The sequence below is a fragment of the Pseudomonas sp. NY8896 genome, from assembly GCF_039634505.1.
This window is the reverse complement of sequence record NZ_CP132350.1, coordinates 5,206,527-5,261,890: the sequence shown is the minus strand read 5'-3', so window position 1 is coordinate 5,261,890 and position 55,364 is coordinate 5,206,527. Positions and strand designations below refer to the sequence as shown.

The following is a 55,364-nucleotide window of genomic DNA, read 5'->3' as shown; positions in this document are numbered from 1 at the left end:
GCATGTGCTTATCACCAACGCTGCATATGAACAAAAGGTAGGGCGCTCCCTAGGCGCAGAGAGTTAATTTTCAATCTATCACTGGGTTGAAGTGCTAGGGTTGAATTTAAGTTGAAAATGCAACAGGGTTGGGCAGTACTGGCAAGAATGTCATGGAGGTAAGCGCTGGTAGTGCGTCCGCTGGCAGGGTGTTTATGCAGGCAGATGGAACGTTGGATGTTTGGAGGGATAGGTTAGCTCAGACCTTTGTATTTTGGGGTTTCGTGCGAGCCCGGTATTTGGGCGAGATTTGTAAAACATCTTTTGCCATTTTCTTCTTGATATTGTTGCGGGAAAATTGCTGAACAAAATCAAGCCGAGGAGTGTGCTGAAGTTTCAGTTGATAGAAGGCTTCGACTGCGCCGTCTAGGTCGCATGGGTTAAAGAGCGCGGCGTTTTTAATTCGCTTTTTTGCGAAGCGCCCAGCATATCCAGAAAGACCTCCCCAGATCGGCTTGTTCGTGGCGGCGTACTCAAACAGCTTTGAAGGAAGTACACGTCGAAAAGTCTTCAAGTTGTTAAGGTGTAGGAAAAGTACGTCCGCTTGATGATAGATGCGTAGCAGCTCTTCACGCTTCATAGGTGGTGAAATCGTGACATTTTCAACTTTCGCTTGTGTCAGAGCAAGCCTGAGCTCTTTTAAAGCACTCCCTGCTCCGATTAGGTGGAAGTCAACTTTCTCAGCGAATCGCTTGGCAAGTTCAGGAAGGATTTGGTGAAGTCCTTGCCCACTGCCGATATTGCCAGCATAAACAACTTTAATCCGCTCCGGCGTACTGTCATAGGTTGGAGGTTGAATGGCCGAGATTTGATTGATGAATAGGTCATCAACACCATTTGTATAAAGGGTGAATTCTCGGCCTGGATACCGAGTATTGAAGTAGGGCAAAAAACCTGGTGATATCAAATTGACTCGCGTGGCGCGGTTTATCGTCCAGCGCTCTATCGGTGAAAATATTGATGCGGCGAATTGTCCCCAGCGTGGGGGCAAAAGGTCTCGTAATGTATCAACAAGGATGTCGCGGATGTCCAGATAGAGACCGCAGTCTTTGCGTTGGGCGATGAGCGCGCCAAGTGATGCGGTCATCAGACGTGAAGACGTGGCAAACACCAAATCATATTGTTGATTGCGTGTGGCTTTGAGTGTGTTAAGTGCAAAGCTGACGAAGGCTCTGGCCTGGTCTCTGATCCCGCTTCGATGAGCGGGTATTTCAATGCGACGAATTCTAAGTAAAGGGGAGCATTCTAAACTTACAGCGTTTGCAGTGTAGGAGTGATAGCGATTTGGGTGGGTTGTAATCACATCGATATCTATATGCTCACCCAGTTCAGCACGCAGTGCATTGACGAGCGCCTCTGCACGAAATGACCCTGCCGAAAGATCTGGAGGATAGTAAAAACTCAACAGAAGGATCCGAGTCGTCATGGTCTAACCTGTTGGGGCGAGGGGGGCGACTTAAGGATTTTTTTGTAGAGCTCTACCAAACGATTCTCTTGCTCCTCCCAGTTAAGTTTTCCTGCAGTTGAACGCGCATTGGTGGCAAATGTGCTCCGCAATTCGAGATCTGTAACGAGTTGAATAAGTGCTCCAGCCAGTGAGGATGAGTCATTGGCTGGTACCAGTAGTCCGACATTGTTACTGCGCACAATTCGTCGTATTTCTGGGAAGTCGGTGGCAACAACGGGCAGCCCTGCGATCAGGTACTCAAAAAGTTTGTTCGAGTCAGTGGTGTAGTGATTGAGGCAAGTATTTTCAATCGGCTGTACACCAATGTCTGCTGATGCAGTATAGCTAGGCAGCTGTGATAAGGAGACGGTTGGGATAAAGTGCACACGTTCTTGCAGCCCTAGCTTATCGCGGAGATGGGCTAGGTCCAGCGCTAGGCGGCCACCGCCAATAAATACGAAATAGGCATTTGGCACATCCGCAGCCGTGCGGATGAGTTTTTCCAATCCTCGGCCCTGCTGTAAACCGCCTTGATAGAGGATAATCGGCCAGGATGCTTTAAGCTCCAGTTCCTCCCTAATACGATTTGAATTTTTGCAATGTGTGAGCCGAGGTCGATTTTGCAGGACGGTTGGCCGCGCTATGCCATAGGCACGAGCAAAGTATTTAGCTCTAGCGTCTGTGGTCGTGATACTTCCGTCTACTTTGGGCATTAACTGCTTCTCTACAAAGCCCACTAGGCGGCGGAAACTGCTATAGCCCTCACGGCTAGTACTTATTTCATGAGCGTCATACACAAGGCGAGCTCGGCTAAAACGAGCTGCTAACCAGGCCGTAGGCAGTGTATTTACGTCATGAGCATGAACGAGATTTGCCCGATATCGAAGCATTTGCCAGAGAAGGGCCATATGGGTCCAGGTTCTTGCAATGAGGCGAAGAAGCTGGTGCTTTACTGTAAGTTTTCCGATTGGGCCTTGAGCTTTGCTGCTGACAGAGGTCTGGTTGGGCAAAGAGCTACCCTTACGCAATCGCCACAAAGGACTGCGAGCAACTCGGAGTACCTGAATACCTCCTTCAATTTGTTCACGTTGCTGTGTAACACCAGGGGTGTGTAAAGCAAAGACTTTAACTTGATAGCCTGCGTGCTGGAGGGTTTGCGCTTCCTTGAGTACGCGGGCATCATTTAGGAACTCGTTCCACACCACCATGGCTACGCGTTGCATGCAATTTCCTTGAATGCTGGTTGATTAAGCTCATCGGCCAGCCCGGTAATTTGGGGAAGGAGCTCTGCTGCTGATATGTAGTTTTGCCGTACAAGCAACTGATCCAGTTGAAAGCACAATGCAGAAAAACGCAAATGTGACGTTGTTAATTCCTGCATGTCTGCGCGGTGCTCCTTGAGGTCAGCCAGTAACTCTACGAGCAAAGATCCGAGTTTTTTTGATATTTGGAAGCTTGCACCCACAGGCTCCAGGCTCCAATTGCCCCAATAGCTGGCTGCCAACGCACCATTATCGGAAATGAATATTTGGTCCTTGCCGACCTGCGAATTGCAAACATGCAAAGGAAGTGTTCGTAGAAGGTGTCGGGTGCTGTCGATGCCCTGGATAAACTCTTTGAATGCCTTCTGATGTATACTGATCTCGAGTGCTTCCCCGAGATTAGTGAGTGCTGAGTCGCTTAGTCGATCCCACAGTAGAGGGCGTGAGCGAGTGTATTTCTGTATCAAGGGCTGTGAAGGTATGCTTCTCATGAGAAGCTTGCTTAGTTCGAGTTGATGTATGCCGTACTCAACTGGTGGTATTTTGTTCAGGTGTTCCGCGCGAAAGATATGGCAGTGATAACCCTCTAGAATAGTTGCCTGCACGAATGGCAAGGCCTGAAGGTTTCTGACTTGAGGCTCAGACAGTAGGGTTGCCTCATTTATCGCTAACGTGCTTCGGGTGGTGTTGAATACTTTCAGAAGATAGATGTCTTCTGTGCCTTGCGCGCACGTGGACTTCACTTCTAGTGCGAAAATATCGTGTACGCCGCTTTGGTGCCAGCTTACACGGTGGCTCGCATAGTTTTTATCACTGATGGCGTTAAGTAAGGCGGGGACCCAGTTGTCAATTTGGCTTTGGGTGAAAATGCTCCAAAACTTAGTTGCGTTGGGTTTGATTTCGCCTGTTAGTTTGTGTGCGTTGAAAAATAGCGCCGATATTTGCAGGCGTTGCTCTTTCAGTAAGATTATGTCTTGAATCAGCAGGGTCGCGCGCTGCATGATTTGTCGTGTTAACAGCACACCGATAATTGCTGGAAGCAAGCTCGGCGGGGTGTCAGAGAGCAGATCGTACGCAAGGTAGCAGAAGGCTGCAAGAAATCCCAAGGATCCCAATGAATTAATCAGCTCATGGGTCCCTTCGTTTGAAGAGGGTGATGCGCTCTTCCGTAGCGTCGACTTCGCTTTGGCCGCGATGCCCATGCAAAGCCAGAACGAAATGACTGCAATTGAAAGCTCTAGATAAATAAAGCCAAGTGCACCGATAGTCAATGTCAAAAAAACTACAGCAGCAAGGCTGCGTGTAAGCCTAAGATAGGCTTTACGAGCTACGTCATCTTGGCCATCGAATACAATTAGTTTGCTGCTATTGTTAACTAGCTTTTCACTCCCGAGAATTGTTAGTTTCTTGGTTATTGATTCAGAAGCTAAATACAATAGATAGAAGGCAATCGCCGCGATGCAGAGGGCTATGAATAAATCTTTCTGTTCAAATTTCTTGAAATATTCAGGAAAGTATGACGGGATGGAGGGGGAGCCAATTAGGATAATTGCCTTTAGTGGCAGGTATGAGGCTGCTAATAAACTGATCTGCGCCGCCAAGGTGCAGATTATGATGGTAAAAGTTAGCCCCGGAATATTGCGAGTTATCTTGGAAGCAACGGAGTATATCCATCGTCCTGCGTTTGGGTTCACGCTTTTAACTTCGCTCATGATAGCTGGCCTTGTGTCAGATGTATCTGAGTATTCCGGGGCATTTTTTAATTTACTACCCAGGAAAGTACGGCTTGGGTGGTCGCCTGGTTGGGGTTGGCTTGCTTGAAGTTGGCAACGATCATCGCGGAATTTGGTTTCTTGAAGTAGACCTGAATGGCTGATTCTTCTTGGGTTTTAACAGTTGGCTTGTAGCCATTCTTTTCAAGCTGTTGGCTGAAGTCAAGGTAAACGGTTTTCAGGTCTGCAGTAGTTTCAAAGTAATGGTATTGACGGTCCTTGTCATCTTTGGTTGCCATGTAGCTTTTGGTGCTCTTAACATTGTTCAAAGAGATTTTGTTGCCCTCTTTGAGGTTGATGTTGGCCACGTCAGGTGCATCACAAGCGGTCAGGAAGAGAGCAAGGATCGAATACAGGGCAATCTTTTTCATGTGTAATCCGTAATTTTCAGTTGTGGTGAGCAGTAATAGTGAATTGCGCTGTCGTAGCGTTCTTCATTTCAAATGCAACCATCGACGTGTCAATTTGCTGCATAAAGCCAACGCCGCTGATGCCTTTCACAAGTTGATCATCGTTCCAGCCTGTGACGATCGTGCAGGGGCAGTTTGAAGCGATTGTAATTCGATAGTTGGACGCGGGGTGACGAATTTCCACACCCTCTTGACTCTTGGTTACCTGAGTGCCGTCACCGCAGTGGAACAGGCTGAACATAGGCTTGTCTGTCAGCGTTGCATGGATTTCGTCGCTGATATCAAGCTGCAGGCGATCGAGATAACCGTTGATGCTGCGTTTAATTAACGTGTTCTCAAACGCGTCATGCGAGCCATTCAAGCTGAAGCTATTTTCGATGACGTCTCCGGACAACCGGGCGTGGCCAGGTTCGATGCTGTAAGGCACGTCACCGATAACCGGATTGTTGTGCGAGTAGGCCCCCCTCAAGAAGCTCTGGACAGGCTTTACATACTCGTGCGAGTAGAAGCTCGGGTCGATGAGCCACTCGATACCGTCCATGAACAACGTAAAGGACAAGTTGTCTTGATGCTTGTGGGTTTTGCACAGCGACGTTGCAAACATGGTTAGCATGTAAGCAGTTTGCGCGTGATTACCTTTGATAATTGCGTAGCCAGCCGTTGGCAGAATCGTTGCCGATGTCGTTGGGTAATTCTTGCTGTTGCGTACCGTTTCCAGGTCGGGGTTGGCGCGACGGAAGGTATCGCCCTGGGCTGGGGAACGGTTATCTGGGTAGCGCAAAAAGTCGGAAAACTTGAGCAGTTCTTCTGCAACCGTTGGGATGGTCGTATCGTGCGAACTTTGCTGTGCCAGTTCACCGGCGAAGGCTATCAGGCGCTGTACACCCTGGTGATAGCCGATGGAGTTTTCAACGAACACGGCATAGCCGTTGTCGCGAACAATCAGCGTATCAAGCTGATCGGTCAGGCGGGACAAGGCCAGCGTTTGCCAGCGTTCGGAGCACGGGAAGTCGGGCATGGCCAGGCTGGTCGCCAGCAGTGCCATGTCCTGGAACCATGCATGGTTGTGGTAGCGCGACGCCTGGTGAGAGGCGTAGAACATTTCCGATGCCAGCAACTGGGCATGCTTGAAGATGGCTGAGCGCAGACGAACCATGAAGCGGTGCTCGAACTGCTGGCGAACGCCGATATCCCAGATCAACAAGAATGCCAGCAAGCGCTCGGCGGTACCGTGGTCATACCAGGCAAACTTCCGGTCTTCATCAGCATTGAAATAGCTGCGTTCCAGCCAGTTGCTGATGAACTCCCGAGCCGGGAAAAGAGGCGCTACGCTCCCCTCATTCCGTGCATGCAGCATCAGAATGATTGCGGGGTGCAGCGAATGCCACGAGAAGCGGTAGGTGCCAACAGCACTCAGCTCATCTGGCAGAGTCTGTTGCCAGTCCCAATCCAGGCCAATATTTCCGTAGAGCGGGCATACGCCTTTCTGCAGATAGTCATTAGCTTGAGCCGGCACATCTTTGAAGCACTTTTCCATGTAGGCATACAGCGAATCACAGAGCGCTTCGGAAAGAGGCTCTCTTGCAAAACCTTCCGTCAGCCACGCCGTTGGCGCCTCGCTTTCGTGCCAGCAGGTCAGGCGCTCGATTTCCAGCGTGGAGCCTTCTGCCTTAGGTTGCCCTTTGAAATAAAGCTTGATCTCTTCAAGGTCGCAGGCCGCTGGCGTCTCCCAGTCATTTTGAATGCCAAATGCCAGGTCATTGTGGCCGATGGTGAAATCAACCCACTGACCACGTGCGGCGTTCACAATCTTCACATGGCGATAGCTACCTTCAAAGGTGTAGCCAACCCCGATGTAATTCAGTTTTTCCCAGTCGGAAAGTCGGAAGCGCAGGTGCAGGCCGTTGCCGTGGAAACTACGTGGCAGTTTGAAGCGAACCTGATAGACGCTGGCATTACCGCTAAAGGTAAATACCGGGTTTTCATTCACGATGGCGGCACGTGCGTTGCCACTGAAGCCCTGAAGGGTCAAGGGTTCGTCGGTTTCGCTGCCGTGGTTGCAGTACGACCTGTAGTCGAGAATCTCTCGGTCGGAGAGAAAGTCCAACGCCGGCTTATCAACCACAGGTACTGGTGTGGCCTCGATATCGTCTTCCTTGAAGAAGCGATCGCGGATTATCTTGAGCATGTCTTCGTAAGTATTCTAATAAGTGATAAGGGCCCAGCCCCCAATGGCGCTGAAAGCGCTCAAAAGCTCGCCGATAGATGATCAAGGAGCCGCAGCGGCAGAAAAGCTGCCGCGCGGTAAGGTGTGCCAAGCATTAACCAGGCACCAAGATCATGCTTATCGAATCAGCTCGATTTCACGGGTGATGATTGAATGCTTGGCGGTTTGTTTTTCAACACGCACACGCGCAGCAGCGGACATCTTGCGGAACAGCTCTGGTGACTCGACTACTTGGGCGATTCCGTCAGCCATTCCTTGAGCGTCATCGCCTGCGGCAAGGATCCCACACTCATCGTCGACAAACTCTGGGATCGCTGTAACAGCATTTGTCACTGCAACCAGGCCGGAAGCCATCGCCTCGTCACGGGATACACCTTGTGCGTCCATACGTGTTGGGCAAAGGAACAGGCCGTACTGCTTGTGCAGTGCAGCGATCTCTTGATGCTTGAGGAACCCGCGCTCAATCGTCACGTTGCTGAATTTACGCAGAGGGGCGAGGGTGTCTTCGAACAGAACGCCGTCACCGATCATACGGAACTCAAGGTCTTTGAAGTACGGTTTCTCTGCCAATAACTCGATCGCCCTGACACTCAGGTCATTAGCATATTTGGCCGACGCATAAGGGCGGATAGACAGCAGCTTCAAGCGCTGTTCGTCGGGCTTTTCTTGGTAAGAGAAGGTTTCCGTATCAATCGGGTTGTGGATGATCTCGTAGCGGTCTTCAGGAATACGGAAGCCCACGTCCTCCATCACTTCTTCGGCAAAGTAGCGGGATACGAAGACGAGTTTCAGATTGGCCGGCATGTTGCTCAATGTCTCGCGCCAGAACGCCATGCGTTTCTCGCTCTCGATTTTTGCCACAGCCAACTGGCTCTCGTCCGAGTAGTTGTACTCGCGACGCCACCAAGGCTGTACTTCTGCACCGTGTACCCAAACCACTACCTTGACCATGTGTGTGAAGCGCTTGAGCACTTCCCACATTTCAGGGTCCAGGAAGTGCACCAGCACACTCTTGTACTGACCGCTCTCGAGCATTTTAGTGAGGGTGGTCTGGCAGCCCGTTACCACGTCTACGTTCTGGAACTCGTGATAGCTGACAGCCTCGTTCTTGCGCAAGCGGAAGATGTCGACGCTCAGTTTCTGCTCCTGATAGGCCATCACTCGGCTGTGTACAAAGCCGTTGCGGTACAGATCTGCATAAGCCGGGTAGTGGTTGGTAACGACCAAGTGTTTCGAACGGCCTAGCATCTCCGAAGGTTGCAAGTCACGGTGGCCAAGCACCAGTGCCTTGATCTCGGTATTGCCAGCAGCATAGGCGCGCAGGCCAAAGCGCACGAAGGCGGCTTCCGGTGGTACCTCGGAGGTTTGATTACGGTTGGCATGTTGCATTACGTGGCTGATCCGCTGCTTCTCGGCATCGAGGAACAGCACCACCAGTTGCAGGTTCAGGCCGGGCGTGCAGTCGAGATACAGCTTGAGCTGCCGGTCTTCGAGGTTCAGTTGGTCCAAGCCGACTTCTTTCAGGGCATACACATATTCATGCTTGCCATCTGCCAGCGTGGAGCTGATACGCCAGTTATCTACATCGACAGCCAGGTTAAGGCACTTGCTGTGCTTGGCACCGAACATCTCAGCCAACTCGCGGCCGGTAATTTCTGGAGAGTCGTGGCTGGCTTCAAGGGGGGCAATGGCCTGGGCGCGCGCCTGGAGCTGGTCGATGCTCATGCCAAGGTTCAGTTCCAAGTCGTCCACCTTGGTACTGATGGTCTCTTGCTGTACAGCCCCGTTCTCGCAGTAGTTGAACGGATCAATCGCCAGGCCTTGCTCGTGGGTGTATTGCAGCGATGGCAGGCTCTTCAGCCAGTTGCGCAGCGGCTGGCCAGCAACGATTTCGGTGGCCACCAAGGAGCGACGCGCGTTCAGCGACTCAGCCGGGCGGTACGCCAGATCATTAGACTTCAGCTCTGCATTTTGCCCGATGCAGGTGAAGTGGGCTGCTTTACCAATAACCTGTGCTTGGCTGTAGCGGGTAGCCAGTGCCAAGTCCAGCAGGTAGTTAGGGCCGTAGTAGTCACCCGCTACAAAGCCGGCAACCCATGGCGTATTGCCGACCAACTCGCCAAGGCTAGTCTTCTTCAGTTGGGCAGGTTTGAGTACCAGAATGCGTGGGTCGTCACTGACGATGCTGCTTTGGTAAGCATCGGTGATGATGACCATGCGTACTTGGCTGTAGGTCTGGCGGTTCAGGTGGGCGCGCAGCATGTCGAACTGCTGACGATCTTGCGCTTCAGCAATGACCACGATTTCCGGCAGGCGCTGAGCTTTCACCGTGCCAGTGACTTTGCTCAGCACGTATTCCAAGCGTTGGGTATAAGTGTGCTCTTGCATCACTTTACGCAGAGCGGCGAGCTTCAGTTTGTCACTGTTGAGCGGGTCTTCGGCCAGCAGTTGCAGGCGGCGCAACATTTCTTCGCCGTTGTCTGTAGTAACTACCAGATCGCCGAACAGAAGGCGTACACCGCGTGAAAAGTTGCTGACGGTGATGGTGTTGCAACCCAGCAGCTCGAACACCCGACGGGCAAACATCGATTGCGACTGCTTGATCGAGTTGAGGTTGATGGCGTAGCGATAGCCCTTGTAAGCCGTGTCGATTTTTTCGAAGGGCAGGGTGCCGACGATGTATGGCTGGTACTCCTCGGGGAACTGGTAGTTGGCGTCGTTCTTGCCGAAGTTGCGGTCAAAAATTTCCAGCGGTCGGAACTTCGGCAGTTCGCAAACGAAGTTGCCCAGGTCGCGGGTGCGCTCAGGGTAGCGGGCATAGTAGGCGCCGGCGAAGCAGAAGGCGTCCTTGCGTTCGTACAGCTCGATCGGGTTGTGCAGTGCTGGCTGGCAGGCGAACGGCAGCAAGTAGACGCGGTCGTGGCCGAGTGCACCTTTATAGCGGTGGATGCAGTCGATGTCGGTGGTGAACACGTGATCGAATTGCTTGGCGGTGGTCAGGAAGGTCTCGAAGTGAACCGGGTCTTCCTTGTTCCAGAAAACGGTCGGCACCTTGTTCTGGCGGCACCAGATCAGGATATCCTGCAGCTCCTGGCTGTTGTGGCCAACCTTGCTGCCCCACAGTTCATCCTTGCCGCGCCAGGCGGACTCGATGAACAGCAGCTCTGGGCGGAATCCCTCCAGTTCTGCTTTCCAGTTGGCAGGTGTGAGCTGCATTAGATCGCATTCGTAACGATACGAGCCGAAGGTGAACTCATCCATCACGCACGCTACTTTCAGGCGGCTTGCGGGTTGGTCAGCTTGGCGCAGTAATGCAGAGCGGCTCTGCTCGCTGGTCGCTAGGGCTTCTGGCAGTTTCAGGTAGTTCTCATCCTGCACGACTGGTGCAGGAGGCAGCAGAGCTTTCATCGGCTCGTTAGCGATGCGCTTCTGTTCATTCTGCTGGCGTTGCTGGTTGGCCTTGCGGTACAGGCGTAGCAGGCGCACGGGCAGCCTGACCAGTCCGCCCAGTGAGTTGGCGCTGTTCTTGATCTGATAGCCCAACTGATAGGTCATGCTTGTTCGGGTCTTGACCAGGCGTTGCTCGGCCAGGTGGCGCTGCGTATTGGCACGCTCCAGATTGGCATTGAGCTCGTCGATCTTGCGCTGCTGCGATGCGCTGCGTTCCAACAGTTGGTTGAGGTTGGCTTTCAGCTGAGGGATCTGCTCAGTGCTGACAGTGCGATATTTCAAGTTCGCCGCACCCAGGCCTGCTTTCGAGGAGTTGAGCTCGTTCTCGAGCTGCATGCGCAGACTCTGCCACTGCTCGTTGGTGGCAGCCAGGCTAGCTTCTGCGGCCTGACGGCTAACGGTTTCGAGCGCCAGTTGCTCGGCCAGTTCGTTCTTGACCTGATTCAGCGATTCGATCGCTGTTGCTTGTTCCGCCTGCGCTTCTTGCGCTCGGGCGTTGGCTTGGGTCAGTTCATGAACTTGCTCTTCAAAGCCGTTACGCAGTTCCACAAGTGTGTTGATGGTATTGGCCTGTGCGGCATGCTCACGTTCAGCACGTGCTTGAGTTTCGCTCATCTCCAGGAGCTGGCTTTCCAACTCAGATTGGCGGCTTTGCAGAGCAGCTACTGTTTCCGTCTGAGCTGCGTATGCCTGCTTCATCGCTTGGCGCTGATTACCCAGGTCGGCTTCCAGTTCAGCTTGACGTGCTTTCAACAGGGCAATGGTTTCGGCCTGTGCAGCATCGGCCCGCTGGGTTTGGGCCTGCAATTCGTTCATATACTCCAACTCGCTTTCAAGTTCGGCTTCCAGTTCCGCTTGGCGCTTGCGTAGCGTGGCGATGCATTCGTCTTTCTCGGCAACCTCCTGGCTGCTCTCGTTTTGCAGGATGCACAATGCCTGTTTCTGATTCTCCAGCGCGGTCTCCATCGCCGTTTGGAGTTCGCGCAGGTTCGCAATGGTGTCGATGTGATCCCTGTTGGCCTCTAGCGTCTCGTCTCTGGACTCGACAGTCGCACCAATCTGAGTATCAAGTTCGTCGATACGGGATTGCAGCGAGGAGATGGTCTCGAGGCGGGAGGCATCGGTTAGCTCGGTTTGCTCGCGTAGCTCAATCATTGTCTGTGCCTGTCCTGCCAGTTCAGCTTCCAAAGCTGCCTGGCGCGCGCGCAGGGTGGTGATTGTTTCTACATGGTCGGAATTGGTCTGTTCTGCTTGGGTGTGCAGTTCTTTCTGGCGCTCAATTGCAGCTTGCAGCGCTGCCTGCTGGGCGCGGAGAGCAGTAATGGTGTCTACATGACCTGCGTTGGCCTGCTCCGCCTGCGATTGAAGTTCAGCTGCCGCTTGTCGCTGGTTTTCCAGCTTGGCTTGCAAGGCGGCTTGCTGCGCTCGGAGCGTTGTGATGGTTTCTACGTGACCATCGTTGATCTGCTGAGCTTGGGCAAGTTGCTCTGAGAGTACTTCAAGCTGTTGTTTCAGCTCGTTGCGCTGCTTTTCCAGGCCGGTTACAGCTTCGCTCAGTGCAGTGTTGTCAGCTTGGCCTTTGGCTTGAAGCTCGGCCATCTGCTGAAGTTGGATTTCCAGGGCCTCGTATTGCGCCTGTAGCACTGCAATTTTTGCCGTCTCGTTGGCTGCCAACTCCTCAGCGGCCGCGCGTTGCAGGTCAGTGGCCAGCAATTGTTCTTCGAGTGAGAGCAAGGACTGATTCAGGGTGTCCAGTTCCTCAACACGTTGCACCTGAGCTTCTTCAAGCGCTGCGATATGCTGTTGCAGTTGCGCATACTGCTCGGCAGTGGCGAGGCACTTTTCATTCGCCTCGCCCAGCTGGGATTTAAGCGAATCCAGCTCAGCATTCAGTTCCTGAATGCTGCGAGCGCTGTTTTCGAGGGCTTCTCGGTTCGCTTGCTCGATAGCGATGATATGGGCATCGCGATCTTGAAGCTGGCGGGCCAGGGCTTCAGCTTTCTGTGCTTCGAGCTTTAGCAGGGAAAGTTGCTCTGTGGCCAAACGATATTTTCTGTTGGCGTCATCCAGGCGCTCCTTGATTTCCTCAAGTTCTTGCACCCGCTTTGCCTTGGCGTCGAGAATTTCGCGGTTGGCCTGTTGCAACGTCGCTATATCTGCATCACGCACTTGCAGTTGTTTGGCGAGTGCATCGGCTTTCTGCGCTTCAGGCTTGAGCTGGGCAATTTGCTCGGTAGCACTGCGGTACTTTTTGTTCGCGTCTGCCAGTCGGGTGCCGATCGAGCCGAGGCTCTCGCGCAACGTGCGCTCAATGGACTCAAACGCCTTTTCCAGTTCTCGTACCCGATCAACATTCAGCGAGTCGATGGTCCCAGGCTTATGCGCCTCGCTCTTCACCGCAACAATGCCCAGCCACTTGCCAAGCATCTTCACTTCGATGATCTGCAAATGCTCGGCCAGCAACCGGAACGGCTCCATCAGGTAGAACGTGTGCTTGTGGTCAATGAAGTCATTGACCCCGAACGGTACGGTGATCACCAGCCGCCCACCCTGCTTGAGCAGTTCGTAGGCCTTTTCCACGAACAGTTCCGGGCGTACCAGGTGTTCGAGCACTTCGCTGATGACCACGGTGTCCGGCTCAACCTCGAGCGTATCCAGCGCGAGGAAGTCTGAATTGATGTACGTGACGTTTTGCTGGATGTGTGCCGGTTCGGCAGACAGGTAACCCTTGGCCTCTTCGATGGCCTGCGGGCTGGTGTCCACGCCAGTGACCTGGCAACCCTCACGTGCCAGCAGCAGGGGCACGATACCCTGCGAACAGCCGACATCCAGGATCCGACGCCCTTTGACCTGGGCGCAGATCCAGTGGATGCGGGCCTGCGTTTCGCGCATGAACTGATCACCCAGCTTGCCGTAATAGGCTTCCATCACGCGGTCATGAATATCGGCCAAAGGTGAAGGCAGCTCTGTGTTCACGGTAGGTTTCTCAAGCGTGGGGTTGTTCATGCGGTTTGGTCCATCAGCCCTGGGTTACGCCAGCAGCGTCGATCACGAAGGCGGCGTCGCGCACGCTGAAGGTTTCGCGGAACTCGCGGTGCTTCACCAGCAGTACGTGGATGTCGGCGCTATCCTGGGCGTACACGAAATCAACATGCTCGTGGCGCGACAGGCGCTGCGGCAGGGCTTCGATGTTCGGCTCGACCAGTTGCAGTGTGGCTTCCAGCTCGTTGCCCAGGCGCTCGGCAATGCTCAGGGCCGGGCTTTCGCGCAGGTCATCGATGTCGGCCTTGAAGGCCAGGCCGTAGCAGGCGATTTTCACTTGATGGGCCGACTTGCCCGGGTTCTTGATCAGGAAGTTGGCCAGGGCCATCTTGACCTTGTCGATCACCCACTCAGGCTTGCTGTCGTTGACCACGCGGGCGGTGCGGATCAGGCGAGCCTGCTCAGGGGTCTGGCTGACGATGAACCATGGGTCCACGGCGATGCAGTGGCCGCCAACACCTGGGCCAGGCTGCAGAATGTTTACGCGTGGGTGGTGGTTGGCCAGGCGAATCAGCTCCCACACGTCGATGTTCAGCTTGTCGCAGATGATCGACAGTTCGTTGGCGAACGCAATGTTCACGTCACGGAAGCTGTTTTCGGTCAGCTTGCACATTTCGGCAGTGCGGGCGTTGGTGATGATGCACTCGCCTTCGACGAAGGTGCGATACAGGCGTACGGCAGCTTCCGAGCACTTCTTGGTCATGCCGCCGATGATGCGGTCGTTTTCTACCAATTCGCGCAGCACGTGGCCTGGCAGTACGCGCTCAGGGCAGTGGGCGATGCGGATGTCGGAGGCTTCGCCGTGGGTTTGCGGGAAGCTCAGGTCCGGGCGAGCCTGGGCCAGCCAGTAGGCCATCTGCTCGGTGGCACCGACTGGGGAGGTGGATTCGAGGATCACCAGGTCACCCTTTTTCAGCACAGGCGCGATGGCCTTGCTGGCGGACTCGATGTAGCTCAGGTCCGGCTGGTGATCGTCCATGAACGGGGTCGGTACGGCGATCAGGAAGGCGTCGGCCGCTTCCGGTACGGTGGAGGCGCGCAGGTAGCCTTCGGTTACCGCCGCGTGTACCACCATGTCCAGCTCGGGCTCGACGATGTGGATTTCACCACGGTTGATGGTATCGACCGCGTGCTGGTTAACATCGATGCCGATGACATGCTTCTTGCGGGCGGCGAAAACAGCGGCGGTTGGCAGGCCGATATAGCCCAGACCTACGACGGAAATCTTGTTGAAGCTCATGCTACGTCCTTGGAGTTGGAGAATGCGGAGAGTGCGTCGAGGATTCGCGCGCACGCTTTTCCATCGCCGTAGGGGTTATGGGCAACGCTCATCTCGCGGTAGGTCGCATCGTCGATGAGCAGTTTCGCCAGGTTTTCGGTAATCGATTCCACGTCGGTGCCTACCAGCTTGACCGTGCCGGCGGCCACGGCTTCCGGGCGCTCGGTGGTGTCACGCATGACCAGTACCGGCTTGCCCAGGGCTGGGGCTTCTTCCTGGATGCCACCGGAGTCGGTGAGGATCAGGTACGAGCGGGTCATCAGGTACACGAACGGCAGGTAGTCCAGCGGCTCGATCAGGTGGATGTTGGTGACGTCGGCCAGCAGGCGGTTCACCGGTTCGCGCACGTTCGGGTTGAGGTGCACGGGGTACACGATTTCCACGTCAGGGAATTGACGTGCAGTTTGCACCAGCGCCTGGCAGATGCGTTCGAAGCCGCCACCGAAGTTCTCGCGGCGGTGGCCAGTCACCAGCACCATGCGGCGCTTAGGGTTCAGGAAGCTGAACTGGGCTTCGAACTGGTTTTTCAGTGCTGGGCTTTCCAGCTTGCGAACGACTTCCAGCAGTGCATCGATCACTGTGTTGCCGGTGGTGTAGATGGTCGCGGCATCGGTGCCTTCACGCAGCAGGTTGTCCTGCGAGGTGGAAGTGGGCGCGAAATGCAGCGCGGCCAAGGCACCGGTCAGGCGGCGATTGCCTTCTTCCGGCCATGGCGAATACAGGTTGCCGGTGCGCAGGCCCGCTTCCACGTGGGCGATCGGAATCTGCTGGTAGTAAGCGGCCAGGCTGGTGGCCAGGGTTGTAGCGGTGTCGCCGTGCACCAGCACCACATCGGGCTTGAACTCGGCCAGCACAGGTTTCAGACCCTGCAGGATGGCAGTGGTCACGTCGGTCAGGTCCTGGCCGGGCTTCATGATGTTCAAGTCGTAGTCGGGCTTGATCTCGAACAGCTCCAGTACCTGGTCAAGCATCTGGCGGTGTTGGCCGGTGACGCAGACGCGCGACTCGAAACGGTCGTCCTGGGCAAGGTTGAGGGCCAGCGGTGCCATTTTGATGGCTTCTGGGCGGGTGCCAAATACGATGAGGGTCTTGAGGGACACGGCGACGATCTTCTGTGTGTGAGTAAAGGCGGATGGAACAGGTGCTACGGGCAAGGATCTGGGGTGTTGCTCAGGTCGGCCGGGGGTGGCCTGCTGACGCCGCACGATGGAAATCGGGCAAGGTCAGTGGGGGAGGTGAAAAAAAATTCATTCTGCTCGGATCCTTCAAGCGAAGCGGCTGTCCTAAGGAAATCCTGAAAAAGACTTCCTGATTTGGCAAAATCCCCGGACACCAATCGCCGAGCTTTTCGATGATGAAACAAATGACCTTCGCCGATGCCGAGTACGCCGGTAAGCGCAAGCAGACCCGCAAGGAGCTGTTCCTGATAGAGATGGATCGGGTCGTACCCTGGGAGGGTTTGATTGCTCTGATCAAACCTCATTACCCAAAGGGCGAAGGGGGCCGTCCAGCCTATCCGCTGATGGCGATGCTGCGGATTCATCTAATGCAGAACTGGTTCGGTTACAGCGATCCGGCGATGGAAGAGGCGCTGTACGAGACGACGATCCTGCGCCAGTTTTCCGGTCTGAGCCTGGAGCGAATCCCGGATGAAACCACCATCCTCAACTTCCGTCGCCTGCTGGAAAAGCATGAGTTGGCCACCGGTATTCTCGGCGTGATCAATGGCTATTTGGGCGACCGTGGCTTGTCACTGCGACAAGGCACCATCGTCGATGCCACTCTGATTCATGCGCCCAGTTCGACCAAGAACAAGGACGGCAAACGCGACCCGGAAATGCATCAGACCAAGAAGGGCAACCAGTATTACTTCGGTGCCAAAGCTCACATTGGTGTCGACGATGAGTCCGGGCTTGTGCACAGCGTGGTGGTCACTGCGGCCAACGTCGCGGACGTAACCCAAGTCGACAAACTGCTGCACGGTGGTGAGAACGTGGTCTGCGCTGATGCGGGCTATACCGGTGTAGAGAAGCGTGAAGAGCATGAGGGGCGCCAAGTCATCTGGCAGATTGCAGCCCGGCGCAGCACTTACAAAAAGCACGGTAACCGCAGCGCGTTATACAAAGCGATACGTAAGATCGAAAGAGCCAAGGCCCAGGTTCGCTCCAAGGTTGAGCATCCATTTCGGGTGATCAAGCGCCAGTTTGGTTATACGAAAGTGCGCTTCCGAGGCTTGGTGAAAAACACTGCTCAGATGGTGACGCTGTTCGCCCTGTCGAACATTTGGATGGCGCGTCGACATTTGCTCTCCAATGCAGGAGAGGTGCGTCCGTGAAGAGTGAAGTGACTGCTGCGAGGTGCTTGCAGCGGCAAAAAAGGCTGAAATAGACGGCAGGTTTGACCGGGATTTGAGCGGCTACCGTTTTTTGAAAGTGTCGATGGCGAAGTAGCCGGAAAACAGGGGCTACTTCAGACCATCCCTAAGTCCGCAAATTTATCATTTCGTCATCATTATGACATCCCGTCTGGCACGTTTTTTTCCATTGTGTGTAGGAAAATACTGACAAGCATCGATAAATTGGATCCTATTTTTGTTGGAATAATCAATAAAAACGATTGTTTGATGTTATTCAGACATCATGCCAACAAAGTCAATATCACTAACGTATACGACGAACGGGCGGGGCCTTGTCCGGCAAGGCTTGTAGGAAAAGCAACGGCGTTTGGTCTGAATGAAGCCGAGGTTAAGGATGCTCCGATCAACTTGTCGTGCAGCCGCGGCAAGTTGCAATTTTCCAGGCACCTACAGCGTCATTGGACGAAAAGTGACCGAAAAATCATGTACGGAGAGCTTTTTCGACCGGTTCTCCGTGTTAAACGCGAACCTCACCCATACCCATGAGCTGTTTTCGAACCCTCCACAGGTTTGCCAGGGCGAACAGCGTGGTCAACTGAGCCGTGTTTTTCATCAGCCCACGAAAACGTACTTTCACGTAACCAAACTGCCGCTTGATCACGCGAAACGGATGCTCGACCTTGGCCCGTGTCTGAGCCTTGCAGAACTCGATCTTGCGCTTGGCTTTGTACAGTACGCTGCGCTGGTTCAGCTTGGAATAGGTGCTGCGACGCGCTGCAATCTGCCAGATCACCCCCCGATTTTCATGCTCTTCGCGCCTTTCGACACCGGTGTAACCGGCATCTGCATACACGGCGTTTTCTTCGCCATGCAGCAGTTCAGCCACCTGCGTGACATCGGCCACATTGGCAGCGGTGCCATGGACGTGATGCACCAGGCCGGACTCGACATCGGCACCGATGTGCGCCTTCATCCCGAAGAAATACTGACCGCCTTTCTTGGTCTGGTGCATCTCGGGATCACGCTTGCCTTCTTTATTCTTGGTCGAGCTGGGGGCATGAATAATGGTGGCATCGACGATGGTGCCTTGGCGCAGCGACAGGCCTTTTTCCTGCAGATAACCATTGATGACCGCAAGGATTGCCGGTGCGAGCTGATGCTTCTCCAGCAAGTGCCGGAAGTTCATGATCGTGGTGTCTTCGGGGATTGGCGCGCTCAGCGTCAGGCGTGCGAACTGGCGCATGGGCGTGATTTCGTAGAGCGCTTCTTCCATGGCCGGGTCGCTCAGGGAGAACCAGTTCTGCAACAGATGGATGCGCAGCATGGTTTCCAGAGGATAGGGTTTTCTACCGCCGCCGGCCTTGGGGTAGAACGGTTCGATCAGCTCCAGCAGGCCTGCCCAGGGCACCACCTGATCCATTTCGGCGAGGAAGCGCTCTCGGCGGGTTTGCTTGCGCTTGCCGGCGTACTCAAAGTCGGAAAAGCTCATCTGGCTCATGGGCGGCTCGGATCAGGTGTTGCGGGGATTCTCGCATAACTGAAGGCTTGTTCGGAGATTCCTTAAACGGGAATTTACCTGGCGGCGTTTTGCCATTGCCTCTTTTTCATGAAGTTAACTTGAAACATGGCGTAACGCCATCATTTTTGGATGGCCGAAGTTGGTTTTTTCAATGTCTGATCCCGTAACGATTAAACGGGCCTAGTTGTTGTTCGCAAAATGGCAGGGCCGCTAGGGTTAGTTGCGCAGCCGAAGGAAAGCGGCTGCTGAAAATCGACCAACCCAAGGAGTGTTCTTCCATGCGTAACAACGTTCTGTCGTACCTGCTGCTGCCACTGTTCGCCAGCCTGTCGTTCTCCCTTAGCGCAGCCCCGGCCAGCGCCCCGTCGGCGCCCGAAGCGGTACCCGTGGTGGCTCAGGCGCAGGCCCAGCAAGCGCCTCGGCTGGACCTGAACAAGGCCGATGCGCTGACTTTGCAGAAGGAGTTGAACGGGATAGGAAAGGCCAAGGCCGAAGCCATCGTGGCCTACCGCGAGGCCCATGGGCCGTTTGCTTCGGTGGATGAACTGCTGGAGATCAAGGGGATAGGCAATGCCCTGCTGGAGCGGAATCGTGACAAGGTGATGGTGGAGTAAGGGACGGGCAGGCAGCCAGCTGGCTTGGGGCTGCTAATTGCTTTTTTGGGGCTGGTTTGCAGCCCATCGCGGCGCGAGGCCGCGCCCACAAGAGAGATGCAATCGCTTGTGGGTGCGGCTTTGTTTGGAAAAGGGGGGGCGTTTATAAAAAATAAAAACGAGACAATACAATAGGTTAATTAAGTGTTTTGCCGAGCGTCAAAAAGTTGCCTGAAGCCACGGCGTCTCAAACCCATTGTTTAACCCTTTTAACGGTCCTGCGCGTCCTTGGCATCTGCCTCGGCATTGCGCTCATGCACCTTGCGCAGTTGGTCTTCGGTCAGTGGCAATTTTTTTGCCGTGTCGCGCAGCATCATCAACCCACCGACGATGGAGCCGAGGGCTATGATGAGGATCAGCCAGGCATACCAGGGCATTGTCGTTCTCCTATAGCGGCTAGTGAGCAGCGCTTGTACGAATTTTGAGCATTTGCCCGTTCCATTGGTTCAATTATAGAAGCCAGCCACTGCCGGGCCAATTCCGTGACCCGCGGGCCCCAAAGCTTGCGTCACTTCGTTTACAATGCGCGCCGTTTTCGACTTGCCAAGAGACCCTGCCATGTCCGCCTGCCAGACGCCCCTGATCGTCGCCCTGGATTTCCCTACCCGTGAGGCCGCCCTGAAGCTGGCTGACCAGCTTGACCCTGCGCTGTGCCGGGTAAAGGTTGGCAAGGAGCTGTTTACCAGCAGCGCTTCGGGCATTGTCGAAACCCTGTGCGACAAGGGCTTCGAAGTGTTCCTCGACCTGAAGTTCCACGACATCCCCAACACCACCGCCATGGCGGTAAAGGCCGCCGCCGAGATGGGTGTGTGGATGGTCAACGTGCATTGCTCCGGTGGCCTGCGCATGATGGCTGCCTGCCGCGAAGAGCTGGCCAAGCGCAGCGGCCCGCAGCCGTTGCTGATTGGCGTGACCGTGCTGACCAGCATGGAACGCGAAGACCTGGCTGGCATTGGCCTGGACGTCGACCCGCAGGAGCAGGTGCTGCGCCTGGCGGCACTGGCGCAAAAGGCCGGCATGGACGGTTTGGTGTGCTCGGCGCTTGAGGCCCCCGCGCTGAAGGCGGCGCACCCGTCGCTGCAACTGGTGACCCCGGGCATTCGCCCGGCGGGTAGCGCGCAGGATGACCAGCGCCGTATTCTCACTCCGCGCCAGGCACTGGATGCGGGTTCGGATTACCTGGTGATCGGCCGGCCGATCAGCCAGGCAGCCGACCCAGCGCAAGCGCTGGCGGCGGTGGTGGCGGAGATTCGTGGGTAACTAGCCTGCGGTGTTGAAGAAGGCCAGCATTAAAGTGCTGGCCTTTTTTTGGGGCTGGAGAAAGGGTGTTGGCAGCGAGGTGCTCGCCATGGCATTTCTTTGGCCTTGAGATCGAGCGCCGCCCACGCGGCGCTTGATCTACCAGGCGCTAAAACTCCAAAGCCGTAAACCTGTAAGCGCAAACATCTCCTCCAAAAATCACACCTTCAGCACTAACTTGCCAAAGTTCTCCCCACTGAACAGCTTCAGCAACGTCTCGGGGAAGGTCTCCAACCCCTCCACCACATCTTCCTTGCTCTTCACCTGCCCACTGGCCAGCCACCCGGCAATCTCCAGCGCGGCCTTGCCGTAGTCCTTGCTGTAGTCCATCACCACAAACCCTTCCATACGCGCACGGTTCACCAGTAGCGCCAGGTAGTTGGCCGGCCCCTTCACCGCTTCCTTGTTGTTGTACTGGCTGATCGCGCCGCAAATCACGATGCGGGCCTTGAAGTTGATGCGCGTCAGCACGGCATCGAGGATCTCGCCGCCGACGTTGTCGAAGTACACGTCCACGCCTTTGGGGCATTCGCGCTTCAGGCCAGCCAGTACGTCTTCGGCTTTGTAGTCGATCACCCCGTCAAAGCCCAGCTCGTCCAGCAGGTACCGGCACTTCTCGGCGCCGCCGGCAATGCCGACCACGCGGCACCCTTTGACCTTGGCAATTTGCCCGACAATGCTGCCCACCGCACCGGCCGCGCCGGAGATGACCACGGTATCGCCGGCCTTGGGCTGGCCAACATCCAGCAGGGCGAAGTAGGCCGTCATGCCGGTCATGCCCAGCGCCGACAGGTAGCGGGGCAGGGGGGCCAGGTTGGGGTCGATCTTGTGCAGGCCCTGGGGCTCGCCGGTGAAATAGTCCTGCACCCCAAGCGCGCCGCTGACGTGGTCGCCTGGTTCGAATGCCGAGTGGTTGGAGGCGACCACTTCGCCCACACCCAGCGCACGCATTACCTGGCCCAGGGCCACGGGCGGGATGTAGGACTTGCCTTCGTTCATCCAGCCGCGCATGGCGGGGTCCAGCGACAGGTACAGGTTACGCACCAGCACCTGGCCTTCGCCGGGTTGTTCGACGGGCACGGTCTCGAAGCTGAAGTCGTCACGGCGCACGGCGCCGACCGGGCGTTTGGCAAGCAGGAAGCGGCGGTTGGTCTGGGTCATGGCGGGTCCTTGTGGGCAGTGGAGGGAGTGAGGTGTTCAATCTACCTTGTTGATTTAGGCTGGTCGTTAACATCACTGACAGGCATGGTAGCCCAACCGTTGGTGTGATGATGCTGCCCGGCCGAGCGGTGGCTGGCTATGCTCTGAACCCCACCTAACCCCCCACTGGAGCACGCGATGAGCATGACCTTTTCTGGCCAGGTAGCCCTGGTGACTGGCGCTGCCGCCGGTATTGGCCGGGCAACCGCCCTGGCTTTCGCCCGCGAGGGCCTGAAGGTGGTGGTGGCCGACCTTGACCCGGTCGGCGGCGAAGCCACCGTGGCGCTGATCCACGCGGTGGGCGGCGAGGCGCTTTTCATTGCCTGCGACGTTACCCGCGACAGCGAGGTGCGCCAGTTGCACGAGCGCCTGATAGCCGCCTATGGTCGGCTGGACTATGCCTACAACAATGCCGGGATCGAAATCGAGCAACACCGGCTGGCCGAAGGCAGCGAGGCGGAGTTCGATGCCATCATGGGCGTGAACGTGAAGGGTGTGTGGTTGTGCATGAAGTACCAACTGCCCTTGCTGTTGGCCCAGGGCGGTGGGGTGATCGTCAACACCGCTTCGGTGGCGGGGCTGGGGGCGGCGCCGAAGATGAGCATCTACAGCGCCAGCAAGCATGCGGTGATCGGTTTGACCAAGTCGGCGGCCATCGAGTACGCCAAGAAGGGCGTCCGCGTGAACGCTGTGTGCCCGGCGGTGATCGACACCGACATGTTCCGCCGTGCCTACGAGGCCGACCCGCGCAAGGCCGAGTTCGCCGCCGCCATGCACCCGGTGGGGCGCATTGGCAAGGTTGAGGAAATCGCCAGCGCGGTGCTGTACCTGTGTAGCGACGGTGCGGCGTTTACCACCGGGCATTGCCTGACGGTCGATGGTGGGGCTACGGCGATCTGAGCCAGGCACTCCTCCCGCACGCAGGGGCGACCTCGGCCAAGCTGATAACGACACGCACATAGCTATTTGACACTATTCTGACGCCAGGCCCTTGTTCACAGGCTGGCAACGTTGCCACCCTTGGCCTTCGGATAACCTCGCAAGCAGAAGGGGAGTCGGCGATGGGCGCGAGCAAGCACGGTGTGCTGGCCAACCTGGGCATGGCCCGCAAACTCGGCCTGGGCTTTGCCCTGGTGCTGCTGTTGACACTGGCGGTGGCAGCCATCGGCGTCGCTGCGTTGCACAGCGTCGGCCAGCGTTTCGACAGCTTGCGCCAGCTGGCCCAGTTCAATACCGACCTGTTGCGCTTGCGCCAGCACGAGCAGGCGTTTGCCCTGCGCTCCGACATGCAGCAGGCCGAGGCCTTGCGCAGCGGCCTGCAGGGCCTGGCCGAGCGCGCCCGGGGCCTGCCGGCGCTGGCGGCGGCGCAAACCGATCTTGCCGCCTATGGCCAGGCATTCGAGGCCTTTGTCGAGGCGGTGCAGGCCAAGGAGCTGGCGCTGGACATGGCCAGTTGGTCGGTGTCCAGCGTGGCCAACAACCTCGATGTGCTGCAGGCCGGCCTGGCCGATGACGGTGTGTACACGCTCAAGCAGTCCCAGGGCCAGCAGGGTGGCGAGTTCCTTGAGCAAGCTGGGCAAGTGGCACAGGTGTCGCGGCTGATGCTGCAGGCCATGGACGAAGCGCGGGTGCGCCTGGAAAAAAGCCGTAAGGGCGAAGAGGGCGTGAGCCAGGAGCGAATTGCCCAGACGGTGGAGGCCGCCAGCCTGGTCAGCCAACTACAGGGTGCGGTTGGCGATGCCGGTTACCAGAGTGTGCTTGGCGAAGTGGCCGGGCACATTGGCAGCTTCTCGGAAAAACTCAACGAATACACCGACCAGTTGGCCCGCGAGCAGGGGCTAAAGGCGCAGTTGCAAACCAGTGCCGAGCAAGTGACCGGGCAAGTCGACCAGGCCTATCTGGGGCAGGAGCAGGCTCTGCAGGGCGAGCTGCAGCGTAATGCCGTTGCCATCGGCCTGGCCACGGTGCTGGCCTTGATCGTCGGTGTATTGGCGGCCTGGATGATTACCCGTGCGGTCGTCGGCCCTCTCCAGCATGTCATCGCCCGCGCCCAGCGTATCGCTGCGGGTGAGCTGGGCTTGGACGCCCAGGCGCCGCGCCGGGACGAGGTGGGGCAACTGATGCAGGCCATGCAGCAGATGGCGGCGGGGCTTTCGGGTATTGTCAGCGGCCTGCAGCAGGGCATCGAACAATTGGCTGGCAACGCCCAGGCGTTGTCGGCGGTGACCGAGCAGACCAATCGCGAGGTGGGCAGCCAGAAGGAAGAAACCGAGCAGGTCGCCACCGCCATGCAGCAGATGACCGCCACCGTGCACGATGTGGCACGCAATGCCGAAGAGGCGGCGCAAGCGGCCCAGGCAGCGGACGAGAAAGTCGACACCGGCCAGCAGGTGGTGCGCCAGAGCATGCAGCGCATCGAGCAGTTGGCGGCGGCGGCGGAAACCGCCAGCGCTGGCATCGACAGCCTCAGTGCCGAAATTCACACCATCGGCGACGTGCTGGAAGTGATCAAGAGCGTGGCCGAGCAAACCAACCTGTTGGCGCTCAATGCCGCCATCGAGGCAGCTCGCGCCGGTGAGCAAGGGCGTGGTTTTGCCGTGGTGGCCGATGAGGTGCGCGCGTTGGCGCGGCGTACCCGGCAATCCACCGAGCAGATCGAGACACTGGTCGCCAGCCTGCGCGGTAATGCCCAGCAATCGGTGGCGCAGATCCGTGGCAGTGCCGAGCTGGTGCGCCTGGCGGTGGCCGATGCGCTGCAGACGGAAAGTGCGCTGGGCAGCATTGCCGCGGCGGTGTCATTGATTCAGCAGATGAACCAGCAGATCGCCGCGGCGGCCGAGCAGCAGAGCTCGGTGGCGGAGGAGATAAGCCGTAGCGTCACGCAGATTCGCGGCAGTGCGGATCAGGCGGCGTTGGCGATGCGGGACAATGCCCGGTCGAGTGTGGAGCTGGCGCAGTTGGGGGCTGATTTGAAAGGGATGGTGGGGCATTTCAGGCTTTAGGTGCCAGGTGCCAGGTGCCAGGTGCCAGGTGCCAGGTTCAAAGTGCTTTGTGGGTTTTGAGATCGAGCGCCGCGCGGGCGGCGCTCGATCTCAACCCCAGCGCCTCTCTACCGTCATCCCCTGCGCGGATTCAGGATCATCAAGGTCAGCACCCCCGCCACAATCCCCCAGAACGCCGAGCCTATCGAGAACAGGGTCAACCCCGAAGCCGTGACCATGAAGGTAATCACCGCCGCCTCACGCTCGCGCGCCTCGCTCATGGCCACGGTCAGCCCGTTCATGATCGAACCAAACAGCGCCAGTGCGGCAATCGACAGCACCAGCTCCTTAGGCAATGCCGCAAACAATGCCGCCAAGGTCGCCCCGAACACCCCGGCAATGCCGTAGAAAATCCCGCACCACACCGCCGCGGTGTAGCGTTTGCTCGGGTCTTCATGGGCATGCGGCCCGGTGCAGATCGCTGCGCTGATCGCCGCCAGGTTGACCCCATGCGAGCCGAATGGCGCCAGCAGCAGCGAGGCAAAGCCGGTGGCCGAAATCAGCGGCGAGGCGGGCACCTGGTAGCCGTCGGCACGCAGCACGGCCACGCCGGGCATGTTCTGCGAGGTCATGGCCACTACGAACAGTGGAATGCCGATACTGATGGTTGCCGCCAACGAGAAGCTGGGTGTGGTCCATACTGGTTTGGCCACTTCCAGGTGGAAGCCGCTGAAGTCCAGCAGGCCCAGCGCGCCGGACAATGCCGTGCCCACCAACAGCGCGGCCAGTACGCAGTAGCGTGGCGACAGGCGCTTGACCAGCAGGTAGCTGAAGAACATGCCCAGCACCAGCAACGTGCGGTGCTGGGCGGCGACGAAGATTTCGCTGCCGATCTTGAACAGGATGCCCGCCAGCAGTGCCGAGGCCAGCGAGGCCGGAATGCGTTTGACCAGGCGCTCGAAGCTGCCGGTCAGGCCACAGATGAGGACCAGTACGGCACAGGTGATATAGGCGCCAATGGCTTCGCCATAGCTGACCCCGCCCAGGCTGGTGATCAGCAAGGCAGCGCCTGGGGTGGACCAGGCCACGGTGACGGGGGTGCGATAGCGCAGCGATAGGCCGATGCTGCACACCGCCATGCCGATGGACAGCGCCCAGATCCATGACGAAATCTGCGCAGTGGTCAGCCCGGCCGCCTGGCCGGCCTGGAACATCAGTACCAGCGAACTGGTGTAGCCGGTGAGCATGGCAATGAAGCCTGCAACCACAGCCGACGGAGAGGTGTCTGCCAGGGGCCGCAGGCGTGCGGAGGTGGCATCGGTCATGAACAAAATCCTTGTAAAGGTGTAAGCAGTTTTTTCAGACTACAGCGCGCAAGGTTGATCCTTGCCATACAGCGGCCATTGCATTTAGCCGTACAGTCACCAACTATTGGGCGCAATTGCAAAACTGCTTGGCAGTGGAGGGGCGATGTACAAGGTCTATGGCGACTACCAGTCGGGCAACTGCTACAAGGTCAAGCTGATGTTGAGCTTGCTGGGTCGGCCGTATGAATGGCACCCGGTGGACATCCTCAAGGGCGAGACCGAAACGCCCGAGTTTTTGGCGATGAACCCCAACGGCAAGGTGCCGGTACTGGAGCTGGAGGACGGCAGCTACCTGTGGGAGTCCAACGCCATTCTCAACTTCCTGGCCGATGGCAGCGAGTTCCTGCCCAGCGAGCCGCGCCTGCGCACGCAGGTGTTGCAGTGGCAGTTCTTCGAGCAGTACAGCCATGAGCCGTACATCGCCGTGGCGCGGTTCATCCAGTTTTACCTGGGGCTGCCCGACGAGCGCCTGGAGGAGTACCGCAAGCTGCACAAGGGCGGCTACAAGGCGCTGAAGGTGATGGAGCGGCAGCTGCAGATGACGCCGTACCTGGTGGGTGAGCAATACTCGATTGCCGATGTGGCGTTGTATGCCTACACCCATGTGGCGCAGCAGGGCGGTTTCGACCTGGCCGATTACCCGGCGGTAAGGGCCTGGCTGGAGCGGGTCAGCAGCCACCCACGGCATGTGCCGATGGTGGGATGATCTTCAGCTTGTATCGGCCTCTTCGCGGGTTTGCCCGCGAAGAGGCCGATACAGAAAAGCTACGACCTGTCAGACCGAAGCAAACCGCTCATCCAGGTAAGCAATGATGGCCTTGGACTCGTACATCCAGGTCACCTTGCCGGCTTCTTCAATGCGCAGGCAAGGCACTTTCACCCGGCCGCCACCTTCCTGCAGGGCCTGGCGGTGCACCGGGTCGTTCTTGGCGTCGCGCAGCGCCACCGGTACGTTCAGGCGATGCAGGGTGCGGCGGGTCTTGACGCAGAACGGGCAGGCATGGAACTGGTACAGCGCCAGGCCCTTGGCCGCTTGCTCGACGCGGGCCTGGGCGGCGGCGTCACGCTTGCGCTTGGCCGGGCGGCTGATCCAGTCACCGAAGACGATAAGCTGGCCGAGGCCAACCCGCAGGGCTTTGACGATCATGGGCAACTCCTGAAATGCAAAAGCCGACCCGCAGGGGTCGGCTCGGGGTCAGCAGCCAATCACTTGATCAGGCTGAGGAACTCGCTGCGGGTGGCGGCGTTTTCGCGGAATTCACCCAGCATCACCGAAGTGATCATGGTCGAATTCTGCTTCTCGACACCGCGCATCATCATGCACATGTGCTTGGCTTCGACCACGACGGCCACCCCGGCGGCACCGGTAACCTGCTGCACGGCTTCGGCGATCTGGCGGCTGAGGTTTTCCTGGATCTGCAGGCGGCGGGCGTACATGTCGACGATGCGCGCCACCTTCGACAGGCCAAGGACCTTGCCCTTGGGCAGGTAGGCCACGTGTGCCTTGCCGATGAACGGCAGCATGTGGTGTTCGCACATCGAATACAGCTCGATGTCCCGGACCAGCACCATTTCGCTGTTATCAGAGCTGAACAGCGCGTTGTTGGTGACCTCTTCCAGTGTTTGCTCATAACCGCGGCAAAGGTACTTCATCGCCTTTGCAGCCCGCTTGGGCGTGTCGAGCAGGCCCTCACGGGAGACGTCCTCGCCAATCTGGCTGAGGATCTCGGTGTAGTTCTGTTCCAGGGACATGGATCTACCTGTGGGAAAAAATCGCAAAAACGAAGGGTACGGCGGTGAGGGCGGCGCTGCAAGCGCGGCGTTACTCGTCGCGGCCTTCGAGCATGGTTCGCTTGAGCATCACATACACCGCGCCAGTGCCGCCATGGCGGGCGCTGCAGGAGGCAAAACCGAGCACCTGCGGGTGCTGGCGCAGCCAGGTGTTGACGTGGCTTTTGATCATCGGGCGCTTGCCATCCAGGCGTGCGGCCTTGCCGTGGGTCACCCGCACGCAGCGCACTTCCAGTTTGGTGGCTTCGGCGATGAAGTCCCACAGGGTTTCGCGGGCCTTTTCCACGGTCATGCCGTGCAGGTCGAGGCTGCCCTCGAACGGGATCTGGCCCAGCTTGAGCTTGCGCAGCTGGCCTTCCTGCACGCCGTCGCGGCGCCACATCAGTTCGTCTTCGGCGCCTACGTCGATGACGAACAGGTCGGACATGCCGTCGATGACCAGGGCCTTGTCACTGCGCACGGTCGCCGCCTGGCGCAGGCCAGCCAGTTTCTGGCGGTCGGCCTTGGGCTTGCCGACTTCGGCGCGGTCGTGGCGGATTTGCTTTACGCCACGCACTTCGGCCTTGAACAGGGAAAAATCGTCGTCTTGCATGATGCCTCCACGTAGGCGGCGTAGTTTACGCGACTGTGGGGCCCTGTGCAGCCATGTCGGGTCTGATTGGCCGCTCCCACAAGGGGCGCGACCGCAGCGTAGCTGTCAGTCGTGTTTTTTCATCAGGTGCGGCGACAGGTTCAATTCCCGCCCGCGGCGCAAACGGATACGGCTGCGCCGCCAGAAGCGCACGCCCAGCCATAGCAGCAGCAACCCAGCCCCGGTAAGGATGCTGGACAGCGGTTTGTTGGCATTGAGTTCCTGCAGGGCGGGGTAGTTGCCCAGCAGGCCGGCAAAGCCGGCCATGGCCAGCAGCACGCCCAGGGTCGCCAGCAGCGCCGACAGGCCGGCCGCCAGGCGGGCGCCCCAGTTACGCGGCTCGCGCGTGCGCAGGCGCTTGGCGTCGAAACTGCCTTTAAGCTTCATTCCGCTCTCCTCTGTGGATATCCGGAATTCGACCTGCTGCCGCCCATCGGGTTCCGCCCGGCTGCCGGGCGGTCTTGCCAGTGGTTCAGATCAGGCTGGCGGTGGGTGCCACGCAAGCGAAGTTGTCGGCCATCACGGCCATTTCGCACTGGTGAATCTGTGCGGCCGGGATCACCCCGTCCTTGAAGGCCAGGTCGCGGGTGGCCGAGGCGTCTTCCACCAGGGTGCACCGGTAACCATAGTCCTTGGCGCGGCGAACGGTAGTGCTGACGCTGGAGTGGCTCATGAAACCACAGACGATCAGGTCCAGGTGGCCCAGCGCCTGCAGCGTTTCGTGCAGTTGGGTGTTCTTGAATGCGTTGGGCATGCGTTTTTCGATGACGATTTCGCCTTCCAGTGGCTCGAGCCCCGGAATGAACTGGCCGGCCGGCCCCTGTGGATCGAAGCGGCCACCGACAGTGCCCAGGTGGCGAACATGGATGATCGGACGGCCGCTTTTACGCGCGGCGTCGAGCAACCTGGCGATGTTGGCCACGGCCTCGTCCATGCCCGACAGCTGCAGGGGACCGCTGAGGTACTCCTTTTGCGCATCGATGATGATCAGGCTGGCGTGGCTCAGCTTGGCCGGCGGGTAGTCGCGGCCAGTGAGGCGGAACATCGTGGTTGGAACGGACATCAAGGGCTCCTTGGAAGGGCTTTTGTATACCTATTGTCCCCTGCCTTGACGCCAATGGGAATGGTTGACAACGCAAGCGGCATGGTTACTGGCCTGTGGCTAGCCTTTGGGCAAGGCAAACGAACAAATGTGCGGGTGGGACTGTTAGACTTTTGTCCGGTCTGAAATAGGAGTACCCCGTGATCACATCCCGTCTGCGCACGTTGCGCGACTACATCCGCTGGGCGGTGAGCCGCTTCCACGAGCACGACCTGTTCTTCGGCCACGGTGCCGACAACGCCTGGGACGAGGCCCGCCTGCTGGTGCTCGGTGCGGTGCACCTGCCATGGGAGGTGGCCGACAGCTACCTGGATTGCATGCTCGAGGACGACGAGCGGGTACGCCTGCAGCACCTGCTCAAACGCCGTATCGAAGAACGCGTGCCGGCCGCCTACCTGCTGGGCGAGGCCTGGTTCTGCGGCATGTCGTTCATCGTCGACGAGCGGGTGCTGGTGCCGCGTTCGCCGATTGGCGAGCTGATCGAAAAACGTTTCGAGCCGTGGCTGGCCAGCGAGCCGGCACGCATTCTCGACCTGTGCACGGGCTCGGGCTGCATCGGCATCGTCGCCGCGGAGGTGTTCCCCGAGGCCGAGGTGGTGCTGGCCGACTTGTCGTTCCAGGCCCTTGAAGTGGCCAACCAGAATATCGAGCGCCATGGCCTGGACACCCGCGTGTATACCGTGCAGGGCGATGGCTTTGGCGGTTTGCCGGGGCAGCGTTTCGACCTGATCCTGTCCAACCCGCCGTATGTCGATGCCGAAGACTTCGACGACATGCCGGCCGAGTACCACCACGAGCCCGAGCTGGGCCTGGCCTGCGGCAACGACGGCCTGGACCTGGTACGGCGCATGCTGGCGGAAGCGGCAGACCACCTGACCGACAAGGGCTTGCTGATTGTCGAAGTGGGCAACAGCCAGGTGCATGTCGAGGCGTTGTACCCCGAGGTGGACTTTGCCTGGCTGGAGTTCGAGCGCGGCGGGCATGGGGTGTTCATGCTGACGGCTGAGCAGTGCCGCCAGCATCAGGAATTGTTCAAGGCCCGGGTCTGACCCATTTGGGGCTGCTTTGCAGCCCATCGCGACACAAGGCCGCTCCTACAGGCAGACGCGTTTACCCCAAGGTTACGCTGCCCCTGTAGGAGCGGCCTTGTGTCGCGATGGGCCGCAAAGCGGCCCCAATCCCCACCGGCTGAAGCGGCCTCAGCGGGTGGCAATCCAGATCAACAACCCTGCCTGAAACACCGCAAACGCCACCAGGCAGGTAATGGTGAAGCGCAAACCGCTGTCTTCGCGGTGGTACTTGGCCACCCGCTCATCGCGCTCGCGCAGTTGCGCTTCTTTTTCCTGCAACTGCTGGTCCGCCTGCTGCAACAGGTTGGCAGCATCCAGAATGTCAACCCGCTGCAGGCGCTCGTTGCTCCAGGCGGCCTTCAGCTGGCCGACGGTCATGTCCACGGTACGGCCCTTCAGGTGCTGGCTGTCCTCGTATTCCACCTCGATACCTACCCCGCGCAGGCAGTTGTCACGGCGCAGGCGGGAGTCTTCGTTCAGCGCATCCTTGCTCGGCAACGCCATGCCCACTACCTGGTAGTGCGACCATTTGCGCTGCAGCCACTGCGCCGCCTGGGCCAGCATGAAGCGGCCGATGCCACGGTTCACGGGCTCCAGTTGCAGGCCATGCTCATTGCCAATGCGCACCAGGCGCTCGGCATGGTCGACACGGATGTCCAGGCGGTTCTGCTCTTTGTGCACCTTCTGGCCGGGCAGTTGGATTTCCATGCGCAGCAGGCTGTGCGCCTTGTCATGGCGCTCGGCATAGCCGAACTGCACAAAGCGCAGCGGCCGGGCGCCGGTGCTGCGGTCGGTGGGCAGTGCGGCCAGGCGCAGCAGCTGGAAGTGTTCGGCGGCAAGCTCGGCCCAGGGCAGGGCGGGGCTTTCCTGGGGGGCTTCGGCCGGCTCTACGGCGGCGGGGGCGATGGTCATCAGGGCTTGTCCTCGGCTATGCCTGCTGTATCGGCAGGCTTGCCCGAGACCTGAGCCCCATTGCCTCACGCCGAAGGCAAATGCTGGATGAACGTCACAATTCGCTCACCCAGCTCGCGCGCCAGCGGCAGTTCGGGGTTGAGGTAGCTGTCGCGCTGCTGGCTCATGCTTTTGGGGCTGATGCGCAGCATGTGGTTCATGCCGTCGATCAGCACCAGCTGCGCGTCCGGCTTGGCCGCCTTCAGCCGTTGGGCGTCTGCCACGTCCACCTGCACATCGTTGCGCCCCTGCACGATCAGCGCGGGCATGGGCAGGCGGGCAAAGGCGGCTGCCGGGTTTTGCTGGAACAGCGAGATCAGGTACGGCTGCACGCTGGGGCGAAACACCTGGCGCAAGGGTGCCGGCACTTCGAGGCTGGTTTGCCCGGCCTGCAAGCGGTCGAGCAGGGCGCTGCCACCGGCCAGTTGCGCCGGGGGCAGGCGCAGGGCCAGTTGCTCGCGCAATACGTCGGCCATAGGCCGGCCGCTGCCGGCCAGGGTGATCACCGCGCTGGCACCGGCCTGTTCGGCGGCCAGGCTGGCGATCAGTGCCCCTTCGCTGTGGCCGATGAGGATCAGCGGGCCGAAGCGCGGGTCGGCTTCGAGCTTGTGGCTCCAGGCGACCACATCGGCTACATAGCGCTCCACGCTGAGGTCACGCTCGTCAGGTGTGGCCGGCTGGCTGGCGGCCACGCCGCGCTTGTCGTAGCGCACGCTGGCGATGTGCTCGTTGGCCAACAGCAGGGCCAGGCGCTTGAGGTTGTCGACCCTGCCCGAGGCCGGGTTGTTGCCGTCACGGTCGGTGGGGCCGGAGCCGGCAATGATCAGTACCACCGGCGGCGGCGTGGCCTGTTGTGGCAGCAGCAGGCTGCCGTGCAACACGCCTTGGCCGGTGTCCAGGTCGATCGGGCGTTGCAGTACGGTGGGTGCGGCGGCCTGGGCCAGGCCGGTGCACAGCAGGAAGAGGAAAGCGACGAGGCGCGGCATCATGCGGTACTACATGGGGAGATGTTGCTTTGACCCAATGTTTGCGGGAAGGTTCGAAGGCCAGCACAGACAACCCATCCATCTGTATACTGCCTGCTTTTCGTCCATTTCAGGCAGATCTCGCGGAGCGTCCATGTCCGGCAATACCTACGGCAAGCTGTTCACTGTCACCACCGCTGGCGAGAGCCATGGTCCGGCGTTGGTCGCCATTGTCGATGGATGCCCACCGGGCCTGGAAATTTCCCTCGCCGACCTGCAGCACGACCTCGACCGGCGCAAGCCCGGCACCAGCCGTCACACCACCCAGCGCCAGGAAGCCGACGAGGTGGAAATCCTCTCCGGCGTGTTCGAAGGCCGCACCACCGGCTGCTCGATCGGCCTGCTGATCCGCAACACCGACCAGAAGTCCAAGGACTACTCGGCCATCAAGGACCTGTTCCGCCCGGCCCACGCCGACTACACCTACCATCACAAGTACGGCGTTCGCGACTACCGTGGCGGTGGCCGCAGCTCGGCCCGTGAAACCGCCATGCGCGTGGCGGCCGGTGCTATCGCCAAGAAGTACCTGGCCAGCCAGGGCATCACCGTGCGCGGCTACATGAGCCAGCTGGGCCCGATCGAAATCCCGTTCAAAACCTGGGAATCGGTGGAGCAGAACGCCTTCTTCAGCCCCGACCCGGACAAAGTGCCAGAGCTTGAGGCCTACATGGACCAGTTGCGCCGTGACCAGGACTCGGTGGGCGCCAAGATCACCGTGGTCGCCGAAGGTGTCATGCCTGGCCTGGGTGAGCCGATCTTCGACCGCCTGGACGCGGAACTGGCCCATGCACTGATGAGCATCAACGCGGTCAAAGGTGTGGAAATCGGCGCCGGTTTCGCCAGCGTTGCCCAGCGCGGCACCGAACACCGTGACGAGCTGACCCCGCAAGGCTTCCTCAGCAACAACGCTGGCGGCATCCTGGGTGGCATCTCCTCGGGCCAGCCGATCGTTGCCCACCTGGCGTTGAAACCCACTTCCAGCATCACCACCCCAGGCCGCTCGATCGATATCGACGGCAACCCGGTGGACGTCATCACCAAAGGCCGCCACGACCCGTGCGTGGGCATCCGTGCCACGCCGATCGCCGAGGCGATGATGGCCATCGCGCTGATGGACCACCTGCTGCGCCACCGCGCGCAAAATGCCGATGTGAAGGTGAATACCCCGGTGCTGGGCCAGCTCTGATCCACCCGTGCCGGCCTCCTCGCGGCGTCTAACCGCCGCGAAGAGGCCGATGCAGGTCGCCACAAGGCTATCTCATGCAGCCCATCCCCTACTGGCGCTTGTCCAGCTTCTACCTGTTCTACTTCGCCCTGCTAGGCTCCACCGCCCCCTTCCTGGCGCTGTACTTCGACCACCTGGGTTTTTCCCCGGCACGCATCGGCGAGCTGGTGGCCATCCCCATGCTGATGCGCTGCATCGCCCCCAACCTGTGGGGCTGGCTGGGCGACCGTACCGGCCAGCGGTTGTTGATCGTGCGGTTGGGCGCGTTGTCGACACTGGCCACCTTCGCCCTGATCTTCTTCGGCAAAAGCTACGCCTGGCTGGCACTGGTGATGGCCCTGCACGCGTTCTTCTGGCATGCGGTGCTGCCGCAGTTCGAAGTCATCACCCTGGCCCACCTGCACGGGCAAACGTCGCGCTACAGCCAGGTGCGCCTGTGGGGCTCGATTGGCTTCATTCTCACGGTAGTTGGCCTGGGCCGCTTGTTCGAATGGCTGAGCCTGGATATCTACCCGGTGGCGCTGGTCACGATCATGGCTGGCATCGTCGCCGCCAGCCTGTGGGTACCCAATGCCCAGCCGCTGGAGCAGGGCGAGCGCAGCGGCGCGGGTGGCTTCCTGCAGCAGTTGCGTGCCCCGGGGGTGATGGCGTTCTACGCCTGCGTGGCGTTGATGCAGCTCAGCCACGGGCCGTATTACACGTTCCTTACCCTGCACCTGGAGCACCTGGGCTACACGCGCGGTGCCATTGGCCTGTTGTGGGCGCTGGGGGTAGTGGCCGAGGTGCTGATGTTCATGGTCATGAGCCGCCTGTTCGCCCGTTTCAGCGTGCAGCGGGTGTTGCTGGCCAGCTTCCTGCTGGCGGCCATACGCTGGTTGTTGCTGGGCAATCTGGCAGGTGAGCCGGCCGTGCTGATATTCGCCCAGTTGCTGCATGCGGCCACTTTCGGCTGCTTCCATGCCGCCAGCATTGCCTTTGTGCAGGCCAGCTTCGGCGCCCGTCAGCAGGGCCAGGGCCAGGCGCTGTACGCGGCGCTGTCGGGTACCGGCGGTGCGCTGGGGGCGTTGTACTCAGGCTACAGCTGGAAGCTGTTGGGCCCCACCTTCACCTTTGGTATGGCCAGTGCCGCAGCCTTGGCCGCAGCCGTTATCATTGCCCTTCGTTCGCAATCGACCAGGACCCGCCCCTGATGAGTATTCTCAGCGTTTTCCACCCCGACAGCCCGGCACTGCCGAACAAGGTGCTGACTCACCACGATGACATCGCTGCCACATTGGCCGAGCACGGAGTGCGCTTTGCCCATGCCGAGCATGGCCTGCGGGTGCGCCCCGGTACGGCCCAGGATGAGGTGCTGGGCGCTTGCCGTGTATACCTGGACCAGTTGATGACGGGGCATGGCAGCAAGGCGTTCGTGCTGTTGAACCGTGACGGTGAGGACCCGGTACAGGTCGATGTGCGCGATGAGCATGTGCATGACGCCGACGAGGTGTTTGCCGTGGTCGGAGGGCGTGCGCAGGTGGGCCTGCGGTTGGGCGGCTGGGTGTATTCGGTGCTGTGCGAGAAAGGTGACCAGCTTGTGATACCGGCGGGGACGCGCCGCTGGGTTGAGCTGGGCGACACGCCGTTTTGCCTGGCGTTGCGCTTGTACGGCAGCGAGCAGGGCGTGCAGGCGCGGTTCACCGGGGATGTGGCTGCACGGGCGTTTTTGGGGATTGACGAACTGTAGTGGCCCTACCGACCTCTTTGCGGGCAAGCCCGCGAAGAGGCCATGTCAGGCAGTTTCAAATTCAACGGTAGGTCGGCAAGGCAAACCGCTGTTGGCTCTGCAGCATGGTAATCACCGGCAACTCACTGGCCTGCTCGGCCAAGTCGCGACGGATGGCACTGATCGCCCAGGACAGCTGTTCGGCACTGTGCAGTTGCCCATAGGTCAGCACCCGGCGGGTAACCTTGCCATCCGCCGCGCGCAGGGTAAGCAGCACACCGCCATCGGGGCGGGCTTGGGTATTCACCTGATAGGCCGAAAATACCGAAACGAACTTTTGCTGGATGAGGTCCATATCAACTCCTGGCTGTTGTAGGGCAGACGTGAGTTGATGGTTGCAGTGACCGTGCCAGAACGCTGATTAGCGAAAAGCCCAGTAAATACAGGCTCTTACGGGTTATTTACGGAAGCGGCATCGTGCAGGCTGCATGGTCGTGCATTTTGCACAGTGCATTTTGCACGGATCGGGATTTGCCTATCGGCCCTATAGAATCTGAACCTTTGACCGCAATGGCATGCCTGACGAAAACTTGGGCAATCAAATATGCCAGGAGGTTCCCGATGTCCAGCCAAACCGCACCCGCCACCATGAACGATGACGAAGCCGCTGCATTCGCCGAGCAGGTGTTCGAACGTGCCCGTCAGGGCGACGCCGACATGCTCGGGCGCCTGCTTGCCAGTGGCCTGCCGCCCAACCTGCGCAACCACAAGGGCGACACCCTGCTGATGCTGGCCAGTTACCATGGCCAGCATGACGCGGTGCGCGTGTTGCTGGCGCAAGGTGCCGACCCATTGATTGCCAACGACAACGGCCAACTGCCTATTGCCGGTGCAGCGTTCAAGGGGGATCTGGCGATGATTCGCCTGTTGCTTGAGCACGGTGTGCCAGTGGATGCCGCCGCGCAGGATGGGCGTACCGCGCTGATGTTGGCAGCCATGTTCAACCGCAGCGAAATCATCGACTACTTGTTGGCCCAGGGCGCCGACCCGGCGCGCCAGGATGCACGCGGCGCCACGGCGCTGATGGCGGCCCAGACCATGGGCGCGGTGGACGCCGCCGCACGCCTGCAAGCGCTGGCCGGCTAACCGCCTGGGGGCATTTGCGGCTATCCTTGGCGACTTTTCACCCGTCGCAGGCCCCCTTTCATGAAAACTCAGTTGCTCGAATTCATCAGCCTCATTGGCGCCGGCTGCATGCGCGAGGCAGACATCGAGCGCATCGCCGCCGAGGCCGCCGAGGCCTACGCCGACCCTGTCGCCTTCCTGGCCGCCAACCCTGATATCAATTACGACGACAGCTTCCCGATCCCGCTGGGCGAATGGGTGGTGCTGGGCAGCCTGCCGGACACCGTGGTGTTCCAGGCCGACAGCTATCAGGACCTGTTCCAGCAGATCAGCGATTCGTTCGACAACAGCGTGCCGTTTACCCTCAAGCCCAAGCAGCTGGCCCGTACCGAGCCACTGACCGCGCTCAATCGCATCCAGGTGCAGATGGGCGCGCTGAACAAGGAGGCCGGTGGTTATGTGCTGCTGAACTTCAGCCAACTGCTGGACGACGAACTGCAGATGGTGATGGTGGGGCAGAACGACCTGGCGCGGGTGCTGGAGCTGGGAGCAGAGCTGGGCATCAAGGTCGAGCCGGCCTTGGAAGCCCTGAAAGTCGCCGTACACATCTAAAGCCTGGCGCGGTTCCTTGTAGGAGCGGCCTTGTGTCGCGAAAGGGCCGCGAAGCGGCCCCGGCATTTTATGCGGCGAAGCTGAAAATGCTGGGGCCGCTTCGCGCCCCATCGCGACGCAAGGCCGCTCCTACAGGCCGGTGTTTAGCCTCAGCCTAATGCGGTATCCAGGAACATCATCACCGCAAACCCACCCATCAACCCCAGGGTCGCTGCTGTCTGGTGCCCGTTGCGGTGGGTTTCGGGAATCACCTCGTGGCTTACCACAAAGATCATGGCCCCCGCCGCCAGCCCCATGCTGATGGGGTAGGCGAGGGCAAAGCCGGTCGAGATCCCCAGCCCGATCACCGCCCCCAGCGGCTCCATCAGCCCCGACCCTATCGCCACCAGCGCGGCCTTCAGGTTCGACAGGCCCGTGGCACGCAAGGCCAACGCCACGGCCAGCCCCTCGGGGATGTCCTGGATGGCAATGGCGCTGGTCAGCGGCAGGCCGATGTTCATATCGCCGTTGGCAAAGCTCACGCCAATCGCCATGCCTTCAGGCAGGTTATGCAGGGTAATCGCCAGCACGAACAACCAGACTCGGCTGATGCGCTCGGCTTCGGGGCCGCACGGGCCGGTGCTTTCGTGTTCATGTGGGGTGAAACGGTCCAGGCCCAGCATCAGCAGCACCCCCAGGCCCATGCCCAACACGACGGTAAACGCCGCAGCCGGGCCGTTGCCGGTGATCTCGCGGGCAGCGTCCAGGCCCGGCAGAATCAACGAAAACGAGCTGGCGGCCAGCATCATGCCGGCGGCAAAGCCCAGCATCACGTCCTGGGTACGCGCGCTGACATCGCGCAGCACCACCGCCAGCACCGCGCCCAGCGCGGTGGCGCCAAAACCGGACAGCCCGCCCAGTACGGCCAGGTGCAGGTTGTCGGCATGGTCGCCGTTCACTGCGTTCCAGAAGCTGGCGGCCAGCAGCACGCACACGGCCAGCAGGCTCAGCCCCAGGCCGGCGCTGAGCCAAGGGGTACTGGTAACCTGCTGGCGCCAGGCGTGCAGCAGTGAGGAGGGAGCGGCGCTTTGGCTATGGGCGGGGGGCATGCGAACCTCGAATCAATGAATACTAGCAGTCTACTCAGGGACCTGCGCCAATCGCCAAGGATTCCCTTCTATTGGCGCGATAGCTGACTATGCTGTGCAGCAAAGCCTCTGGACAGGAGTTTAGGCATGGGGTCTACATTCAACAGCCTGGTCGGGCTGATCATTCTGGCGCTGGACATCTGGGCCATCCTCAATGTGATCAAGAGTGGCAGCGAGGTGGGCATCAAGGTGTTGTGGATACTGCTCATTGCCCTGCTGCCGGTGGTAGGGCTGGTGATCTGGGCGATTGCCGGGCCGCGGGGGAATGTGCGGATCTGAGCCATGTGAGTTGCTCGCTGCGGGTGCGGTGAAACAGACATAAGCGGTAATGGGGCCGTGACAAAATTTTCACATTGGTTTAAACAGAATCCGCACCCGCACAATGCTGCGTTGGTCTAGCGCCACCGCCTCTTCGCAAACCGCAATCCTAGGACCTTCCCATTCATGGCTAACACGGACGCCTTGAAGCAACAGGGCGCGCGAACGTCGCTTTCGCCGACCCTGAAATCCCACCTGGCCTACACGCTGCTCAGCGGCCTGGTGATCATGCTGATGCTCAGCCTCGTGCGCCTGGCGCTGCTGGTCTACAACAGCGACATGATCGGCGAGACCCCTTATTCGACCGTCGCCGAAGGCTTCGTCAACGGCTTGCGCTTCGACCTGCGGGTGGTGGTGTACATCAGCATTCCGCTGCTGCTGGCCATCCTCAGCCCTTGGGCCATGGCGCGGCGCGGCGTGTTCCGTTTCTGGCTGACCCTCGCCTCGAGCGTGGTGATGTTCCTCGGCCTGATGGAAATGGACTTCTACCGCGAGTTCCACCAGCGCCTGAACGGCCTGGTGTTCCAGTACATCAAGGAAGACCCGAAAACCGTCATGAGCATGCTCTGGTACGGTTTCCCGGTGGTGCGCTACCTGCTGGCCTGGGCCTTCGGCACTTGGCTGCTGAGCCTGCTGTTCAAAGGTATCGACCGAGCGACCCGTGGCGATGGCCTGCAGCGCGTGGCGCCGTGGTACAAGCGCGTGGCGGTGTTCATGGTGATTTTGCTGGTGGCCGTGGTCGCTGCCCGTGGCACCCTGCGCCAGGGCCCACCGATGCGCTGGGGGGATGCCTTCACCACCGACTCCAACTTCGTCAACCAGCTGGGCCTGAACGGCACCCTGACCCTGATCGACGCTGCCAAGAGCCGCTTCGGCGAGGACCGCGCCAATATCTGGAAGCCGGTGCTGGAGCAGAACGTGGCCACGCAAAGCGTGCGCGAGCAACTGCTGACCGCCAACGACACCTTGGTCGATGCCGACGAGGCAGCCATCCGCCGCGACTTCGTGCCGCCGGCTGAGCGCACCCTGCCGATCAAGAATGTGGTGGTGATCCTGATGGAAAGCTTCGCCGGCCACTCGGTAGGCGCGCTGGGCAGCCCCAACAACATTACCCCGTACTTCGACAAGCTGGCCAAAGAGGGCCTGCTGTTCGACCGCTTCTTCTCCAATGGCACCCATACCCACCAGGGCATGTTCGCCACCATGGCCTGCTTCCCCAACCTGCCAGGTTTCGAATACCTGATGCAGACCCCGGAAGGCGGCCACAAGCTGTCTGGCCTGCCGGCCTTGCTCAGCGCCCGTGATTACGACGACGTGTACGTCTACAACGGCGACTTTGCCTGGGACAACCAGTCCGGTTTCTTCGGTAACCAGGGCATGACCACCTTCATCGGCCGTAACGACTTCGTGAACCCGGTGTTCTCCGACCCGACCTGGGGTGTGTCTGACCAGGACATGTTCGACCGCGGCAACGAGGAGCTGGCCAAGCACGACGGCAAGAAGCCGATCTACGCGCTGCTGCAGACGCTGTCCAACCACACGCCCTATGCGCTGCCCAAAGACCTGCCGGTAGAGAAGGTGACTGGCCAGGGCCGCCTGGACGAGCACTTGACCGCCATGCGCTATTCGGACTGGGCGCTGGGCCAGTTCTTCGAGAAGGCGCGTAAAGAGCCTTACTTCAAGGACACCCTGTTCGTCATCGTCGGCGACCATGGCTTTGGCAACCACCAGCAGGTCACCGAGCTGGACCTTGGCCGGTTCAACGTACCGCTGCTGCTGATTGCCCCGGGCATTCAGGAGAAGTTTGGTGCGGTCAACCACACGGTGGGTACCCAGGTCGACATTGTGCCGACCATCATGGGCCGCCTGGGCGGCCAGACCCGTCATCAGTGCTGGGGCCGTGACCTGCTCAACCTGCCTGAGGGCGACCAGGGCGTTGGCATGATCAAACCGTCTGGCAGCGAACAGATCGTCGGCCTGGTGCAGGGCGACCGCATCCTGATCGAGTCCAAGGACATGTCCCCGCGCATGTACCGCTACCAGCTGGGCAGCGAGTTCAAGGCCGAGTTGATCGAAAGCCCAGACCAGCCGGAAATGCTCAAGAAGCTGGAAGCGTATATCCAGACCGCGACCAAGAGCCTGCTGGATAACACCGCCGGTGTCGTGCACGGCACACCTAAGTAAGGCCGTAAACCGGGCCGCTATGCGGCCCATTCGCGGTTAAAGCGGACTGAACATTCCTTCAGCCCCAAGGTCACTTATTCAGGCATCACCCAACTGGTGTTCTTGAATTGAGAGGGCTCGTTCAATGAAAGAGTGGGAAGTCATCTTTGCCGATCAGAAAGGCGAACCGTCCACCATGACGCTGCGGGCCGAGCACTGTCCCAGCGAAGAGGACGCCGCGCGGGCCATTCGTTCGTACCTGTTTCCGGTGATGGACGAGCTGGACCTCAACGACTTCCAGGACCGCACCATTTCCCCGACCGCCCGCTGGCTCAAGGAGCATAGCGGCGTGACCATCACCAGCATCCACGAAGCGCTCTGAGCCACACGTTTGCGTGGTGCTCTTGCAGGCACTACGCTGGTGGAAGGTGCTTGCCTGATCTGTGGGTGGGCACTGCATCAATTCGCGTCTTGCATCAGCTCGAACTGCCCGGCCGCTGCCGGCAGGTGCGTAGTGCACGGAAAGTCTATCCATTGCTTTATTCAGGAGGACGATTCATGAGCAGCCAGAACGACGATATCAGCAGCAACGTCCTGCGCCAGATGAAAGCAGGCGGTTTCGACTTCACCCAGGTCCACCCCATCGAGTTCTACGCCGTTTTCCCGGATGAAACAGGGGCCCGCCGTGCGGCTGGGCAGTTTCGCGGGGAATCGCTCAATGCCCAGGTGAAGGAACTGGGTGACGGTGCCTGGCACCTGGAACTGAGCAAGGTCATGTACGCCACCCATGGTGGGATCGGTGACTTCGAAGAGGCATTCGAGCAGCTGGTGACACCTTATGGGGGAGAGGTGGAAGGTTGGGGCGTCAAGCAAGAGCGGCCCATTGCCTGAACGTATTGTGTTGCCTTCTTCGCGGGCTTGCCTGCGAAGAAGCACGCACCGCCTTCAGGGCCTGCGCCCAGCCATATGCCCCAAATAGGCCAACAGCGCATCCAACTCCTGCTCGCTCAAAACACTCTCGGCAAACCCAGGCATTTTCGCCTGCGGCCACCGTCGCAGGCTCTGCGGGTCACGTATCAACTTGCGTAGATAGGCGGGTTGAAAATACTCGGTCGGGTTGTGCGGCACATTCAAATCCGGCCCCACCTGCGCGTCCCCCGCGCCGTTCAGCCGGTGGCATGCCAGGCAGTTCTGCTGAAACAACGCAAAGCCCTGACGCACAGGGTTGTCGGCTGGCAGCTTCGGGTCGGGCAGCAATGCGGGAAAACGCTGTTCCACCGGGGCCAGTTTGCGCAGAGTGGACACCTGAAACGGCCACTGTTCCGGCCGGATGCCGCTGGCCTCTGGTGCAGTCCACACCAGGTAGAACGGCCCCGCGCTTGGCTTGCCCTGGCCCAGTGGCGGCCACGGCTTGCCGGGGTCCTCCACGGCCAGCCAGGCCCGTGCCGGCCCTTGCTGCAGCAGTGGCGCAGCGGGCATCTCGGCGGCAAATCCATCCAGCGCCACGGCCTGCAGGTGATCGCTTGCGATCACGCCCTCCAACAGCGTGGCCAGCGGCACTGCCCGGTAGCGCATAGGGCGTTTATAGGAAACATCCTGCTCAATGCTGATATCCCGGGTTTGCGGGTGGTCAAGCAGTTCGGCGCTGCTCCACTGGCGCGTATTGACGCCCAGTTCAAGGTGCAGTTGCGCCGCCGACAGTGGCAGGCTCAGGAGCAACGCTAACAGGGCAAGGCAGTGGCGCATGGGCAATCTCCGACCATCGAGGTCAGCAGGTTACCTGTGCGCTGGCCATTGCCGCCACCGCTGCACTCAGCCGAACAAACGTGTGAGGTTCGGCAGGATCAGCAGCAAAGTCGTGGCGAAGAGAATAAGCCCAGCTTGGCGAAGTTTCGATTGTCTGAACATGGCGGACCGCCTTCTTGTTGTTATTCCTGAATACCCGTTGGCTTCCTTGTCGCGTTTCGGGTCGATCGCAGTAGCGTTGTGTGGCGCCTGAACTGCTTGCCTCTTGAACGTGGATATACAACCAACAGTAGGGTGTGCGTCATCCATGTTTGAGAACCCTTTGTTCTAATGGCCAGATTCAATGATTTCGTTTTGCTATGAGGCCATGTGCCAGCTGGCTGGCATGCTCTGGCTAGACGGTGGCGCAAGTGCCAGCGGCGCACCGACGAAATGTGACCGTTCGTCAGTGCAGCCTACTTGCTTGTACGTGCCTTTCGCGTCAGTCTCTACAGCAGATTCCCACCCATGTCGTTCAGGACTACCCCTATGTCGTTACGCGTCTGCATCCTTGAAACCGATGTCCTGCGACCGGAGTTGACCGCGCAGTATCAGGGCTACGGCAGGATGTTCGAGCAGCTCTTCTCGCGTCAGCCGATCGCCGCCGAATTCCGTGTGTATAACGTGATGAACGGCGACTACCCCGCCGACAACGAAGTGTTCGATGCCTACCTTGTGACGGGCAGCAAAGCCGATTCGTTCGGAACCGACCCGTGGATCCAAACCCTCAAGGCCTACCTGCTCAAGTTGTACGAGCGCGGTGAGAAGCTGCTGGGTGTGTGTTTTGGCCATCAGTTGCTGGCCTTGACCCTGGGTGGCAAGGCCGAGCGGGCCGAGAAAGGCTGGGGCGTGGGCATCCATCGCTACTCGCTGGCGGCGCATGCGCCGTGGATGGACCCGGAGGTGTCGGAGCTGACCTTGCTGATCAGCCACCAGGACCAGGTGACCGAGCTGCCGGAAGGCGCGACGGTGATTGCCTCAAGCGATTTCTGCCCGAACGCGGCGTACCACATTCGCGACCAGGTGCTGTGCTTCCAGGGCCACCCGGAATTCGTGCATGACTACTCCCGCGCGCTGCTCGATGCGCGCCAGGACTACCTGGGGGACGAGGTGTACCACAAGGCTGTGGCCAGCCTGGCCACCGAGCACCAGGGCGACCTGGTGGGGGAGTGGATGCTGCGCTTTATCCAGCAGTCGGCGAGCAAAGATACCGCTGCATGATGGCAAAGGGGCCGCGACGCGGCCCCGACAATTTCAAAGCCAGCCCGACTTCTTGAAACTGGCATACAACCCCGTGCACCCCGCCGCTATCACCCCTAGCACCGCAAAGTACCCATAGTGCCAGCTCAGCTCCGGCATATTCTGGAAGTTCATTCCGTAAACCCCGGCAATGGCCGTGGGGAACGCCAGGATCGCTGCCCAGGCTGCGAACTTGCGCTGCACGATGCTCTGCCGTGACGACTCCAGCAGCATGCCGATCTCGATGGTCTGGCTGGCGATGTCGCGGATGCCGGCCAGGTCTTCCATCTGCCGCGTCACATGGATCTGCACATCACGGAAGTACGGGCGCATGTTCTTGTCGATGAATGGGAAGTTCAGCCGCTGCAGTTCTTCGCTCACTTCCACCATCGGTGCCACGTAGCGGCGCAGGCGCAGGATATCGCGGCGCAGGCTGTGCAGGCGACGGATGTCATCCTCCTGCAGCGAACCACCCAGCACGCTTTGCTCCAGCTCTTCGATCTCGCCATGAATGGCCTCGCTGACCGGCTGGTAGTTCTCGGTCACGAAGTCGAGCAGGGCATACAGCACGAAGTCTTCGCCGTGCTCCAGCAGCAATGGCCGCGCCTCGCAGCGCTGGCGAACCATGGCGTAGGATTTGGAGTGGCCGTTGCGGCAGGTGATGATATAGCCGTTGCCAGCGAAGATATGGGTTTCGATGAACTCCAGCTTGCCCTCGTGGCGCACTGGCGAATAGGTGACGATGAACAGCGCGTCGCCGAAGGTTTCAAGCTTGGGCCGGCTGTGCTTTTCCAGGGCATCTTCGATGGCCAGTTCGTGCAGGTTGAACTGGCACTGCAAGTTGGCCAGTTCCTCGGCGTTGGGCTCTTCCAGGCCGATCCACACGAAATGCCCCGGCTTGCGGGCCCACTCGCTGCCTTCGTCGATGCTGATGTTGGTGACCTTTCTGCCGGCGCTGTACACCGCCGATGCCACGACTCGCCCCATGGTTGTCCGCTTATTCCGGTTGAACACGGGTACAGCTTGGTCTGTACCCGGCTCAAGAGCAACCCGGATCAGGCCAGCTCGTTTTCCATGCGGTCAATGCACTGCTGCATCTGCCCCCGACACTGCTCGATCAGTTGCGGCAGGTCCTGCAGGGTCATGCCCGCCGTGGCAATCGGTGGCAGCGAGCGCACGATCACCGTGCGTGGGTGCCAGCTGTTCAGGCTCAGGCGCCCGGCATAGCGGCTGACGCATACCGGCACGATCGGCACACCGGCCTCGATGGCCATGTGAAACGCGCCTTTCTTGAACGCCAGCAAACGCTCACCGGCATTGCGGGTGCCTTCGGGGAAAATCCAGATCGAGGTGTCGTTCTGCAGAACACGGGTGGTTTTCTGCATGGCCTTGCGTGCCTGGTAGGCATTCTTGCGGTCTATCAGCACGTTGCCGCCCAGCCAGAACAGCTGGCCGAACAGCGGGATCCAGCCCAGGCTTTTCTTGCCGATGGCCACGGTGCGTTGCGGCACCACCTGGCCCAGTACGAACAGGTCGAAGTTGGACTGGTGGTTGGCAACGATCACACAGCCGGGCGGTTGGTCCCACAGCGGGCCGACCTCGGCCTTGACCTTGATGCGCATCAGCCAGGTGGCCGGCAAGCTGTAGAGGTGGGCGAACAGGCGGCTGTTGTCGGGGTTGAACGGGCGGCACAGGCCAATGAGCAGGCCCACGGCGCCAACGGCAAGAAAATGCAGCGCCAGCAAAAGCATGCGCAATGAATAAAGCATGGTACGGCTCACACCAGACAGTCGCCGGGGAGTGTACGGATGTGCACTGGCTGGGGCAAACCTTGGCGTAGGCCCCTTTCGCGGGTTTACCCGCGAAAGGGGCCGGTGCGGTCAGCCCATATGGTGCTGGTCCAGCTCGATTGCCTTGTCCAGCGCCTCCAGCAGCCCTTTGCGCACTTTCAGCTTGGTGTTCTTGTGCGCCAGCATGTTCAGCTTCTTCAGTTCCCGCGCGGCGGCCAACGCCGCGTCCTGCAACTGCTCGGCCGGCACGACCTTGTCGAGGAAGCCGGCATCCACCGCACCCTGTGGGTCAAACACTTCGGCATTGATCACCGAGCGGTGGAAGGCCGAGCGGCGCAGGCGGTCGCGAGCCAGTTCAATGCCAGCATGGTGCATGGTCATGCCGATCTGCACTTCGTTCAGGCACACCTTGTACGGGCCTTCCACGCCAATGCGGTAGTCGGCTGACAGCAGCAGGAAGGCACCTTTGGCCACGGCATTGCCTGGGCAGGCGACCACGACTGGGAACGGGTGCGACAGCAAGCGGCGGGCCAGGGTGGAGCCGGCAGTGACCAGGCCGATGGCCTCTTTCGGCCCGCTGGTCATCACCTTGAGGTCGTAACCGCCCGACAGAATGCCCGGCTGCCCGGTGATGATCACCACCGCACGCTCTTCGGTGGCGCGGTCCAGCGCTGCGTTGAAGGCAGTGATGACGTCCGGCGAGATGGCGTTGACCTTGCCGTTGTTCAGGGTCAGGGTGGCGATGCCGTCTTCGGCGTGGTAGGTAATCAGCTCGCTCATGGCAGAGTCCTTTTGTTGGCGTGGCGACGACGTTACCCAGCGCCAGAGGCCAGGTAAAGCAGCAAGGCTGACTGGTCGGTCAGCGTTCACCGCGCCTCAAATGCAAATACATGAAAAATTTGAAAAAAGTGCTTGCCAAAGGGAATGTCTTTCACTAAATTAGCGCACCTCGACGGGCCGCACGGCTTGAAGAGAAACGGTGAAGTGTCCGAGTGGTCGAAGGAGCACGCCTGGAAAGTGTGTATACGAGAAATCGTATCAAGGGTTCAAATCCCTTCTTCACCGCCACATTCTACGAAGAGCCCCCGCGCTGAAAAGCTCGGGGGCTTTTTGTTTTCAGGGCCATTAGGGCTGCTGCGCAGCCCATCGCGACACAAGGCCGCTCCCACAGGGATCGCGTCAATTTCAGAGTGGGCCGCAAAGCAGCCCCAAAAGCTTAGAAACTGACCGAAGCCGAAAGCCGGGCGGTACGTGGCGCGCCCTGGAACAGGTAGTTATCCCCCAGATAATCCCCCACATCGCGCCAATAGCGCTTGTCGAACAGGTTATCCACGGTCAACCGCAGCACCGTGTCATACCCACCAATACGGGTACGGTAGCGGCTGCCGAGATCGAACACGGTATACCCGCCAACCTCCACATTCCCCGCCTGGCTCGCGTACTTGCTGGCGCTGTACCGCGCCCCGCCCAACAGCGCCAGCCCCGGAACCGGCAGCGAATATTCCGCGTGCATCGCTGCTCGGAATTTTGGCACGTTGATCGCCTGGTGCCCTTCATAAGCCTCGGTACCGCTGTTCTGCACCCGTGCGCGAATGGCGGCTGCGCTGGCCTGCAACTGCAAGTTCGAGGTCACCCAGCCGCTGGCGCCCAGTTCCAGGCCGGTGTTTTTTTGCTGGCCTTGCTGCACGTAAGTGAAGTGGCCGGCACCGTCAGGGCGCGCGTACTGGTAAGCCTGGCGGATCTGGAACAGCGCGGCACTGAAACTCAGGCCCTGCCAGTCGTGCTTGAGGCCCAGTTCCAGCTGGTGGGAGGTTGTCGGCGCAAGGTTCTCGAACGTGTTCTCGGCGAACCAGGGGGCAGTACCGCCCGCTGACAGGCCTTTGGCGTAGCTGGCATATACCGTGGTATTGGGCTGCGGTTTGAAGATGATCGCGGCGTTGGGCAGCAGCTCGTATTGACGGGTGTGGCGCCCGGCAAGGCCGTTTTCGTCCCAGGTCTTTTCATCCAGGCGCACTTCTCGGGCGCCCAGCACAGTCTGCCATTGTTCGTTGAAGCTGATCCGGTCGCTGATGAACAGGCCGTACTGGCGGCTATCGAGGCGGCGCTCGCTAGACTTGATGGGATTGTCGGAGGGGTCAAAGGCGGGCGCACCGGTATGGATGTTGCCTGTGCCGACCCATTCCATATAGCTGGGCCGCTGATCCAGTGTGCGCCGCTGCGCGCTGGCACCCATGGTCAACTCATGCCCCACACCCAGCGCATCGAACCGCCCGTTGAGCATGGCCTGCGCCTCGTCGGTGCGGCGGGTGTCGTCGGGGCTGCGGAAGTCGTAGATGTCATAGTCACCATTACTGCCGAAAAACGCGCCTTCGCTCGAGCCCCAGGCAAACGCGCTGTAGTCGTCGATCACCACCTTGCTGCGCGAGGCGCTCAAGGTGCCGGTCCAGGCCTCGTCGAAACGGTACTCGAAGCGCCCAGCAAGGTTCAGCGAGTCGCTTTGCACAGGCTTTGCCCAGTGCTGGTAGGCCAGGCGATCATCCGGGTCGATGCCATGGGGCACTTCAGTGCCGCCGAGCAGTTGGTAACCCGGCACCGAGCGTTGTTCGCGGTGCTGGTACTCGGCATCCAGCTGCAGGGTGGCATCTGGGTTGATCTGCCAGTCGAATGCCAACGAAGCGAAGTCGCGCTTGCCGTCGGCGTGGTCGACGTAGGAGCGGATATCTTCGTGGGCCAGGTTGGCGCGCAGGCCGAACTGCTTTTCGCTGCCGAACCAACCGCCCAGGTCGGTGGCCAGGTAGCGTTCGCCTTGTTCGTTGGTAGACACCGTAAGGCTGCGTACCTCTTCGGCGCGCTTGGTCACATAGTTGATCAGGCCGCCCGGTTCTGAAACGCCGCTCTGCAGCCCGGACAGGCCCTTGAGCAGCTCCACCTGTTGCTTGTTCTCCAGGGCCACGTTCTGCTCGCCAGCGATGGTCTGGCCATTGATGCGATAGCTGCTGGCGGCATTCAGTTCGAAGCCGCGTACATTGAAGTTCTCGTAGTAGCCGATGGGCGCATAGCTTTCGCCGACCGAGGCGTCGCTTTGCAGCACCTCGCTGAGCATGCGCACCTGGCGGTCTTCCAGCAGTGGCTGGCTGAACACGCTGACAGAGGCCGGTGTATCGAGCAACGGCGCAGGCTGGAAGCCGCTCACAGCGGCCTGGCGTGCCTGGTAGCCGTCATTGGCGTAGGTGTCGGAGACCTGCAGTGGGGCCAGCACCACGCTGTCTTCGGCAAGCACATTTTGGCACTGCAGGGCCAGGCCCAGGCTGAGCAGGCTCAGGGGCAGGCGGGGGTGACGCGAGGGCATGCGGGGGCTCCGACCATGAAAAAGGCGGCATCTTAACAGCCGCCTTCAACAGAGAACGATCGGGGCCCCGCGAAATTCAACCTGTACCGGTCGGCCGCTTGTGCTGCCGCCAGTTGTCATCGATTTTCGACCAGGTCTTGCCATCGGTGATGGCCAAGAGCTTTCGCCCATCCTTGAAGGTGGCCAGGAAGGTCGCTTCCTCTTCCTTGCCACCCAGCCACAGCCCGGCCAGCAGCCCCACTGGCCCTGCCACCAGGGCGCCGGCCACGCCCCAGCCCAAGGCGCTGCCCAGGCTGCGGCTCGGTTCCAGGCTGGCCAGCCGCAAGTCGCTGATGCGGGCCAGGGAAATCCGCTCGCCGGGGGAGGGGCTGCGCGGAGTCTTGAGTGTGAGCGATCCGTTGCGATACTCGCCTTCACCTTGCAAGAAATCGCCGGATTGCACCGTGAGTCTTGTCATAAAGTCGTCCTGTCAGGGAAAGGGCATTTTCCAGCGCCTACTGAGCGCTGCCCAGGCAGGCAAGTCAACGGCCATGCGACGGAGGGTCGTGCGGTGCTTTGTCGCCATGGCTGATTGAAACGTTTCATGCCAGTGGCAGGGTTTTCTTGCGCTTGCGCTCGGCCAGCCCCCACGCCAACAACGCCAGCCCGCCAATGACCAACCCTGCGACCACAATGCCCATCCAGCCTTGGCGCTGGAACAACTGTGTACCCAGTAACGACCCCAGTGCCCCGCCAATGAAGTAGCAGGTGATGTACCCGGCATTGAGCCGCGTGCGCGCTTCGGGCCGCAGGGCGATCACCGCATTTTGGTTGCTCACGTGCACCAGTTGCACCGCCAGGTCGAGCATCAGCACGCCCAGCAGCAAGGCCAGCAACGACTGCTCGGCGAAGCCCAGCGGCAGCCACGCCAGCAGCAATACCACCAGGCCGACGGTGGTGCCCAGCGAGCCCTTGCCACGGTCGGCCAGGCGCCCGGCCCAATTGGCCGACAACGCACCCGCTGCGCCGGCCAGGCCGAACAGGCCGATAACCGCATCTGAATAATGGTAGGGGCCTTTAGCCAGCAAAAATGCCAGCGGTGTCCAGAACAGCGCGAACAGGCTGAACGACAGCAGGCCGAGCAACGAGCGCAGGCGCAGTACCGGCTCTTCAAGAAACAGGCGGAACACCGAGCCGATCAGCGCCGGGTACTTCAGCCCGGCATGGCTGTGGTGTTGCGGCAGGCTGCGGTACAGCGCCACGGCGGTGATCGCCATCAGCACGGCGGCCAGCACGTAGATGCTGCGCCAGCCGCCCAACTCGGCCATGAAGCCGGCAGCGGTACGCGCCAGCAGAATACCCAGCAGCAGGCCGCTCATCAGCGTGCCGACCGCGCGCCCTCGCTGATGCGGCTCGCTCAGGGTCGCGGCCATCGGCACGAGGATCTGCGCCACCACCGAGAACAGCCCGGTCAGCGCTGTGCCAAGGATCAGCCAGGGCAGGCTTGGCGCACAGGCGCTGATGACCAGGCCCAGGGTGGAAATAACGGTCATCACGGTGATCAGCCGGCGCTGCTCGAACAGGTCGCCCAGCGGTGCCAGCAGCAACAGGCCGGCGCCATAGCTGAGCTGCGCGGCAATCACGATGCTGCCGGCGCTGGCGGTGCTCAAGCCAAACTGCTGGGCGATGCTGTGCAGCAGCGGTTGGGCGTAGTAGTTGCTGGCCACGGCCAGGCCGGTGGCAGTAGCCATCAGCAGGATCAGGGCGCGGCTGAGAGTGGGGGTGTGCATGCGGTTCTCGTGGCGGGCAGTTGTGTTGGGGTGATTATCAGGAAGTGTCTGTCATGACACCAATGTATAGTTTTCAACTTATCAATCTTGAAATCAGATAGATCGATGAACCTCAAGCAGCTCGAATACGCCCTTGCCGTGGCCGACACCGGCAGTTTTACTCGCGCCGCCGAGCGCTGCCATGTGGTGCAGTCCGCTCTCAGCCATCAGGTGGCGCGGCTGGAGGCTCAGCTGGGCGTGAGCCTGTTCGAGCGTAGTTCGCGGCGGGTACGCCTGACGCCGGCAGGTGAGGCCTTTGTGCTCAGTGCCCGACCGGCGGTGGAAGCGGCTGGGCGCATTGCCGATGACGTGGCGGCGGCCTGCGGCCAGGTACGCGGGCGGTTGGCGATTGGCGAAATCAGCTCGCTCACCGCGCTGGACCTGGTCGACCTGTTGGCGGTGTTCCACGACCGTTACCCGGACGTGGATGTACGCTGGCTGACGGCCAAGAGTGAATTGCTGATCGCCGATGTGCTCGAGCGGCGCCTGGACGTGGGCTTCATAGGCCTGTGGCAGGGCGAGGTGGTGCAGGGCGTGCAGCATCGTTTGCTGGCCAGGGAGGAACTGGTGGCGTTGTTGCCGTTGCGGCATTGGCTGGCGGGCAGGGGGCAGCTGGCGCTGGCTGACCTGGCGGGCGAAGTGCTGGTGGACTTCCCTGAAGGCACCGGAGCGCGACGGCAGACCGATGAGGCGTTTCAGGCGGCGGGGTTGCAGCGTCGGGTGCAGTTCGAGATCGGTCATGTGCGCCTGGTGGAGAAGTTCGTGCAGCGGGGCATGGCGGTGGGTTTGGTGCCGGAGCGCGTGGCCCAGGGCTTTGAAGGTGTGGCGCTGGCGCGGGTGGTGGATGCGCCGGTGCGGCACCTGTATGCCGTGTGGTCCTGCAGCCCGACGCCTGCTGCTCGGGCTTTTCTGGAGGTGATGGAACAGCGTCTGGGTGCTGGGAATGGTTGAACCTGTTCCGGTGTTCTCGCCGGAACAGGCAAACCTTCAATCAGGCTGCAAACCCACCGTCCACCGTCAGGCTGGCCCCGGTGATGTACCCGGCTTCAGGCCCCGCCAGGTAAGCCACGAAGCTGGCAATTTCCTCTGGCTCGCCATACCGGCCGATCGCCATCAACGGGATCAGGCTCTCGGCAAACTCGCCGCTGGCCGGGTTCATGTCGGTGTCCACTGGCCCCGGTTGTACGTTGTTCACGGTAATGCCCTGCGGCCCGAGGTCACGCGCCATGCCGCGGGTCAGGCCAACCAGCGCAGACTTGCTCATGGCGTACGGCGCACCGCCGGCAAACGGCATGCGCTCGGCATTGGTGCTGCCAATGTTGATGATGCGCCCACCCTGGCCCATGTAGCGTGCGGCGGCCTGGCTGGCGACGAACACACTGCGTACGTTCACCGCCAGCATGCGGTCGAAGTCGGCCAGGTCGAATTCGGCCAGCGGGGCCACCGCCAGCACGCCGGCGTTGTTGACCAGGATATCCAGCCTGCCGAAGGCCTTCACGGCGTCATCCACTGCCAGTTGCACGGCCGCTGCATCGGCGCTGTCGGCCCGCAGGGCCAGGGCTTTGCCACCGTTTTCGCTGATTTCGCGGGCCAGTTCTTCTGCCGGGCCGGCAGAGCTGACATAGGTGAAGGCCACGTGCGCGCCTTCGCGGGCCAGGCGCCGTACGATGGCCGCACCAATACCGCGGGAACCGCCCTGAACCAGGGCCACTTTGCCTTCGAGTGAAAGTTGCTTGGACATGCTGATCTCCTGCTGGAAGCCAGGCCGAAATGCCTTGGATGGGCAAAGTATCGGCGCTTGATTACCTGCTGATAAGATGGCAATCACTATCAGCAGAGTAAACCTTGGGTTGCTAATCATGGCCGTGGAATCGTTCAACGCGTTGGAATGCTTCATCCGCAGTGCCGAAGTCGGCAGTTTTGCCGAGGCGGCCAGGCGCCTGAGCATTACCCCGGCTGCTGTGGGCAAGCATGTTGCCCAATTGGAAGCGCGTCTGGGTGTGCGGTTGTTCCAGCGTAGTACCCGCAAGCTGACCTTGACTGAAGCAGGGCAGCGTTTTCTTGGCGAGGTCAGCGACAGCTTCCGCACTATCCAGTACGCCGTGGCCAACCTGGCCAGCGCCGAAGGCCAGCCGGCCGGGTTGCTGCGGGTGAGCATGGGCACGGTGTTCGGGCGTTTGTACGTGCTGCCGTTGCTGAGCGAATTCTTGCGCCGCTACCCGGCGATTACCCCGGATTGGCATTTCGACAACCGCCAGGTCGACCTGATTGGCCAAGGCTTCGATGCCGCGATTGGCGGTGGTTTCGAACTGCCGCCAGGCGTGGTGGCGCGCAAGCTGACCCCGGCGCACCGGGTGCTGGTGGCGGCACCGGCCTATCTGCAGCAGCACGCGCCAATCGACGACCCGCAGGTGCTGCACCGCCATGAGGGTATTCTGATTCGTTCACCGCAGACCGGGCGGGTGCGCTCATGGCCGCTGACCAGTCGCTGGCAGGCGCAGCAGCCACTGCAATTGCGCCAGGCGATGACCATGAGCGATTCGGACGCGGCTTGCGCGGTGGCCGAGCAGGGGCTGGGTATTGCCCTGGTGAGCTTGCCGTTTGCCGTGCCGTACCTTCAGGCAGGCCGGCTGCGGCGGGTGTTGCCGGACTGGTACGTGGATGATGGGCATATCAGCCTGTATTTCGCCGAGCACAAGCTGATGCCGGGCAAGACCCGGGCGTTCATCGATTTTGTCGTGGAGCAGTTTGCCGAGCAGGGGTTGGCGGTGCGGTTCGATGCTTTGCAGGCCCTTTGACGTTGCAGCACTTTTCCTGGGTTGATGCGCTCGTGCAATGACCGCGTTAGGCCAGGCGCGAAGGGGCCGGGTCAGGCAACATCAACAATGAACAATAACTGCTGGCCCAGATTCACCTCGTCATCGATCTTCTTGCCCATCAACTGCTGCCCCAACGGCGAGCGTGGGGTAATGACTGTCACCAGCCCATCCCCCTCGCCAATTTTCAACCCAGCGGCTTCTGGCCCGAGCAATAGCCGGCGTTGCCCACCAAGCTCATCCTCCAGCGTCACCAGGTTGCTCACCTGCACCCCGCGCGCCGGGTCGTAGTCACGCAGTAGCAGTTGCTGGTAAATCAACAGCGCCTGGCGGATTTCCCCGCTGCGGCGGGCCTGGCCGGTGGCCAGGTACGAGGCCTCCAGGCCCAGGGTGTCGTATTTGTTCTCGGCAATGTTCTCCTCGGCGGTGGCGGCCTCGTAGGCGGTTTGCGCTGCGCGGGTCAGCACATCCAGGTCGTGCTCGAGGGTGGCGACGATCAGCGCCAGCAGGTGGGGCTTGTTCATGGTCAGTAACAGAACTCCAGCACGTTGGCCTGGCTTTTGTCGGTGGGGGCGGTACGGTTCTGCTGCAGCCAGAACTGGCACTTGGGGCTGTTCAGGTTGCGCGGGTTGCCCTGGGCGGCGTCGGCGGCCTGTTGCAGTTCCTGCTTGTGCAGGATGTCCTTGTAGCGCTCGAACACTTCGGCCTGGGTATCCTGGGCCGCAGCCGGCGCAGGTGGTGCGGCGGGGCGGTACGCGTTGGGTGCTGCAGCCTGGGCCAGAGGTTGTACCTGCTGTGGCCACCATTGCTGGGCCAGCCACAGGCTCACGGCAATGGCCACGGCGCCCAGCCACAGGCCCAAGGCAACGCACAGGATCAACTGCAACGGCTTGAGGGTGATTTTCAGTTCACGGTGGCGGGGCATGGCAGCCTCCTGGCAAGGTGGTCGGGGTGCATTGTCGCATGCGCATGGGCATTTTTCCGCGCAGGTGCTTTTGTCGGCGACAATTTATGCGCAGAATTCGCGGTTTTTGCATCAGCACGGGAGGGGCGCATGAACGCCACCTGGGACATCTTCTGCAGCGTCGTCGACAACTACGGCGACATCGGCGTGACCTGGCGCCTGGCCCGGCAGTTGGTGGCCGAGCATGGCATGGCCGTGCGCCTGTGGGTGGATGACCTCAACGCCTTCGCGCCCATGTGCCCCGGTGCCGATGCCACCGCTGCGCAGCAGTGGCAGCACGGTGTGGATGTACGCCACTGGCCGGCGCAGTGGTTGCCGGTGGTGCCGGCCGATGTGGTGATCGGCGCGTTCGCCTGCCAGCTACCGGCGGCTTATGTCGAAGCCATGCGTGCCCGCCCGCTGCCGCCGCTGTGGCTGAACCTTGAGTACCTTAGCGCCGAGGATTGGGTGGAGGGTTGCCATGGC

The 55,364-nt window shown here is 60.2% G+C and carries 52 protein-coding genes and 1 tRNA gene (1 of these 53 only partly in view); 21 read left to right on the top strand and 32 right to left on the bottom strand.

All coding sequences use genetic code 11. From position 1 onward, the window contains the following. Positions 1 to 238: 238 nt before the first annotated feature. From Q9451_RS23685 to wecB, 8 genes are all read right to left on the bottom strand, one after another. Positions 239 to 1,465, bottom strand: coding sequence for a glycosyltransferase family 4 protein (locus tag Q9451_RS23685; protein WP_345960793.1), 1,227 nt, complete (start codon positions 1,463 to 1,465; stop codon positions 239 to 241). After that, positions 1,462 to 2,709, bottom strand: a complete 1,248-nt coding sequence (locus Q9451_RS23680; protein WP_012271061.1) for a glycosyltransferase family 4 protein — start codon at positions 2,707 to 2,709, stop codon at positions 1,462 to 1,464. Before Q9451_RS23680 ends, Q9451_RS23685 begins: the two co-directional genes overlap by 4 nt. Continuing rightward, a complete protein-coding gene (locus Q9451_RS23675; protein ID WP_012271062.1) occupies positions 2,697 to 4,460 on the bottom strand; it encodes a hypothetical protein in 1,764 nt (587 codons plus the stop codon). Before Q9451_RS23675 ends, Q9451_RS23680 begins: the two co-directional genes overlap by 13 nt. A gap of 47 nt (positions 4,461 to 4,507) precedes the next feature. Beyond that, positions 4,508 to 4,891: a hypothetical protein gene (locus Q9451_RS23670; protein WP_012271063.1), complete on the bottom strand. Its 384-nt coding sequence runs from the start codon at positions 4,889 to 4,891 to the stop codon at positions 4,508 to 4,510. A gap of 16 nt (positions 4,892 to 4,907) precedes the next feature. Then, positions 4,908 to 7,118, bottom strand: coding sequence for a heparinase II/III family protein (locus tag Q9451_RS23665; RefSeq protein ID WP_080516241.1), 2,211 nt, complete (start codon positions 7,116 to 7,118; stop codon positions 4,908 to 4,910). A 156-nt stretch (positions 7,119 to 7,274) separates the two neighbouring features. Then, the gene (locus Q9451_RS23660; RefSeq protein WP_012271065.1) at positions 7,275 to 13,613 is read right to left on the bottom strand and encodes a glycosyltransferase; all 6,339 of its coding nucleotides are present in this window, start codon (positions 13,611 to 13,613) and stop codon (positions 7,275 to 7,277) included. A 13-nt stretch (positions 13,614 to 13,626) separates the two neighbouring features. Continuing rightward, entirely contained in the window at positions 13,627 to 14,889 is a 1,263-nt protein-coding gene (gene wecC, locus Q9451_RS23655) for a UDP-N-acetyl-D-mannosamine dehydrogenase (RefSeq protein ID WP_012271066.1), read from the bottom strand. After that, a complete protein-coding gene (gene wecB, locus Q9451_RS23650) occupies positions 14,886 to 16,028 on the bottom strand; it encodes a UDP-N-acetylglucosamine 2-epimerase (non-hydrolyzing) (protein ID WP_012271067.1) in 1,143 nt (380 codons plus the stop codon). The genes wecC and wecB overlap by 4 nt, the downstream gene beginning before the upstream one ends. A 254-nt stretch (positions 16,029 to 16,282) precedes the next feature. On the opposite strand from wecB, the gene Q9451_RS23645 reads away from it, so the two are divergent. Continuing rightward, complete coding sequence (locus Q9451_RS23645) at positions 16,283 to 17,263, top strand: IS5-like element ISPa26 family transposase (RefSeq protein ID WP_024086516.1); 981 nt, start codon at positions 16,283 to 16,285, stop codon at positions 17,261 to 17,263. Positions 17,264 to 17,801: 538 nt separating this feature from the next. Here the strand turns inward: Q9451_RS23645 and Q9451_RS23640 are convergent. Beyond that, positions 17,802 to 18,782 (bottom strand): IS5-like element ISPa41 family transposase, encoded by a 981-nt coding sequence (locus tag Q9451_RS23640; RefSeq protein WP_014003920.1) that lies wholly within the window; start codon positions 18,780 to 18,782, stop codon positions 17,802 to 17,804. Between the two features lie 299 nt (positions 18,783 to 19,081). Between Q9451_RS23640 and Q9451_RS23635 the strand changes: the two genes are divergently transcribed. Further along, positions 19,082 to 19,417 (top strand): helix-hairpin-helix domain-containing protein, encoded by a 336-nt coding sequence (locus Q9451_RS23635; protein WP_012271068.1) that lies wholly within the window; start codon positions 19,082 to 19,084, stop codon positions 19,415 to 19,417. 248 nt (positions 19,418 to 19,665) lie between these two features. Here the strand turns inward: Q9451_RS23635 and Q9451_RS23630 are convergent, their stop codons facing one another. Continuing rightward, positions 19,666 to 19,833, bottom strand: a complete 168-nt coding sequence (locus tag Q9451_RS23630; RefSeq protein ID WP_012271069.1) for a DUF2897 family protein — start codon at positions 19,831 to 19,833, stop codon at positions 19,666 to 19,668. 181 nt (positions 19,834 to 20,014) lie between these two features. Between Q9451_RS23630 and pyrF the strand changes: the two genes are divergently transcribed. Beyond that, on the top strand, positions 20,015 to 20,716 hold the full coding sequence (pyrF, locus tag Q9451_RS23625; protein ID WP_012271070.1) for an orotidine-5'-phosphate decarboxylase: 702 nt from the start codon (positions 20,015 to 20,017) through the stop codon (positions 20,714 to 20,716). Between the two features lie 198 nt (positions 20,717 to 20,914). Here the strand turns inward: pyrF and Q9451_RS23620 are convergent, their stop codons facing one another. Beyond that, entirely contained in the window at positions 20,915 to 21,916 is a 1,002-nt protein-coding gene (locus Q9451_RS23620; protein ID WP_012271071.1) for an NADP-dependent oxidoreductase, read from the bottom strand. Between the two features lie 177 nt (positions 21,917 to 22,093). Here Q9451_RS23620 and Q9451_RS23615 point away from each other — a divergent pair, with 177 nt between their 5' ends. Together Q9451_RS23615 and Q9451_RS23610 are read left to right on the top strand one after the other, a co-directional pair. Beyond that, positions 22,094 to 22,855 (top strand): SDR family oxidoreductase, encoded by a 762-nt coding sequence (locus Q9451_RS23615; RefSeq protein WP_012271072.1) that lies wholly within the window; start codon positions 22,094 to 22,096, stop codon positions 22,853 to 22,855. A 161-nt stretch (positions 22,856 to 23,016) separates the two neighbouring features. Further along, entirely contained in the window at positions 23,017 to 24,957 is a 1,941-nt protein-coding gene (locus Q9451_RS23610) for a methyl-accepting chemotaxis protein (RefSeq protein WP_012271073.1), read from the top strand. A gap of 113 nt (positions 24,958 to 25,070) precedes the next feature. Here Q9451_RS23610 and Q9451_RS23605 read toward each other — a convergent pair whose 3' ends face one another. Then, entirely contained in the window at positions 25,071 to 26,261 is a 1,191-nt protein-coding gene (locus Q9451_RS23605) for a benzoate/H(+) symporter BenE family transporter (RefSeq protein WP_012271074.1), read from the bottom strand. Positions 26,262 to 26,406: 145 nt separating this feature from the next. On the opposite strand from Q9451_RS23605, the gene Q9451_RS23600 reads away from it, so the two are divergent. Beyond that, positions 26,407 to 27,009 (top strand): glutathione S-transferase family protein, encoded by a 603-nt coding sequence (locus tag Q9451_RS23600; RefSeq protein WP_012271075.1) that lies wholly within the window; start codon positions 26,407 to 26,409, stop codon positions 27,007 to 27,009. A 69-nt stretch (positions 27,010 to 27,078) separates the two neighbouring features. Here Q9451_RS23600 and Q9451_RS23595 read toward each other — a convergent pair whose 3' ends face one another. From Q9451_RS23595 to Q9451_RS23575, 5 genes are all read right to left on the bottom strand, one after another. Next, positions 27,079 to 27,450: a glutaredoxin gene (locus Q9451_RS23595; protein WP_012271076.1), complete on the bottom strand. Its 372-nt coding sequence runs from the start codon at positions 27,448 to 27,450 to the stop codon at positions 27,079 to 27,081. A 59-nt stretch (positions 27,451 to 27,509) separates the two neighbouring features. Further along, the gene (gene folE, locus Q9451_RS23590; RefSeq protein WP_012271077.1) at positions 27,510 to 28,055 is read right to left on the bottom strand and encodes a GTP cyclohydrolase I FolE; all 546 of its coding nucleotides are present in this window, start codon (positions 28,053 to 28,055) and stop codon (positions 27,510 to 27,512) included. A 70-nt stretch (positions 28,056 to 28,125) separates the two neighbouring features. Continuing rightward, on the bottom strand, positions 28,126 to 28,686 hold the full coding sequence (locus Q9451_RS23585) for a Smr/MutS family protein (RefSeq protein ID WP_012271078.1): 561 nt from the start codon (positions 28,684 to 28,686) through the stop codon (positions 28,126 to 28,128). 105 nt (positions 28,687 to 28,791) lie between these two features. Next, a complete protein-coding gene (locus Q9451_RS23580; RefSeq protein ID WP_012271079.1) occupies positions 28,792 to 29,112 on the bottom strand; it encodes a hypothetical protein in 321 nt (106 codons plus the stop codon). 85 nt (positions 29,113 to 29,197) lie between these two features. Beyond that, complete coding sequence (locus Q9451_RS23575; RefSeq protein ID WP_012271080.1) at positions 29,198 to 29,788, bottom strand: cysteine hydrolase family protein; 591 nt, start codon at positions 29,786 to 29,788, stop codon at positions 29,198 to 29,200. Between the two features lie 179 nt (positions 29,789 to 29,967). Here Q9451_RS23575 and prmB point away from each other — a divergent pair, with 179 nt between their 5' ends. Next, positions 29,968 to 30,876, top strand: coding sequence for a 50S ribosomal protein L3 N(5)-glutamine methyltransferase (gene prmB, locus Q9451_RS23570; RefSeq protein WP_012271081.1), 909 nt, complete (start codon positions 29,968 to 29,970; stop codon positions 30,874 to 30,876). Between the two features lie 150 nt (positions 30,877 to 31,026). Here the strand turns inward: prmB and Q9451_RS23565 are convergent, their stop codons facing one another. Together Q9451_RS23565 and Q9451_RS23560 are read right to left on the bottom strand one after the other, a co-directional pair. After that, positions 31,027 to 31,809 carry a hypothetical protein gene (locus Q9451_RS23565; protein WP_012271082.1) on the bottom strand — a complete coding sequence of 261 codons (783 nt, stop codon included), beginning with the start codon at positions 31,807 to 31,809 and terminating at the stop codon, positions 31,027 to 31,029. Between the two features lie 65 nt (positions 31,810 to 31,874). Then, on the bottom strand, positions 31,875 to 32,837 hold the full coding sequence (locus Q9451_RS23560) for an alpha/beta fold hydrolase (RefSeq protein ID WP_012271083.1): 963 nt from the start codon (positions 32,835 to 32,837) through the stop codon (positions 31,875 to 31,877). Between the two features lie 130 nt (positions 32,838 to 32,967). Here Q9451_RS23560 and aroC point away from each other — a divergent pair, with 130 nt between their 5' ends. From aroC to Q9451_RS23545, 3 genes are all read left to right on the top strand, one after another. Beyond that, a complete protein-coding gene (gene aroC / locus Q9451_RS23555) occupies positions 32,968 to 34,059 on the top strand; it encodes a chorismate synthase (protein WP_012271084.1) in 1,092 nt (363 codons plus the stop codon). Positions 34,060 to 34,133: 74 nt separating this feature from the next. Further along, positions 34,134 to 35,288, top strand: a complete 1,155-nt coding sequence (locus Q9451_RS23550) for an MFS transporter (RefSeq protein WP_012271085.1) — start codon at positions 34,134 to 34,136, stop codon at positions 35,286 to 35,288. Beyond that, entirely contained in the window at positions 35,288 to 35,824 is a 537-nt protein-coding gene (locus tag Q9451_RS23545; protein ID WP_012271086.1) for an oxidase, read from the top strand. Before Q9451_RS23550 ends, Q9451_RS23545 begins: the two co-directional genes overlap by 1 nt. A gap of 61 nt (positions 35,825 to 35,885) precedes the next feature. Here the strand turns inward: Q9451_RS23545 and Q9451_RS23540 are convergent, their stop codons facing one another. Then, positions 35,886 to 36,158 carry a DUF3509 domain-containing protein gene (locus Q9451_RS23540; protein WP_012271087.1) on the bottom strand — a complete coding sequence of 91 codons (273 nt, stop codon included), beginning with the start codon at positions 36,156 to 36,158 and terminating at the stop codon, positions 35,886 to 35,888. Between the two features lie 266 nt (positions 36,159 to 36,424). On the opposite strand from Q9451_RS23540, the gene Q9451_RS23535 reads away from it, so the two are divergent. Together Q9451_RS23535 and Q9451_RS23530 are read left to right on the top strand one after the other, a co-directional pair. Further along, positions 36,425 to 36,949 (top strand): ankyrin repeat domain-containing protein, encoded by a 525-nt coding sequence (locus tag Q9451_RS23535; RefSeq protein WP_012271088.1) that lies wholly within the window; start codon positions 36,425 to 36,427, stop codon positions 36,947 to 36,949. A gap of 60 nt (positions 36,950 to 37,009) precedes the next feature. Then, positions 37,010 to 37,540 (top strand): hypothetical protein, encoded by a 531-nt coding sequence (locus Q9451_RS23530; RefSeq protein WP_012271089.1) that lies wholly within the window; start codon positions 37,010 to 37,012, stop codon positions 37,538 to 37,540. A 149-nt stretch (positions 37,541 to 37,689) separates the two neighbouring features. On the opposite strand, the gene Q9451_RS23525 is transcribed toward Q9451_RS23530, so the two are convergent. Further along, complete coding sequence (locus Q9451_RS23525; protein ID WP_012271090.1) at positions 37,690 to 38,628, bottom strand: ZIP family metal transporter; 939 nt, start codon at positions 38,626 to 38,628, stop codon at positions 37,690 to 37,692. 126 nt (positions 38,629 to 38,754) lie between these two features. Here Q9451_RS23525 and Q9451_RS23520 point away from each other — a divergent pair, with 126 nt between their 5' ends. The 4 genes from Q9451_RS23520 (at position 38,755) to Q9451_RS23505 (ending at position 42,039) form a co-directional block, all read left to right on the top strand. Continuing rightward, positions 38,755 to 38,946 (top strand): PLDc N-terminal domain-containing protein, encoded by a 192-nt coding sequence (locus Q9451_RS23520; protein ID WP_012271091.1) that lies wholly within the window; start codon positions 38,755 to 38,757, stop codon positions 38,944 to 38,946. Positions 38,947 to 39,111: 165 nt separating this feature from the next. Beyond that, positions 39,112 to 41,169 carry an LTA synthase family protein gene (locus Q9451_RS23515; RefSeq protein ID WP_012271092.1) on the top strand — a complete coding sequence of 686 codons (2,058 nt, stop codon included), beginning with the start codon at positions 39,112 to 39,114 and terminating at the stop codon, positions 41,167 to 41,169. Between the two features lie 124 nt (positions 41,170 to 41,293). Beyond that, positions 41,294 to 41,530, top strand: a complete 237-nt coding sequence (locus tag Q9451_RS23510) for a hypothetical protein (protein WP_012271093.1) — start codon at positions 41,294 to 41,296, stop codon at positions 41,528 to 41,530. 176 nt (positions 41,531 to 41,706) lie between these two features. Further along, complete coding sequence (locus Q9451_RS23505) at positions 41,707 to 42,039, top strand: ribonuclease E inhibitor RraB (RefSeq protein WP_012271094.1); 333 nt, start codon at positions 41,707 to 41,709, stop codon at positions 42,037 to 42,039. Positions 42,040 to 42,093: 54 nt separating this feature from the next. On the opposite strand, the gene Q9451_RS23500 is transcribed toward Q9451_RS23505, so the two are convergent. After that, on the bottom strand, positions 42,094 to 42,894 hold the full coding sequence (locus Q9451_RS23500; protein WP_012271095.1) for a cytochrome c: 801 nt from the start codon (positions 42,892 to 42,894) through the stop codon (positions 42,094 to 42,096). A gap of 66 nt (positions 42,895 to 42,960) precedes the next feature. Then, positions 42,961 to 43,203, bottom strand: a complete 243-nt coding sequence (locus Q9451_RS23495; protein WP_141729030.1) for a hypothetical protein — start codon at positions 43,201 to 43,203, stop codon at positions 42,961 to 42,963. 219 nt (positions 43,204 to 43,422) lie between these two features. Between Q9451_RS23495 and Q9451_RS23490 the strand changes: the two genes are divergently transcribed. Then, on the top strand, positions 43,423 to 44,154 hold the full coding sequence (locus tag Q9451_RS23490) for an amidotransferase (protein WP_012271096.1): 732 nt from the start codon (positions 43,423 to 43,425) through the stop codon (positions 44,152 to 44,154). A gap of 33 nt (positions 44,155 to 44,187) precedes the next feature. Here the strand turns inward: Q9451_RS23490 and Q9451_RS23485 are convergent, their stop codons facing one another. The 3 genes from Q9451_RS23485 to Q9451_RS23475 form a co-directional block, all read right to left on the bottom strand. Further along, entirely contained in the window at positions 44,188 to 45,159 is a 972-nt protein-coding gene (locus Q9451_RS23485; protein WP_012271097.1) for a magnesium and cobalt transport protein CorA, read from the bottom strand. 68 nt (positions 45,160 to 45,227) lie between these two features. After that, positions 45,228 to 45,941, bottom strand: coding sequence for a 1-acylglycerol-3-phosphate O-acyltransferase (locus tag Q9451_RS23480; RefSeq protein ID WP_012271098.1), 714 nt, complete (start codon positions 45,939 to 45,941; stop codon positions 45,228 to 45,230). Positions 45,942 to 46,052: 111 nt separating this feature from the next. Then, positions 46,053 to 46,742, bottom strand: a complete 690-nt coding sequence (locus tag Q9451_RS23475) for a crotonase/enoyl-CoA hydratase family protein (protein ID WP_012271099.1) — start codon at positions 46,740 to 46,742, stop codon at positions 46,053 to 46,055. A 198-nt stretch (positions 46,743 to 46,940) separates the two neighbouring features. On the opposite strand from Q9451_RS23475, the gene Q9451_RS23470 reads away from it, so the two are divergent. Beyond that, a tRNA-Ser gene (locus Q9451_RS23470) sits at positions 46,941 to 47,030 on the top strand. A gap of 148 nt (positions 47,031 to 47,178) precedes the next feature. Here Q9451_RS23470 and Q9451_RS23465 read toward each other — a convergent pair. The 3 genes from Q9451_RS23465 to Q9451_RS23455 form a co-directional block, all read right to left on the bottom strand. Then, positions 47,179 to 49,311 (bottom strand): TonB-dependent siderophore receptor, encoded by a 2,133-nt coding sequence (locus Q9451_RS23465; protein WP_012271100.1) that lies wholly within the window; start codon positions 49,309 to 49,311, stop codon positions 47,179 to 47,181. 76 nt (positions 49,312 to 49,387) lie between these two features. Then, positions 49,388 to 49,768, bottom strand: coding sequence for a hypothetical protein (locus tag Q9451_RS23460; RefSeq protein WP_012271101.1), 381 nt, complete (start codon positions 49,766 to 49,768; stop codon positions 49,388 to 49,390). Between the two features lie 124 nt (positions 49,769 to 49,892). Continuing rightward, positions 49,893 to 51,080: an MFS transporter gene (locus tag Q9451_RS23455; RefSeq protein WP_012271102.1), complete on the bottom strand. Its 1,188-nt coding sequence runs from the start codon at positions 51,078 to 51,080 to the stop codon at positions 49,893 to 49,895. Between the two features lie 105 nt (positions 51,081 to 51,185). Between Q9451_RS23455 and Q9451_RS23450 the strand changes: the two genes are divergently transcribed. After that, complete coding sequence (locus tag Q9451_RS23450; RefSeq protein WP_012271103.1) at positions 51,186 to 52,070, top strand: LysR family transcriptional regulator; 885 nt, start codon at positions 51,186 to 51,188, stop codon at positions 52,068 to 52,070. Positions 52,071 to 52,110: 40 nt separating this feature from the next. Here Q9451_RS23450 and Q9451_RS23445 read toward each other — a convergent pair whose 3' ends face one another. Further along, complete coding sequence (locus Q9451_RS23445) at positions 52,111 to 52,860, bottom strand: 3-oxoacyl-ACP reductase family protein (RefSeq protein WP_012271104.1); 750 nt, start codon at positions 52,858 to 52,860, stop codon at positions 52,111 to 52,113. A gap of 118 nt (positions 52,861 to 52,978) precedes the next feature. On the opposite strand from Q9451_RS23445, the gene Q9451_RS23440 reads away from it, so the two are divergent. After that, positions 52,979 to 53,917: a LysR family transcriptional regulator gene (locus Q9451_RS23440; RefSeq protein WP_012271105.1), complete on the top strand. Its 939-nt coding sequence runs from the start codon at positions 52,979 to 52,981 to the stop codon at positions 53,915 to 53,917. Positions 53,918 to 53,988: 71 nt separating this feature from the next. On the opposite strand, the gene Q9451_RS23435 is transcribed toward Q9451_RS23440, so the two are convergent. Together Q9451_RS23435 and Q9451_RS23430 are read right to left on the bottom strand one after the other, a co-directional pair. Further along, the gene (locus tag Q9451_RS23435; protein WP_012271106.1) at positions 53,989 to 54,459 is read right to left on the bottom strand and encodes a GreA/GreB family elongation factor; all 471 of its coding nucleotides are present in this window, start codon (positions 54,457 to 54,459) and stop codon (positions 53,989 to 53,991) included. 2 nt (positions 54,460 to 54,461) lie between these two features. After that, positions 54,462 to 54,860, bottom strand: a complete 399-nt coding sequence (locus Q9451_RS23430; RefSeq protein WP_012271107.1) for a hypothetical protein — start codon at positions 54,858 to 54,860, stop codon at positions 54,462 to 54,464. A gap of 129 nt (positions 54,861 to 54,989) precedes the next feature. Between Q9451_RS23430 and earP the strand changes: the two genes are divergently transcribed. Continuing rightward, positions 54,990 to 55,364, top strand: the beginning of a protein-coding gene (gene earP, locus Q9451_RS23425; protein WP_345960792.1) for an elongation factor P maturation arginine rhamnosyltransferase EarP. Its footprint extends 759 nt past the window's final position; 375 of the gene's 1,134 nt are visible here — the first part of the coding sequence; its start codon is at positions 54,990 to 54,992; its stop codon lies beyond the right edge, outside the window.

Excerpts from the sequence above, each read along its gene's own strand:
- Q9451_RS23455 (WP_012271102.1), bottom strand. The coding sequence starts at position 51,080 with ATGCACACCCCCACTCTCAGCCGCGCCCTGATCCTGCTGATGGCTACT.
- Q9451_RS23585 (WP_012271078.1), bottom strand. The coding sequence starts at position 28,686 with ATGCAAGACGACGATTTTTCCCTGTTCAAGGCCGAAGTGCGTGGCGTA.
- Q9451_RS23500 (WP_012271095.1), bottom strand. The coding sequence starts at position 42,894 with ATGCGCCACTGCCTTGCCCTGTTAGCGTTGCTCCTGAGCCTGCCACTG.
- Q9451_RS23645 (WP_024086516.1), top strand. The coding sequence starts at position 16,283 with ATGAAACAAATGACCTTCGCCGATGCCGAGTACGCCGGTAAGCGCAAG.
- Q9451_RS23600 (WP_012271075.1), top strand. The coding sequence starts at position 26,407 with ATGTACAAGGTCTATGGCGACTACCAGTCGGGCAACTGCTACAAGGTC.
- Q9451_RS23615 (WP_012271072.1), top strand. The coding sequence starts at position 22,094 with ATGAGCATGACCTTTTCTGGCCAGGTAGCCCTGGTGACTGGCGCTGCC.
- pyrF (WP_012271070.1), top strand. The coding sequence starts at position 20,015 with ATGTCCGCCTGCCAGACGCCCCTGATCGTCGCCCTGGATTTCCCTACC.
- Q9451_RS23490 (WP_012271096.1), top strand. The coding sequence starts at position 43,423 with ATGTCGTTACGCGTCTGCATCCTTGAAACCGATGTCCTGCGACCGGAG.
- Q9451_RS23525 (WP_012271090.1), bottom strand. The coding sequence starts at position 38,628 with ATGCCCCCCGCCCATAGCCAAAGCGCCGCTCCCTCCTCACTGCTGCAC.
- Q9451_RS23530 (WP_012271089.1), top strand. The coding sequence starts at position 37,010 with ATGAAAACTCAGTTGCTCGAATTCATCAGCCTCATTGGCGCCGGCTGC.
- Q9451_RS23545 (WP_012271086.1), top strand. The coding sequence starts at position 35,288 with ATGAGTATTCTCAGCGTTTTCCACCCCGACAGCCCGGCACTGCCGAAC.
- Q9451_RS23550 (WP_012271085.1), top strand. The coding sequence starts at position 34,134 with ATGCAGCCCATCCCCTACTGGCGCTTGTCCAGCTTCTACCTGTTCTAC.
- Q9451_RS23510 (WP_012271093.1), top strand. The coding sequence starts at position 41,294 with ATGAAAGAGTGGGAAGTCATCTTTGCCGATCAGAAAGGCGAACCGTCC.
- Q9451_RS23495 (WP_141729030.1), bottom strand. The coding sequence starts at position 43,203 with ATGGATGACGCACACCCTACTGTTGGTTGTATATCCACGTTCAAGAGG.
- Q9451_RS23515 (WP_012271092.1), top strand. The coding sequence starts at position 39,112 with ATGGCTAACACGGACGCCTTGAAGCAACAGGGCGCGCGAACGTCGCTT.
- Q9451_RS23560 (WP_012271083.1), bottom strand. The coding sequence starts at position 32,837 with ATGATGCCGCGCCTCGTCGCTTTCCTCTTCCTGCTGTGCACCGGCCTG.
- Q9451_RS23440 (WP_012271105.1), top strand. The coding sequence starts at position 52,979 with ATGGCCGTGGAATCGTTCAACGCGTTGGAATGCTTCATCCGCAGTGCC.
- Q9451_RS23575 (WP_012271080.1), bottom strand. The coding sequence starts at position 29,788 with ATGTCCGTTCCAACCACGATGTTCCGCCTCACTGGCCGCGACTACCCG.
- Q9451_RS23475 (WP_012271099.1), bottom strand. The coding sequence starts at position 46,742 with ATGAGCGAGCTGATTACCTACCACGCCGAAGACGGCATCGCCACCCTG.
- Q9451_RS23535 (WP_012271088.1), top strand. The coding sequence starts at position 36,425 with ATGTCCAGCCAAACCGCACCCGCCACCATGAACGATGACGAAGCCGCT.
- Q9451_RS23465 (WP_012271100.1), bottom strand. The coding sequence starts at position 49,311 with ATGCCCTCGCGTCACCCCCGCCTGCCCCTGAGCCTGCTCAGCCTGGGC.
- Q9451_RS23675 (WP_012271062.1), bottom strand. The coding sequence starts at position 4,460 with ATGAGCGAAGTTAAAAGCGTGAACCCAAACGCAGGACGATGGATATAC.
- wecC (WP_012271066.1), bottom strand. The coding sequence starts at position 14,889 with ATGAGCTTCAACAAGATTTCCGTCGTAGGTCTGGGCTATATCGGCCTG.
- Q9451_RS23460 (WP_012271101.1), bottom strand. The coding sequence starts at position 49,768 with ATGACAAGACTCACGGTGCAATCCGGCGATTTCTTGCAAGGTGAAGGC.
- Q9451_RS23610 (WP_012271073.1), top strand. The coding sequence starts at position 23,017 with ATGGGCGCGAGCAAGCACGGTGTGCTGGCCAACCTGGGCATGGCCCGC.
- Q9451_RS23630 (WP_012271069.1), bottom strand. The coding sequence starts at position 19,833 with ATGCCCTGGTATGCCTGGCTGATCCTCATCATAGCCCTCGGCTCCATC.
- Q9451_RS23685 (WP_345960793.1), bottom strand. The coding sequence starts at position 1,465 with ATGACGACTCGGATCCTTCTGTTGAGTTTTTACTATCCTCCAGATCTT.
- Q9451_RS23660 (WP_012271065.1), bottom strand. The coding sequence starts at position 13,613 with ATGAACAACCCCACGCTTGAGAAACCTACCGTGAACACAGAGCTGCCT.
- Q9451_RS23620 (WP_012271071.1), bottom strand. The coding sequence starts at position 21,916 with ATGACCCAGACCAACCGCCGCTTCCTGCTTGCCAAACGCCCGGTCGGC.
- Q9451_RS23450 (WP_012271103.1), top strand. The coding sequence starts at position 51,186 with ATGAACCTCAAGCAGCTCGAATACGCCCTTGCCGTGGCCGACACCGGC.
- Q9451_RS23430 (WP_012271107.1), bottom strand. The coding sequence starts at position 54,860 with ATGCCCCGCCACCGTGAACTGAAAATCACCCTCAAGCCGTTGCAGTTG.
- Q9451_RS23670 (WP_012271063.1), bottom strand. The coding sequence starts at position 4,891 with ATGAAAAAGATTGCCCTGTATTCGATCCTTGCTCTCTTCCTGACCGCT.
- aroC (WP_012271084.1), top strand. The coding sequence starts at position 32,968 with ATGTCCGGCAATACCTACGGCAAGCTGTTCACTGTCACCACCGCTGGC.
- Q9451_RS23520 (WP_012271091.1), top strand. The coding sequence starts at position 38,755 with ATGGGGTCTACATTCAACAGCCTGGTCGGGCTGATCATTCTGGCGCTG.
- Q9451_RS23640 (WP_014003920.1), bottom strand. The coding sequence starts at position 18,782 with ATGAGCCAGATGAGCTTTTCCGACTTTGAGTACGCCGGCAAGCGCAAG.
- Q9451_RS23680 (WP_012271061.1), bottom strand. The coding sequence starts at position 2,709 with ATGCAACGCGTAGCCATGGTGGTGTGGAACGAGTTCCTAAATGATGCC.
- Q9451_RS23580 (WP_012271079.1), bottom strand. The coding sequence starts at position 29,112 with ATGAAGCTTAAAGGCAGTTTCGACGCCAAGCGCCTGCGCACGCGCGAG.
- Q9451_RS23435 (WP_012271106.1), bottom strand. The coding sequence starts at position 54,459 with ATGAACAAGCCCCACCTGCTGGCGCTGATCGTCGCCACCCTCGAGCAC.
- Q9451_RS23635 (WP_012271068.1), top strand. The coding sequence starts at position 19,082 with ATGCGTAACAACGTTCTGTCGTACCTGCTGCTGCCACTGTTCGCCAGC.
- Q9451_RS23485 (WP_012271097.1), bottom strand. The coding sequence starts at position 45,159 with ATGGGGCGAGTCGTGGCATCGGCGGTGTACAGCGCCGGCAGAAAGGTC.
- Q9451_RS23505 (WP_012271094.1), top strand. The coding sequence starts at position 41,707 with ATGAGCAGCCAGAACGACGATATCAGCAGCAACGTCCTGCGCCAGATG.
- Q9451_RS23595 (WP_012271076.1), bottom strand. The coding sequence starts at position 27,450 with ATGATCGTCAAAGCCCTGCGGGTTGGCCTCGGCCAGCTTATCGTCTTC.
- Q9451_RS23540 (WP_012271087.1), bottom strand. The coding sequence starts at position 36,158 with ATGGACCTCATCCAGCAAAAGTTCGTTTCGGTATTTTCGGCCTATCAG.
- Q9451_RS23445 (WP_012271104.1), bottom strand. The coding sequence starts at position 52,860 with ATGTCCAAGCAACTTTCACTCGAAGGCAAAGTGGCCCTGGTTCAGGGC.
- folE (WP_012271077.1), bottom strand. The coding sequence starts at position 28,055 with ATGTCCCTGGAACAGAACTACACCGAGATCCTCAGCCAGATTGGCGAG.
- Q9451_RS23480 (WP_012271098.1), bottom strand. The coding sequence starts at position 45,941 with ATGCTTTATTCATTGCGCATGCTTTTGCTGGCGCTGCATTTTCTTGCC.
- Q9451_RS23665 (WP_080516241.1), bottom strand. The coding sequence starts at position 7,118 with ATGCTCAAGATAATCCGCGATCGCTTCTTCAAGGAAGACGATATCGAG.
- Q9451_RS23605 (WP_012271074.1), bottom strand. The coding sequence starts at position 26,261 with ATGACCGATGCCACCTCCGCACGCCTGCGGCCCCTGGCAGACACCTCT.
- Q9451_RS23565 (WP_012271082.1), bottom strand. The coding sequence starts at position 31,809 with ATGACCATCGCCCCCGCCGCCGTAGAGCCGGCCGAAGCCCCCCAGGAA.